The sequence below is a fragment of the Amycolatopsis sp. NBC_01488 genome, assembly GCF_036227105.1.
In the GTDB taxonomy this organism is placed as follows: domain Bacteria; phylum Actinomycetota; class Actinomycetes; order Mycobacteriales; family Pseudonocardiaceae; genus Amycolatopsis.
The window spans coordinates 6,087,930-6,145,600 of record NZ_CP109434.1; the positions used below are offsets into that span (position 1 = coordinate 6,087,930).

Genomic DNA, 57,671 nt, shown 5'->3' on the forward strand with positions numbered 1-57,671 from the left:
TCGCGCGCGTGGCGGCTGATCACCGACAGGCCGTTCTCCAGCGGGATGAACGCCTCGGCGTCGCCGGTGGCGCCGCGGATGTAGGACGACATCGGCCCGGACAGCAGCGCGGAGACGAGCGCGTCGCGCACGGGGTCACCGGCGGGCGCGCTGAACGCGCGGTCAAGGTCCGCGGGGGTCCAGGTGCTGACACTGGTGCCTTCGATGACGTCGAGGTCGTCGAAGTCATCGGTGCCGGCGGCGGGTGCGCTGCTGCCCAGCCACTCGGCGAATTTCGCGTCGTCGGCGAGGAACTTCCGCTGCCGTGCCGCGTCGGCGAGCATCGCGTCGGCTCGGTAGACGGGTGGAGTGGGCCGGCCCGGGTGCTCGTGGCGGATGGTGCTGACGTAGCCGCCGAGAACGGCCGAGTCGATGTCGGTCGCGCCGACCAGGTGGTAGGGCACCATAAGGAACTTCTTGCCACGCAGCCAGTCGTCGTGCTCGGCGATCACCGGCTGCAATCCGGGCTTGGCTCGGGCGACCGGTTCGTTGTTGAGGACGGCGTGCAGCACGGTGAGGAAGTGACTCTTACCGGAGCCGAACGATCCATGCAGATAGGCAGCGTGCGACGTGCCGTCCCGGACGGCGGCCCGCACGATCGACAGCGCCTTGCCGAACGCCTGCCGCAACTGGTCGGTGACCACGTACTCGGCGACGCGGGCGTCGGTCTCGACGAACCCCTTGGTGAGGTCGATCTTGAAGTCGCCGGCGTGGACCGATTCCGGGATGTCGATGACGTCCCGGAGGTACATCTCGGCTCCGCTCACTGCTGCTCACCCTTTGTACTGTTGCTGCGGCGGCCGCGCCGAGGCGCGGCGGGCCGCCATGCGGTCAGGTCCTGCGTCGTCAGCTGGTGCTTGGTCAGCTGCTCGTCGAGGAACGCTTGGTACTCCTCGGCCGGGACGCCGCCCCACTCGGCGTCGTAGTCACCGTGCCACTGCTTGACCCACGGCATCACCTCGGCCAGCCCGGCCAGCAACGATGTGAGCCGTTCGGGGCCCCACCCTGCTTCGAGGGTGCGGTCGTTGATCACGTTGACCAGTGCCTGCGCCTGGTCCTTGTGGTCCCACCCGGCCCAACCGAGCAGCAGGGTCGGGTCGGCGTCCGGGCTGGCATCGGGGTACGAGATGAAGCGTTCCTTGGGCACGTCGAGCTTGCCGCGGTGGGACCAGTAGCTGATCTTGCGGAAGTCTGCGGAGGTGTACTTGGGTGGCACCGGGATGTCGAGGCGCTGGCCGGTGCGGTCTTCCTTGCGTTGCTGCTCCCAGACTTGCTCCCACTGCGCGCGTTTGCGCAGACCGGCGTCCTTGTAGCGTAGGGCCGCCAGGAACGGCACGTGCTCTTCGGCGATTATCCGCTCCAGGACCTGTGCCAGGGTGAAATCGCGCTTGCCCAGGTGGTCGTTGGCGTAGAGCTGGGCTACCGAGTGCATGTCGGTGTCGTCCCGGAAAGCGTCGGCGAGCTGGCTGACCGTCAGCACCCGCGGCTGCTCGAACCCGTCGCGGAGGCCGTACCACAGATCACGTCGCTCGCAGCGGTCTAGCAGCCAGGTCTCGAGCGCCTCGGCTTCCTTCTTCTCCCACGGCTGCGTTGACCACCGTCGCTTGCACTCCGGTCGCTCGATCAGCGCGATGTCCCGGCGTTGCTCGATGATCTCAATCCGCGCCTGCACAATCTCGCGGTACCACTCCGGCCAGTGCGCTGGAACTTCGGTGACCGGGGTTGAGCCGTGGCGTTCGAACCAGGCGGTTTCGATCTCGCCCGCGGCGGCCTGGCGTGCCAACACGATCTCGAAGGCTCGCTCACCGAGACGAACCTCCGGCACGCTCCCATGGTCATCCGCGGTGACACGCGTGAGGCTATTAGCGTTAAGGAGTCCGTACAGGCCATAGGTGTGCCAGTCGAGCTCTTCCTGCAGCGCGATCATACGGCTTCGAACGTGCTCATGCTCGGCTCGGGTCGCATCGAGCCGCTCACGTGAGGGACCCTCGGTGCCACAGAGTGCGCCCGGTTCGAGCGCCGCGAGCTGCTGCGCGAGCGAATCCAACGCCCGTCCGACCTCGAGCGGCAGCTCAGGGGGAAGCGGGAACTCCTGGAGTTTCGTGCCGGTGAACTCGTAGAACTCTTCCCACTCGTCACCCCGATACCCCTCGTTTACGCCGCCGTTCCCTTTGCCGTGGCTCACCTGCTTGAGCCAGAAGCATGCCGTCGACGAGTTCAGTACGCCCAGCAGCGCCAGGTGATCGTCCTCGCTAGCCCCCTCTGGCAACTTGATCACCGGCGCGGACTGCTTGAAGACCTTCCCGCCCCGATCCAGCACGAAGTGGTTATGCGTCGCCACAAACGCGAACGCAATCGACAGCGATGATTGAAGTTTCTCTCGATATAGCTCGCCGTACTCGTACCAGCAGAGTGATGGAATGTCTTCAATGAGAGTGCCGAATCGCTTCCTGCGTTGAAGAACCCTCCTATTCGGCCACATAAATCGGTGATAGTTGGGGATATCTGCCGGCTGCCTGACTTTTAAGTCATTGGCATACGGCCATACACTGATCACGCTGGCCGGATCGTCGTAGTCGCGCACAACATCACCGGTTACCATCGGTAGAGCGGCCTCCACGGATAGGCGACTCACGGTCGCTTGGCTATCAACAAAGAAGGCATCGTCTTCTGCGGTGATGGCCACGAAGCCACATAGCGACATTCGAGCCCCAAGTAGCTGGGCAGAGGCTGCAGTCACCAGCTGAAGCAGTTCGCCAGATCCACCGCCGCTCACTGACCAAGGGTAGGATGCAAAGCGCGAACGCTCCGCATCCTCGACCGACAGCCACTCCGACTCGCTGCCCGGCTTGTCGACCTGGTCGACGATCGCCGTCCAGACCAGTCCCTTCGCCGGAAAATCCGGCTGGGTGGGTTCACCGCGCACACCGAGCACCGCGCGGATCAGGTCGTTCTCTCGTCCGATGTGGTTCCGTCCGATGAGGATGACGGTCGGTGTCCCATGGCCGGGGATGTAGGCGCCGGATGTGTCGATCACGTGAGAAAGTGAGACACGCTGCGCGAAGAAGTCCTCGATCAGTTTCTTGCCGAACTCGCGCTTCATGAACGAGTTCGCGGTAATCTGCCCGACGAAACCGGCACGGCGGTCCGAGCCGCCCGTTCGGATCGCCAAGTCAAACAGTCGCTGCGCGAACGGCACGGACAGCGCGTACTTGCCCGAGCAGACCTTGTCGTAGACCTTGCGGTAGTTCTCGTTCTCCTGCTTGTCCTTGACGGTGATGTACGGCGGGTTACCGACCACCGCGTGGTATGAGTTCACCCCGAGCAGGTCGCACGAACTGACAAACTCGTTGACGTCCTCGGTTCGATATGTGTGCCGTTCGTCGGCGGCGAACAGACCCAGTTCGATCTGTTCCCAGTTCACGCCGCGCCCGTGCATCAGTGAGTCACCGATCGCGACGTTGATCGGGAACGTCGGAGCGGCCGCCAGACGCTTCTCGCCGGCCGCGCGCAGCGCCGCGACCAGCAGCCGGAACCGGGCGATGGACACCGCGAACGGGTTCTTGTCGCAGCCGTGCACCGACTCAAGTGAGCGGCGGATGAGCGCCCAGTCGTCGGTGCCGGATTCGGCGTCGCGCCACTTGGTGAGCAGGCGGTGGAAGATACCGAGCAGGAAGTGTCCGGAGCCGCAGGCCGGATCGATGGTGCGCAGCCCCTTGAGACCGAACTCCTCGACGGCGGGCTCCAGCGTCAGGTCGAGGATGAACTCCTCCACGAACACCGGGGTCTGGAGCAGCGCGTAGGTCTTGCGGGCGTGCTCGGAGAGATCCTGGTAGAGATCACCGAGGAACCGGGTGTCCCACTCGGGATCGCTGAAGTCGTACCGGATCTCGCCCTCATCGTCGCGCCGCCGCCAGAACTGCAGCAGCGCCGTCGCCGCATCGAACGACGGCGTGATCTCCCACAGGGCGTTGTGCCGCTTGTCGAACAGCCCGGCGGCCGTGGGGTGCGTCTCGGCGAGGTGGGTAAACCCCGCGATCAGCCAGTCGCGGTCGTTGCGCTGCGGGAACTCGCGGAAGTACGTCTCGTGCCGTTCCTCGGCGTCAGCCAGCCGCTCGCCCGGCCCGGCGATGAAGGGCCACTCGATGAGTCCGTTGTCTTCGCAGAACCGCACGAACACCGTGCCGAGCACCCACGCCGCGGCGGCCTGGGTCACCCGGTCGTCGCGCCACGACTCGTAGGTCGCAGCGGTGCGCTTCTTCTCGCGGGCGTCGTCGTACTCCGCGCGCAACGCGGTGGCGAACTCGGGCACCTCGTCGCTGCGTTGCCGGAGGTCGTCCTCCAGGATCAGCACCTGCCGCTGCAGGTCCTTCACCAGCTGCTTGTCGTCCACCGCGCGTGCTGCCGTCGTCACCATCAGTCCTTGTTCTTCACTCACGCCGCGCCATCCGCAGCTGTGCGCACTTCGTCGAGGAACGCGCGGTCGAGCACCACGCGTTCGCTGTCAGTCAGCACCTCGACGATCTTGCCGTCCAACTGGGGAGTGTCGAGCGCTGACTCCGCCGGACACAGCAGCCACAGGCCATGTGGCGCGTCGTCGGGCCTGCGGGCCGCGTTCTGCAGCCCGGTCAGCAGGGCGTGGCCGCCCTCGTCGAAGTAGCGGGCCAGCAGGCTCGCATGGTGCAGGAACAGCACCGTCTTGCCCTCCCGCGCCAACGCGTCGAGCCCGTCGTGCACCCGCTCCCAGCTCGTCCGCACGTACGACGCCAGCCCCGGTGACATGACACCGGTCTCGCCGAACCGGACGTCCAGTTTGCCCACCTTGGCCCAGTCCTGCCCCCGCTCATCGATCAGCCCCCGGAATGCCGACAAGAACTCCCGATCGATGTCCACCGGCCGCACCGGGTAGCGGGCCGCGATGCCCTCCGCCGTGCCGGGCAGGTGTACCCCGCGCAGCGTAAGGGCGAGGAACCCGCCGCGCTCGACCGCCTTGCTGAGCTTCGTCGTCAGCACCTCGCGCGGATCGCCGCCCGCTGCACGCCACTGGCCGTGCCCGCTGAGCGCGGTCGACGACGAGGTGGCGAAGCGTGACAGCTCGGGCGCAGGCGGTCGGAATGTCTTGGACGCCGTGTCGTACTCCAGGGGGAACCCCGCGGCGTGCAGGGCGTCCTCAAGCTGAACGTGGGTGAGCCGCTCGGCCACGATAAGGGCGGGGAACCGGGCCTGGACCTTCGCGATCAGCTCGGGCTGGGTGATGCCGCGGTCGCGGTGCACCCCGGCCGCCGCCTGCGAGATCCGCAGCGCGCGGACCAGGTCGAGCTCACGTGGGTAGAGCTCCAGCCGGGGCGACGCCGCCGCCTGTTCCGACATCACCGAGGCCAGCTCGACAAGCCGGGTGTCGGCGAGCGGCGTTAGGCCCTCCGGCGGGGGCACGGCGCGCAGTTCCCGCACCACGACTCCCCGGCCGGGCAGCGGCTCTGTGCGCACCAGCTCGTCGGCCCGCACCCCGAGGGCGAGGGCGTAGTCGGCCATCTCCGGGGCGCTCGGGTCCTGCGAACCGGGCAGCGACTCCAGCGCGATGAGCACCCGCTGCCCGCGCCGCAGCACGGCGAGCCGAGGACCGGCGTCGTCGGCGTCTTCGGTGTGCAAGCCGGCCCAGACCTCGGCCTCGGCCGCCGCCCGCACCACCGCCAGCGCCCGGGCCATCGTGCGCTCGGCGCCGTCATCGCCGGCGCCGTGTTGGGTGCGCAGCGCGGTGGCCAGCTCCTGGGAGGTGACGACCCGGCCCGCTTCGGCGACCGCGTCGACGAGCTCGTTGCGCACCGCCGCCAGCCATGGTTCGGCCGCCCACTCCTTCGCCGCGGCGGTGAGGTTCCGCGACACCGATGCCTGGGTGATGCCGAGCCGGGTGGCGATCTCGACCTGCGCCGCCCACGGTTGCAGTGGCTCGTCCCCGTTGGGCAGCCCGAGAGTCAAGCGGATGACATCGGCCTTGCTCGACCCTCGCCGGGTCTGAGCAGGCATGAGGAGCGTGGCCATGTCCTCAATGGTCAGCTGGCCTTCACCGCTCGGTCGGGCGGCATCGGACTCTGCCTGGAGCAGCTCCTTGGACCACTGCTTGTGCCGGCGGTTGAGCTCCTTGCGCACCACAGCGCCCGCACCTCGCGCCTTGGCGATGAGGTGCAACGGCACGTCGAGCAGCTGGGCCACCGTGGTGGCGCCGAACCCCTGCGCCACCGACACCGCGCGCGGGGTGAGGCCGGCTGCTTCGAGCGGGGTGTCGAGAGTGGCCGCCGCGGCGTGTGCGTCGCGGGTGGCCTCCAGAGACGTGGCCTCCAGTCCGACCGTGGCCTGGGTGGTGATCGGGGCGGCGGTGTCCGCGGCGACGAACACCGAGCGCCAGAGGTCCTCCATCTGCCGGTAGGTGTCGAACCGCTGGTCGACCTCCCGGTGAAAGGCGCGCTGGAAGAACTCGGTGAGGCCGTCTCGCAGGGCGGGGTCGAACAGGTCGGAGGCGATCGTCGGCGTCTGGTCGGTGGTGGTGCGGGGGTCGGTCATGCCGTCGCCCCACACCGGTCGCTGCCCGGAGGCCATCTCGTGCAGGGTCACCGCCGCCGCGTAGCGCTCGGCGTGCTCGTCGAAGACCGGCCGGCGGGCCGAGCCGAGGAACGGGTCAAGGTACCCGCGGGTGCCCGCGCTGATGTCACGGTCGGAGGCGTCGGCCAGTGAGAAGTCGAACAGCATCAGCTGGGTGGAGCGGTCGGCCCGCCGGTACACCCCGAAGTTGTCGGGCTTGAGGTCACGATGGCGGACACCCTTGCCCGCGAGGTGGTCGAGCGCCGTGAACAGGTCTTTGCCGTAGCGCTCCAGCTGGTGGTAGGTGAGCTTGCCCTCGGCACGCAGCACCGCACCGAGTGTGGAACCGGCGACGTCCTCGCCGCCGGCGAACTCGAGGTCGAGCACGGTGCGCCCGGCGAGCTCGCGCGGCCCGTCGAGCAGTTGGACGATCATGCCGCCACCGACCTGCTCCAGCGCGCGGGCCTCGGCCCGCAATCGGGCGGCCTTGTCGCCGTCCAGCGCGATCTTGAGGACTCGCCGCTTGCTGTGCGGCTTGCCGTCCTCGTCCTCCTCGGCGCGGCTGACGAGCAGGGCCCGCGCCGTCGCGCCGGTGCCGAGGATGCGTTCGACCACCCAGTCGCCGTCGACGGCTTGGCCGGGGGACGCGGTGAGCGGGTCGACCTGCGGGGCGGTCTCGTCGGCCGGGAGAACGTCACGTTCGACGGCGTCGAGGCGCGTGAGGAACGCGTCGGCCGAGTCCAGCCGGTCCGCGATGTCGGCGCGGGTCGCGTCGAAGATCAAGGAATCCAAGGCGTCGGACACACCGTCGGAGACGGCGTAGGGATGCAGTCCCTTGTCGGTGGCCAGGCGCTCGATCAGCCCGCTGCGCTGGGCGGCTGGGGGCTGCCCGGTGGTGATGAGGTAGGCGATCGCGCCGAGGCCGAACACATCGAGGTCGACCGGGTCGGCGAAAGGAGCGTCGAACTCCGGCGCCAGGTACACCTCGGCGGCGTTGGAGACGTGCTCGCCGGGCAGCGAGGTGTTGCCGATGGAAGAGAAGCCGGTGGTGTCGAAGTCACGAGCCGCGGCCTGCCAGTCGATGATCCGCATGACCGGCTGGGCGCCATCCTCCTTCGCCGACACGTACACCGAACGGGCGGCCAGCGCGCGGTGGTAGAGAGATCGGCTGTGCGCGTAGCGGACGGCCTCGGCGAGCTGACGGACCATGTCGAGGCGAACCTCGGCGCTGAGACCCTCGCCGTGCACGGCGAGGTAGGAGTCCAGCCGCAGGTCACTGGCTCGATGGCGGAAGAGGATCGCCGGGCCCGCCTGGTGCTCGCGGATCTGCACGGCCTGGGCGATGCCGCGGTGGGTGATGCCCTGCAAGACCTGGTACTCGCGGCGCGCCGCGCGTTCGACCGACTGCCGCCGCTCGTCAGTCGCCTGCTGAGCGGTGAGGTAGAGCCGCACCCGTCCCTCTTCGCGGACGATCCCCGTCCGTTCGGCAAGGCGGTCCTCCCACGTGGGACCCGCGTCGAGCAGATCCGAGCTGAGGGTCCAGTCGTCGCCGAAGCGCAGGTGCGCGGTGGATGCGCGGATCCCGATCTTCTCCATAAGCTCGCGCAGAACATGCTGGGAGAACTCCGGCGTGATCCGTTGCCGCTCCTGTTGCGGCGGGCGGGACAGCAGGTCGCGCCACAGCCACGGCAACCCCTCGGAAGCGTCGTCGCGGCCGTACACGCGGGTGCTCTGGACCTCGTCGAGTCCGGACCGCAAGCTCGGCGCGGACAGGAATACGGCCGGCTCGATGCGGGGGAGCCGCTGGCTGATGTGCAGTTGCTTGGCTGCCCACTCCAGCCTGCTCTTGAGTTCCTTGCACTTCAGGTCGGTGAAGTGCAAGGGGTTACGCAGGGTCAACACCCGATTGGAGTCATCCTGGAAAAACCTCCAGGTGTCTCCGTTGTTCACCACCCGCCCGGGGTGCCCCTTGAGTTCGAGCAGGTAGAGGCCACCCGGGACGGCGATGAGCAGGTCGCACTCGTTGATGCGCCCGGACGCGGCCGTGAATGAGAAGGTCGCCCAGGCGCGATACGGCTCGGCCTTCGGCATGAGCCTGCGTACGTGATCGAGGCCGTCCTGCTCCCACGGGTACGGCGACGTCCGCTCCTGGAACCAGCGCTGTGCTTGGGGTGGAGGTGCAGGTTTGGGTACCGATGGTCCACCGCCCGACAACGCTGCCTCCCCTTCTCGGCCGACCAGCTACTCGACTGACGATCCTAGTTGCGTACGCCCAGGCGGACGTCGAGTCCTAGAGCGCTCAGCCACCGATGGTCCACTCGATACCAAGTCGAGGTCACGCTGCGTTACGTTACACCTTCACCAAGGTCGTAGCCGGGTAGTTACGGGACGGTCAGGTGATCGTGTTCGCAACGGGACTCATCCCCGACTGCCAGCAGACAGCGCATGCCCTCCCAGGAGGTCATGCGCCCAGGGCTCCGCAGGTCCGGTCACGGGCATTCCGTGATCGAGCCGGGCCTTCCCAGTCGTGGAAGTCTGCGGCCGGTGTAGCCGCAGCGTCGAAGGGATCGCAGCTGCTACCGCGCCGGCGTCCAGCCTGGCGCTGGGTCCGGTCCAACGACGTCAGGCGCAGCTCACGCAAATGTCTACTTCCAGGTACTTCGCTAACTGCTCCACGGACCGCGTGCCGCTCCGAGGCCGCTATGTCTGTTCGGGGCCGTCGCAGAGGCAAGAACGTGTAATGTCGCTCGCGGCGCAGCCACTGCCTTGAGTGATCCGGGGGGACATGGGACGCGGGAACGTCGAGTTCGAACGCCAAGCGCAGATCCTCCGCTTCTGGCGTGCCGTGGAATATTTCAGTCCGCCGAAGGTGGATCCTGTCGACCCGAAAAAGGGAATCCGTGCCGTTATGCACGGACGCAGGTTGCCGTGGGAGCCCGGTGCGCTGGGTCAGGCGAGGAACAACTGTACGTGGCGGCACACCGTGTACGCCGGGATCTTCGACGTGGGCAAAGTGCGTGAGGTACTCCAGAACGTCTTGCGCGCGCCTGATGCCGAACAAGATTTGGACGGCCGTTTCCGGGGCCAGAGTGCGTTGTTGAGCTTCGCGGTCGACAGCGACGGCCGCCTGCTCAAGGGCAGCATCACGCTGTCCTCCTGTGCCTGGGCGGTGAGCAGGACGTTGGTACCCGGTCCGGACAAGGATTCTTGGCTGACCGGATTCGAAGCGGACCAAGATCGGTTACTGGATTATCTCTTCGAGATCGGCGACGGGAAGATTGCCGTCAAGCCGGGGGGTGGACGAGCGTCGCGCCTGATCGCCGGCACGGCGGCGCGGGTCGCGTTGGACGTCGTGACTGGCGGTATCGCGTCGCTGCCGGCCGTGCTGGGCGCGGTGGCCGCACCGGCGGTCGGTCCGATCGCCGCGAAGGTGGTCGAGAAGGTGGGTGACGCGCTCGCCAAGGACGTCAACGACACGATCAGCACGGCGGTCAAGGAAAAGAAAGAAAAGCGGAAGGAGGGAAAAAAGGAGAACGACGGCGAGGGTGCCGACGAGTCGGAGCGTGCATCGGCCGCCGTCGGCACCAAGGTGCTCACAGTGGACGATCTGGCCGCGATCACCCGGTGGGTCGCCGAGACCCTGAGCGTGGCCGACGCGTTGGAGCCGGACGCGATCCGGGTCAAGAGCTATCAAGTTTCCCTGAAGTCCGTCGACGACGTGTCGACCGACGACTTCCTCAACAGTTTCTACGCCGACGATCTGGAGCGGGTGGCCGGTGCCGTCGCCGGCGGGGATGGCGGCGGGGCGCTGACCGCGTACTTGCGCGCCGAGGAATCCATCGACGTGGCCGGTCGCATCGATCTGCGCAAATCACCGCAGGTCATGCTGCGGTCCCTGCAGCCGACCTCGATGCCGTTGGGGCGCTGGCCGGCCGAGCCGGACCGTCCGTTGACCTTGAGCCAGCAGTTCTCCATCAACGAAATCTTCAACGGATTGAAGGCCCCGGAGGCGCGTGGGCTGTACGCGGTGAACGGCCCGCCGGGTACGGGTAAAACCACGATGCTGCGCGATATGATCGCCGCTTTGGTGGTCGAGCGCGCCCTGCGGCTGGCCAAACTCGAGACCGCGCGCGACGCATTCGCGAATTCGTCCAAGGACTGGATTGCCGAGGTCGGCTCCAAGGGTTACCCGCGGAATGTATTCCCGCTGCGCCCGGAGCTGACCGGCTTCGAGATCGTGGTCGCTTCCTCGAACAACGGCGCGGTGGAGAACATCACGCTCGAGGTGCCGGCCGCGAAAACCGTCGACTTCGAATCGTTCCCGGACGCCAGTTATCTCGCCGATCCCGCCACGTTGTCGACCGGTACGCCGTGCTGGGGCGCGGTTGCGGCCCGGTTGGGGCGGCGTGATTACCGGCGGGACTTTGTCGACCGGTTCTGGTGGGGGAGCGCCGGCCAGCAGAAGAGCCAGCAGAAGTCGCCGGAACTCCTCGGCCTGCAGGAGCTCCTCAAAGGCATCGAGGACGGCGCCGGCGGGGAGGCGCTCTCCTGGGGTGAGGCTGTCAAGAAGTTCAACGTCGCCGTCGACGACGTGCGACGGCTAGCCCGTGAGCGGCAGAGCGTCAGCGAGCTTTTCGCTCGGCTGGCGGAGCCCGACGCCACGCTGCGCACGTTGCGTGAACAGGCCGGTAACGCCCGCGATCGGATGCGAGGATTGCAAGCCGATCGCCGCGGCCTACAACGGAAAGCCGAGGACGCTCGGGCCCGGCGCGGTCGTGTCGAAATTGAGGTCGCGAACGCCCAGAAGGCGTCGGCGAGTGCGCACGAGGACGTGAAGCGGGCGGTTGTCCGCGTCCAGGCGGCCAGTGCCGCGCTGCGCAGCCACGCCGCGAGCAAGCCCGGTCTTTTCCGCCGGCTCTGGTCACGGCACGTCCTGAGCGACTGGCAAGAAGGCGCGAAACCATTGGCCGAAGCGCTCAGCCGGGCTGACCGGCTGCTGAGCGAAACCGAAGCACGCGATGAGGAATACGAGAAACTGCTTACGGCGCGGCAACGGGATTTCCGCGATGCCACCGACACGGAACGGCAGTGCTGGGACCGGGTCACGCAGTGCGAAAAGGAGATCGAGCGGGCGGTCACCGCGGTAGGTGCCAGCGACAGCGCCGTGGCGGCCCGGGAGGCAGCCCGCCGGCGTGAGATGGAGCGGCTCGCGGAGGCGCGTCGCCGATGGCCCAGTTCGGTACCGGGTACCGAATGGCTCGCCGAGCCCGGCGACCGGGCGGCGATGGAGCAGCGGGAAATGTCCGCGCCGTGGATGGACGAGGAGTTCGCCGCAGCCAGGTCCCGGGTCTTCCTCGCGGCGCTGAATCTGCATCAGGCGGTGCTGACGGCCGAGCCCCGCGTGTGCCGGCGCAGCCTGCGCGCGGTGGTCGACGTGGTGAGCGGTGACGCGCCGGCCGATCTCCCGGCCGCCACCGTCCTGGCCGCGTGGCAGCTGTTGTTCTTCTTCGTACCCGTCGTGTCGACGACGTTCGCGTCGATGTCGCGGATGTTCGCCTCACTGGGCCGCGAGGCACTCGGCTGGTTGTTCATCGACGAAGCCGGCCAAGCCGTACCGCAGGCGGCCGTCGGCGCTCTCTGGCGGACCCGGCGCGCGGTGGTGGTCGGCGATCCCCGGCAGCTCGAACCGGTCGTCACCCTGCCGCCGTCCGGCCAGAACCGCCTGTGCCGGCATCTCGGCGTCGATCGGCAATGGGCGCCGCACAACGGATCCGTGCAGTCGATCGCAGATCGGCTGAATCGCTTCGGGACCTGGCTGCCCGACCCCGACGGCTCGGAATACACGTGGGTCGGATCCCCCCTACGCGTCCACCGCAGATGCGACCGGCTCATGTTCGAGGTGTCCAACAAGATCGCCTACGACGGCATGATGGTGTACGGCGTACCACCACGCCCGGGGTTCGACCTCCTCAGCCAGGACACCTGGCTCGACGTCCGCGCCCGGCCCACCGGTTCGTCCAAGTGGAACCCTGTCGAGGGGAGCTACGTCGTGGCCACGCTGGACACCATCGAAAAACGGATCGCCCAGCAGATGGAGTCCGAGCTGGCGGAGGCCGGAACCGAGCTGCCGGAATGGGCGGCGAACGACCAGGCCCGGAAGCTGGAGCTCACCCGCCGGATCACGGAGGCGGTATTCGTCGTCAGCCCGTTCCGCGAAGTCGTCGACAACCTGCGGAACGAAGTCGGCCCACGGCTGCTGTCCGGATCGAACCGGCTGGGCACCGTCCACACGACACAGGGCAAGGAAGCGGACATCGTCCTCCTCGTCCTGGGCACGGCGGCCGATCAGGCCGGGTTGCGCAGGTGGGCATCACAACCACCCAACCTGCTAAACGTGGCCGTCACCCGAGCCCGGCGCCGGCTGGTCGTCGTCGGCGACTACAGGAACTGGTCCAAACACGTCAATTTCGAGGTGCTCGCCGCGTACGGTGGAAATGGCCAAGACGGTCTGCTCAAGGTCGTCGACCTCGACGGCAAGTCACCCGGTTCGTGGGCGTCTGGTGCGGGCCGAGCCGGTCAGGGCCGACGAACATCCAACCAGTCTGGTCCAGGCGCCGGCCTCTGACCTCGAGCCTCGCATGATTAGCCCAGAGCAAGTGCTGTGGTTAGCGTGCAAGATCGTCCTCGGACACAAAAATACGGGATATCTCCCGCACCGCAGAGTAACAGGCCCGCCACGGCGGGTCTTTGTGGCGTTAGCCCCAGGTCAGACTCAGCTACGCTGGTCTTGACCGTGCCCTCCCCGCACGACCGCTGCCGGGGAGGTGGCTCATGACAGGCATTCCGGCGTTGACCCTCCCGTCCCGCATCGGCGCGCGTGAACCCGATTCCGCTCCGGCCGGGCCCCTCGTTCCGCTGCCGATGCCCGCGTTGCCGGACCTGGCCGTCGACGGACAGCGGCGATTCTCTACCGCGCTACTGGACGCCTCCGGCCGGATCCAGGACCGTGGCATCGTCACCGCCCTGGACTGGAAACCCGGGGACCGTCTGCTGATCACCCAGATCCGCTCGTCCGCGGTGATCTGCCGCCGCAGCGACGGCGTCTTCCGGATGACCACCAAGCCGTATGTCGTGCTGCCCGCTTCAGTCCGGCACAGCTGCCGCGTGCTCGCCGGCAGCCGCGTTCTGCTCGTGGCCGACCTCGCCCAGGACGTCCTGGTCGTGCACCCCGAACACGTGGTGCACGCGATGCTGCGCGACTTCCACACCACCCTTGCCGCTGGGGAGGCGGACCAATGACCGACACCACCACGAACTCCGCCGACCTCGAAGCCGCCCGGCTGCTGCTCTCGCGCCTGGGCGTCAACCCCGCCGACCTCCTCAAAGAACCGGCCCACGACAGCGACCGTGAACCCGTCCCGACGATCAACGAATGGATCCCCGTCGTCGCCGCGCTCGTCTCGCCCAGCACCGCCGCCTCCTACGGCTCCTACTGGAAGAAAGCCGAAGCCGCCTGGGATGGCCGCCGGATGGACACCATCACCGCCAGCGAGATCAAGACCCAGGCCGAGATCGTCCGCCGCACCGCCCGGGTCCGGCGCAACTCCCGCGGCGGCCGCAACGCAGCCGAGAACTTCATCGCCGCCGTCCGCTGCCTCTACAAGCACCTGGTCACCGACCAGCGCATCGATGACCGCCACAACCCGGCCATCCGCGTCACCAAACCGCGCCGCAACCCCTCCACCCGGCGCGGCCTGGCCAACGACCGGCTCATCGAGCTCTCCGACGTCGTGGCCAGCACCGGCAACGACCCGGAACTCGACGCGCTGATCTGCCGCCTGCACGTCGAGACCGCCTGCCGCCGCGGCGGCGCACTGGCCTTACGGCTCCGCGACCTCGACGACAAACAGTGCCTGATCCTGCTGCGGGAGAAGGGCGAGACCGAACGCTGGCAGCCCGTTTCACCGACACTGATACGCCATCTCCTGGCGCACGCCGAGGAACGGGGTGACGGCGACCGCAATGGACAGCTGCTGCGCTACGCCGACGGTCTGCCGATCACCAAACGCCGCTACGACTACATCTTCAACCGCGTCCAGAACGAACTCGACTGGGCCAAGGCCATGGGCGTCACCGCCCACTGGCTCCGCCACACCACCCTGACCTGGGTCGAACGTCGCTTCGGCATCGGTGTCGCCCGTGCCTACGCCGGACACGCCGACAGCGGCAGTGACCTGACCACCACCACCTACGTCAAAGCCGACATCACCGAAGTCGCCAACGCCCTGTCCGCCCTGACCGGCGAACCACACCCGCTCGCACCCACCTGACCGGCCTGCGGGGTGTTCGCGCCGCTGTCGTGTCGCGCGAACACCCGCAGGAGCGGCGATATGGCTCCCGGTGATCAGGGAAGCGAACCGGGCTCGGTCCGAAGGGTTGCGTGGTAGGCGAGAACCATGTCGTAGAGACGGCGCTGCGGGTAAATGACCAGCAACTTGTGCTCGAGCAGCGCGGCGAGGAAGACCTGGTCGCCGGCGCGGACACGGCAGCGGGAACGGATCTTCGTGGGCAAGACAAGATTCAGCTTTGCCGGCACCCGCCGTCCAGCGTTCGGGTCCGCGGTGACAACGATCAATCCCGAACGTAGGTCGTAGCGAATCGGGATCCCCGCAGACCAGCCGAGCAGCGTGATGGCTGCCTTCGACGCAACGGCGCCTGAGCCGTCCACCCGCACGAGGGCAAAACCCGCCGTCGAGTCATCAACCAGCGGCTCTAGCAGCGGGACGGGAAGCGCCGTAACCGCAGAGCCCGCCCTGGCGAGTGGCGGGATCGCGAGCGTCTCGACGATGCGGTCGGCGGGCTGTACGACATGAGAGCTGGACGGAATGTCGGCCGGAGTCCTGGAGCAATGCTTGAAACCTGTGGATGGCTGGGAAGGGGGCGTACCTTCCCGGTGACCGGATGAGGTTTCCAAGCATGGCCGACGCGCCAACGTCGGCCGGGAAGGCACGACCCGATGCTGAGCGTAGTCCCTGATCCTGCTGCTGGTGATGATGGTGCGGCGGGCGGCTCGTCCGCGTCGTCGATGATCGATGAGCTGGTGCGTGAAGGCGCGCGGCGGATGCTGGCCGAGGCGTTGCAGGCCGAGGTCGAGGCCTACATCGCCCGGTTCGCCGGCGAGCGTGACGAGAACGGGCATCGCCTGGTGGTCCGCAACGGTCACCACGAACCCCGCGAGGTGCTGACCAGCGCGGGCGCGGTGCAGGTGACCGCGCCGCGGGTCAACGACAAGCGCATCGACCCCGACACCGGCGAACGCGAGCGGTCTCCTCGGCGATCCTGCCGCCGTGGGCACGCAAGACCCCGAAGATCACCGAGGTGCTGCCCTTGCTGTACCTGCACGGCCTGTCCTCGGGGGACTTCGTGCCGGCGCTGGGTCAGTTCCTCGGGTCGGCGAAGGGCCTGTCGGGTCCGGTGATCACGAAGCTGACCGAGCAGTGGAAGGCCGAACAACGCGCCTTCGCCGAACGTGATCTGTCCACTGTGGACTTTGTTTATCTGTGGGCGGACGGGATCCACGTCAACATCCGCCTGGAAGAGCAGAAACTGTGCCTGCTGGTGATGATCGGGGTGCGCGCCGACGGCCGCAAGGAGCTCGTCGCGCTGGCTGACGGGTACCGCGAGTCGGCCGAGTCCTGGGCGGATCTGCTGCGCGATGCCCGCCGCCGCGGGATGCGTGCCCCGGTGCTGGCCGCGGGCGACGGGGCACTGGGGTTCTGGGGCGCGCTGCGGGAGGTGTTTCCCGAGACCCGGGAGCAGCGCTGCTGGTTCCACAAGATCGCCAACGTGCTGGCGGCGCTGCCCAAGTCCGCGCATCCCGGGGCGAAGAAGGCCCTCGCGCAGATCTGGAACGCCGAAGACCGCCGGCACGCCCTGGACGCGGTGAAGGCGTTCGATGCCGCCTACGGCGCGAAGTTCCCCAAGGCCGCCGCCAAGATCACCGACGACATTGACGTGCTGCTGGCGTTCTACGACTATCCGGCCGAGCACTGGATCCACCTGCGGACCACGAACCCGATCGAGTCAACCTTCGCCACCGTGCGGCACCGCACCAAGGTCACCAAGGGTCCTGGCTCCCGCGCGGCGGGGTTGGCGATGGCATTCAAGCTCATCGAAGCGGCCCAGGCTCGCTGGCGCGCGGTCAACGCGCCCCACCTGGTCGCCCTCGTCCGTGCCGGCGCACGGTTCGAGGCAGGCAAACTCGTCGAACGCCCCACCGAACACACCCCACCCGCAGCCGCCTAAAAGATCTTCATCCACAGGTCTTGACTATTGCTCGGAGTCCTGATAGCGCGAGCGCTGCTCGCCGCCGACGTCGAATCGGCGAAGGTCTGTCTGAGACGAACTCCGCGAGCAGCGGGCCAAGGCGCACGACGACTCGAGGCGTTGAGAACCGCCACGGCGCGTGGTGGGGGTCAGTGATGGACACTGCTCACAACAAGGCGGTCGTTGCGCAATTCGACGAACTCCTCAACAGCGGTGGCGACCTCGCGATACTCGACTCCTTGTGCACCCCGGACATGGTCAACCACGCGCTGGCCGCAGGGCGGCCCCAAGGATGGGAAGGGAGTCGGGAGTTTCTCCGCCGGGCTCGTCGTGACATGCACGGTGGCCGGTGGGTTCGCTCCATGGTCGTCGCCGAGGGCGACATGGTGGTGCAGTTCGGTACGCGCGAGCTCACGTGGCCGGGTGGATCCTTCATGGGCTTCGAGACGCCAGCAGGGACCACCACCAGAGACGTTGCGTTCGCCTATCGGCTGGTTGACGGGCGGATAGCCGAACGGTGGGCCATCCGCGATGATCTGACCATGCTCGTTCAACTTGGCGCACTGCGCCGCTGACAGGCATCCTCACCGCCTGACCAACCGCGGCTGCGGCCAATGACAGCGTGCCTCTGTGCTGGTGTCAGTGGTCCCACGATTGGCGGCATGGTGCCCCCTCGGCCCCGGCAACCGACCAAGCCGACGTCAGCGGCAGCGGCGGATTGCACGACTGCTCAGGAGAACAGTCCCCGGCACGGCTGTGCAAGGCTGCAGCCGCCCGGTGCCGAGGCGGCCTCGGCGGATTGACCGCCCGCCAAACCACCGGCCGCGATCCCGCCGCCGCCCAGTGCCGCCATGGCGGCACTGGGCGTCAGGAAGTCCGCCGCTGGGTGCCTCCCGAGCCGGGGTCCAGTAACTCGCTCGAAGCAGACATCAAGGCATCCGCAGTAGTCGGAGGTCTCCATCCACTCGAATCTGAAATAGTACGAGCGGGATCGGCAAAGGCGCTGCAAGATCGACCCGGCCGCGTCGGCAGCCGTTACCGATGGCGATGGAAGCGCCCGTCGCCGGCCGTGGCAGATTCACTCAGTCCGAGATTCGCGTGATCAACGCTCGCGGCGTCCTGCATTCCCTCCCGAGACGACGCCGGTGACCTCAGGTGCGGGCCGAGGTCACCGGCGCGCCGGTCGCCGGGCTCAGAACCAGTGGGCGCGACCGCCGATCCGGCGGCCGGTGCCGCCGAGGATGGCGAGGACGACCCCGGCGACGGCGAGGACCGCGCCGATGGTGGTCAGCACGGGGATGCCGACGATCAGGCCGATCACGAGCAGGATGACTCCGAGGATGATCACAGTGACTCTTTCGGTACGAGCGACCGGATCGGGTCCGGCCGCGAGGTGGGGACCGCTTCCCAGTGCCCGCCTCGCGGCCGAGCCAAACATGCCGTGATCGAGGAACGCCGACCGATACTCGGGCGGGCACGGGAGTTCCGCGTCACGTCGCAACGCCGTTTGGCCGGAGCCGTCCGGTGGTATCTGCTGTCGCGATTCAGGAACGGAGCGCCACTGTGGATACGAGTTCTCCGCCCGACGACCCGCCCGCTGTGCTGGGCGGTGGTCGCTACGAAGTCGGCCACTTGGTCGGCGTGGGCGGGACTGCGCGGGTGTACCGCGGGTACGACCGGCGCGCCCGACGGGATGTCGCGATCAAGTTCTTCCGCCACGACGTGATCGATGTCGAGCAACGTCGGCGCCTCCGCGAGATCAGTATCCACCGCGGTATCGACCATCCTGGTGTCGTGTCGCTGCTCGACAGCGGCAGCGAAGACGGCCGAACCTACCTGGTCATGGAGTTCGTCGAGGGTGAAAACCTGGCTGAGCGGCTGTTCGGCGGGCCGCTGGCGCCCGAACAGGCGACTGCGCTGGTCCTCGTGCTGGCGGACACCCTGGACCACCTGCACCGGATCGGTGTCACCCATCGCGATCTCAAGCCCGGCAACATCCTGCTCGGCGCCGGCGTCCCGCTCATCGCCGACTTCGGCATCTCCCACGCGCTCGGCGTCACCCGCATCACGGCGACCGGCACGGTCGCCGGCACGGCCGCCTACCTGGCCCCCGAACAGGTGGCCGGCGAGCCCGTCGGCCCGCCGGCCGACATCTACGCACTCGGTCTGGTCCTGCTCGAGTGCCTCACCGGCGAACTCGCGTACCCGGGCACCATGGTGGAGGCGGCGGTGGCCCGGCTGAACAAGCCGCCGTGGATCCCTCCAGACGTACCCGCGGCCGTGGCGAGCCTGATCCGGGACATGACCGCCCGGGAGCCGGCTTCCCGCCCCCCGGCGGCGTCGGTCCGCGAGGCACTCTTCACGCCGTCGCCGTGGCCTCCCGCCCCGGCGAACCGCTCTCGGCGTCGGGCGAAAAGGCGCATAGCGGCGGTCGCGGGGTCGTCGCTCGCCGTCACCGCCCTCGCGGCGTCGCTCCTGGTGGTTCGCACTACTGAAGAAACTCCGCCGCCGGACCTCGCGCCGGCGCCATCGACCCCGGCCGTTGCCGGGACGCCGCCGACCGCCCGGGCGACCCTGCGCGCCCTCCCTGCACCCAGTTCGCCGGCCGAGGCAACCGCACCGGGCGGCTCGGTCTCTTTTCCCGTCGCTGACTCACCGGAGCAGAGGACCGCGAAGAAGGTACCTCCGGTCAAGTCCAAAAAAGCAAAAGAACCGAAGGGTGAGCATTCGTCCTGACCGCACAGACGGCTACCCCTGCTCTGGCGACTGGTTGTGCGGGGTGAGCTGAGCCGATTTCCGCCGACTGCGGCCGAATGTGGGACATGTCGTCCTCGTTCGGCGCAGTTCCGGTGACGATCCGGTAGTGGCTGTTCCGTCCAGGTCACCCAGGGCGGTCGACGTCGCCGTGAGCCGTGCGCCAAGGAGTGAGCGGTGTTTTCCCGACTGCTCGAGCCTGCGAATATGGACTGCGATGTTGATCGCCCCGCATTTTCCCGCCGGGCAATTTCATCGAGTGGTCCGGAAAACCTACAGGTGATTATCCGAGGAGGCGCACGTGATCGTTCGAAGAATTGCCAATGAGCCGGCTGCTCGTGGTCGTGGGCGAAGATCCGGCATTTCCTTGCGCGACCTGATCGCGACGTCGATGACCGGCTTGCTGGTTTTGGGTGCGGTTCTCGTGACCTCGGGCCAGGCGTCCGCCGCCACGTCATTTTGCCTGACCGGCAACCTGCAGTACGACTATCGCGACGCCGAGGCCGGCCCGGCCAAATCCGTCGTGACGGCTCCGGCGCGCAACGCGAACTGGGAAATGTGGGGTCGTACCAGCACCACCGGTACGCTCCAGCGGCTGGCAGCCGGTATCACCGATGTCGCCGCCGGCGAATTCAAAGCTTGTTACGACGCTTCGGCCCCGTTGTACGGCGCGTTCGTCCGGTTCTCGTCGGCGAGCACATCCGTGTGGCAGGTGATCAAGAGCAAGGAAGACCGGACGCAGTACACCTTCGACACCGCGATCACGGCCACGTTGAGCGCCACCCGGAACCTCGGCGTGGTGAAGGTGCCGGCGTCGATGCAGCGGGCCTGGAACATCGTCGACACGCTCAACCTGCTCTACTGGGCTCGGGCGAACCCGGCGACGGGGTGCTGGACCCGCCACCAGCCCTGGGGCCAGTGCGACATGCTCACGTTCGTCTGGAGCCAGGACGCGCCGCCCGCGGGTTACTGGGACCTCGGGGACACGAAGTACGTCATCCTCAGCGGGGACCAGCCGGATTCCCGGCATCTGGTGCTGCACGAAGCCGGGCACTGGTTCCAGTGGCGGCTCTACGACCGCTCGTTCCCCGCGGTGACCCGGTGCAACCCGCACTACATCAACAAGGCCAGTTCCACCTCCTGCGCCTGGACCGAGGGGTTCGCCGACGCGGTCGCCGCCTACGTCCTGCACGACTACCGGTTCGTGTTCCCGGACGGCCAGGAATTCAGTATCAAGAACGGCCCGGAGACGCCCGACTGGGATCGGGGAGACGCCGTGCAAGGCCGGATCGGTGCCTCGCTGCTCGACCTGTGGGCGACGAACGGCCCCGACGGCGGGAACTGGGACCGGACGATCGATCTGATGTCGCGGGAATTCAGCCAGGACTTCCGGGAGCACTTCCTGGTCGACCGGCCGAACGCCGTGCCGCCGTTGAGCACGACGGCGGCGGCGAGAACGATCATCGAAACCCACACGCTCTACTACTGACATCACCCGCGCCGCCCACGGTGCGACCGTTTCCCTGCCGGGGCGGCGACCCGGTCCTCGGACCCGAGTCGCCGCCTCGGGAGCAGTCCGGCTGCGCGCTCGGGCTGCGGCGGTGCCGGCTTCGGGCAACTCGTGAAGGCGATCCAGCGCCCGGCAGAGTCCGGCGACGCACCAGACAGCGGAACTCGACCCGGTGGGCTCAGTGAGCCGGCTGGGTCCGCCTCACCGCTGGGCGGAGGGCCGTCGCCACCACGGCCGCGCCCGTCCTGGGACACCGGCGGCCGGCACAGCGCTCTTCGCCGCCAATGACCGGGGGCCGCGGGACTGGAGACGCTCGCCAGCGGCGGGGTCGGCACGAACTCGCCGCGCGTCGAGGTTGCGGATGAGGCTGATCACTCGGGCGACATCGGCGTCGGACATGGCTGCCATCGACGGCATCGACTTCACGAACTCCACCATTGCCTCGTCGTCAGCCAATTCCAGTTGCGCCGGCAACGTCACCCGCGCACAGCTGTAGCCCGCTTCGCCACGCTGTCCCTTCCTTTCCGATCACCAGCTCGCCGAGTACCCACGTCTGTCCTCAAGGGAACGTACGGCGACCACACCGACTTGGGGTCTGCTCAGGGTTTGGTTGACACCTCACCTGTGAGGCTCCGGCCTCGCCCGGAAGGATGTCACCGTGCCCAAGCCCTACCCCCGCGAGTTCCGTGACGACGTCGTCGCGGTCGCCCGTCGCGGCGAGACACCGTTGAAGCAGGTCGCGAAGGATTTCGGGATCTCCGAGTCGTGCCTGGCCAACTGGCTGCGCGCCGCCGACGTCGAGGACGGCACCCGGCCCGGCGTGACCCGCGAGGAGTCCGCCGAGCTGCGGGAACTGCGCAAACGCAACCGCCTGCTCGAACAGGAGAACGAGGTCCTGCGCAAGGCCGCGGCCTACCTGGCCCAGGGCAACCTGCCGGGAAAATAGCCTTCCCGCTCGTCCGTGACCTGGCCGCGGCCAGCGCCCCTGTGCGGGTGCCGGTCGCGGTGACGTGCAGGGTGCTGGGGTTCTCCCGGCAGGCCTACTACCAATGGTGTTCGTCCCCGGTCTCGCAGCGCGACGTCGACGACGCGCATCTGATCAACGCCGCGCTGGAGATCCACGCCGACGACCCGGCCGACGGATACCGGTTCATCGCCGACAAACTTGCCCGACAGGGCTTCAGCGCCTCGGAGAACCGGGTGTGGCGGATCTGCTCGATGCAGCAGATCTTCTCGCTGCACGCCAAGAAGAAAGGCCGCTCCCGCAAGGCCGGGCCGCCGGTGCACGACGACCTCATCCGCCGGGACTTCACCGCCACCGCGCCGAATACCAAGTGGCTGACCGATATCACCGAGCACCCCACCGCTTGGATTCCAAGCCGGGGAGGGCAAGCTGTATCTGTGTGCGGTCAAGGACTGCTACTCCAACAAGATCGTCGGATACTCCATCGCCTCGCACATGAGAGCCTCATTCGCGGTCAGCGCGCTGCGCAACGCGATTGCCCTACGCGACCCGCGCGATGTCGTGGTCCACTCCGACCGCGGTGCTCAATTCCGATCGGGAGCCTACCGGCGTCTGTTGCGCAGCCATGGGCTGGCCGGGTCGATGGGGCGGGTCGGCGCCTGTGGTGACAATGCTGCGATGGAATCGTTCTTTTCGTTGCTGCAGAAGAACGTTCTCGACACCCGGCGGTGGCACACCCGCGAGGAACTCCGGCTGGCGATCGTGTCCTGGATCGAGACGAAATACCACCGCAAACGCCGGCAACGAGGGCTGGGCAAGCTCACCCCGGTCGAGTTTGAGACCATCTACACGACCGCAGCAGCGGCCTGAGAAACAGTCAGCTCCGGTGTCAACCGAAGTCTGAGCAGACCCTCCCGATGCTGACCGGGCCGCGGGCGCGCGCGATCGCGCGGTCGAGGTCGGTGAGCTTGGTGGTGGCGTGCAGGCTGACGGTGAGGCCGTTCACCTCGCCGAGCCAGCCGTTCATCCGTGCTTCGGTGAGCTTGCACTCCCACCGAGGCACGCAAAGCAAAGGCAACATAAGCAGGCGAGCGGTCGAGGACGTTGAGCCCTGACCTGGGAAGTCGCCGACGTCGCGGCTCGGTTCGGTGGAAGTCGTTCAGAGGCTGTTCACCTGGCTCAACATCTACTCCCAGCGGACACCGCGATGCAGGCGGACCAGTACCGCTCAAAGATGCGACTCTCGCTTCACTCGATCGAGTGCTCTTAATTCCTTGACATCAGCGTTACGTTCGGTCGTCGTGGTCCGCAGGCGGGAGGGCCGATGACCCAGCTACCGATATTCGGGCAGCCGACCGAACCCACCGAGAAGCCAGCCGGCGACCAGGCCGTCACCTTGAAGGTGCTGGTCACTGTCAAGGCGGCGCCGAACCCGTCGGACAAGTACGGCGAGACGGTCTGCGTCGCCGGGCTGAGCCTCGACCCCGTCAGACCAGGCTGGATCCGCCTCTACCCGATCAACTTCCGCGAACTCGGCAGCCAGGAGAGCTTCAAGAAGTACGACATCGTCACGGTCAAAAGCCGTTCCCGCACGTCAGGACAGCCGACGCGAGAGCTGGCGACCGCCGATGCCGACGCTCAAGGTGACCGGACACCTCAAGCCGTGGGCGCCCCGCCGATCATGGCTGGACCCCGCCATCAGCACCGACACCACGATGTGCAAGCTCAACCACGGGGCAACCATGGCGACCCAGTCACTCGCCCTGCTCCGGCCACGTCGAATCACCGACCTACGCATCGTCCGCCACCCCGGATGGACCAAGAGCAGCACAACGAGAGCGACGCGACCGAGAAGAACGTCACCGAGCTCTACACCAAAGCCGCCGACCAGCTCGGCTCTGAACAGGCTGCGGTCCGGCTGGCCGGGCTGTACGCACTGGAGCGGTTGGCCCACAACAACCCGGGCCAGCGGCAGAGCATCGTCAACGTCATCTGCGCCTACCTCCGGATGCCCTTCACCCCGCCAGACGCCCAACCTCCGCCCGCGGTCGACGATGCGCAACTCAAGACATAAAACGCCATCCGGCTCCGGCGACGGCCGCCGTAGTGCAGCGCGCGCCGCGCGCTCGCGCTGCGCGGATCATCGGCAGGAGCGGCGTGACCCCGATCCCGCCCGCGACGAGCGGGAAATTGTTTCGCGGCAGGCCGACGCCGAGCGCGTCGCCGGGTTCCACCCGATCATGGAGCGCGATCGAGCCGCCCCGGCCCACGGGTTCACGCAGCGCGGCGATCCGCCACCGTGACCGGTCCGCGGGATCCCGCACAAGGAGTACTGGCGGACGAGGTCGTCGATGAAGACGTCGACGTGCGCCCGGTTCCCAGGGCGTCAGCAGCCGCTGACCGGGTCTCAGGAGGGACAGGTCCTTCGGCCGCAGGGCGAGAGGTTCCGACCCGCTTTCCTCCCCCCAGGTGGTGCTCGCCAAAATCGGAATCTCGCTCAACGACAGGCCGCCGGACTTTGGCCAGCCCCGGGCCTGACCGCTCCAGCAGGTTGCCGGGCAGTCCACCTGCTGGAGCCGCGGCCCGCCGACCCCGTTCGGTGCCGGCGGGCCGGAATCCTCGATGAACCGAGTTCGAGACCGGCGGCCGTTCGGTGGGCCGCGGCGGCCATCAACGGCGGTAGTTCCGTTCGCGTCGGTCAGGCTGATGAGGTCTACGGCAGGTCAGGTACCTGCGGGCGGGCGGGCAGCCGGACCGGCAGCTGCGTCACCCGAATCGTCCATGGCGCTCTTGACCGCGGATACCAGCGCATCGAGTCCGGTGAACTCGGTCCATCCTCTCACCGGGTAGGTCACGACCTGCCTCGCGGTGTTGGCGTCGGTCGGCGCCCACTTGCCGTCGACATACAGGTACATCTTGTCGACGATGACTGCGGCCACCGTGTCATCGTTGCCGGCGAACACGTCTTTGTACGTCCACGAATCCGGGAGATAGAGCTCCTTGGCGTTGGGCGCGGCCAACGGCGTCCACTTGGCGTCGGCATCCTCGAGCGTCGCTCTCGCCCGTGACCAGACCGAGGACTTGGTGAATGTGTAGAGCGTGCTTTCATCAGCGGACAACCCGATCAGGTCAGCTGCGGGCACCGCGATGCCGCGGGTGCCGTTCTCGCCGTCCGCGACGTAGATCTTGCCGCTGGTGTCGAGGAAGTAGACGACGTCTTCGCCCGTGGTGACGAACTGCGCCACCGTGGCGCCCGCGGGCAGCCGGAGGTTGACCTCGGCGTCCTCGAACTTCGGCCACCCGGTGAGCTTTTCGTCCCACCATCTCAAGGTCACAACCGTACCTTTGGGCTTCATGCTGGCGATGCAGGTCGTGCCGGAGGCGACCCGGGCGGCGGCGTGGAACATCTCGACCTTGCCGTCGAGTGAACTCCACGTCTCATCCGTGTGCGAATACGTGTAGATGGTTTCATTGCCGCCGAGGGACCACAGGCGCTCGCCGTCTGCGCCGAGCGCGATCCGCTTCGCGAACGTGTCGTGGGTGCCGACGCGCCCTGAACCGGTGTTGTCGCTCCGGTAGACGTTGCCGTTGCCGCCGATGAACCAGCGGACCGCAAGCGCGGCCGCTTTGGGCTTGAACGCCCGCAGCATGGCGTCGTGCTGATCGCAGATCGTGGCGAGCACGGCCCGTGCTTCCTTGAGGTCCTGCGTCGGCTTGTTGTCGGCGTCGTACTTCTTCAGCCGGTCCATGCCGAGCAGAAGGTTCTGCAGAAAGCGGCCGGCAACCACACAGTAGGACTCGAAGACCGTGGTCCAGATCTTCGTCTGGGTCTCCCGGCCCAGCCAGCTCTCGGCCATGCCGAGCCAGATGATCGCGTCGGAGCTGGTGAACCCGCCGATTCGGTTGACGTCGTCCCAGCTCAGGCTGTTCTTCGGACGCTCCTTGAAGTCGGCACCGACGCGCTCGAGCACGTCAAGCACGCCCTGGAGCCGATCCGCGTTCTCCGATCCGGCGAAACTGGCCAGCTCCTCGCGAAGCTGCTCGCCGATCGTCTTCTGCTGCGGCCCCAGGCCCTCGATCAGGCCGGCCCCGCAGGCGATGAGCAGATCGCCGAACATGACGCCCAGCGGCCCGAGCCACGCCGCCGCGGTCTTGCTGGCCAGCGCCACCAGCCGCTCACCCAGGAAGGCGACCTTGAACACCGAGCCGACCATCTTCATCAGCTCGCCTCCGCCCTCGACGACGCGGCCATTGATGAAGGCTTGGGTCATGGCCGCGGTGCTGGTGCCGAATCCGAGCAGCGCGTCACCGAGCGTGGCGGTGACGGCGTACCGCTGCATGTCGTGGGTATCGTTCTTGATCTTGTCGCTGATGGTCGAGATGTTGGTGGTCGTGGTCTGCAGGCCCGCGGCGAGCGCCGCGAGCTTCTTGTTACCATCCTCGACGGCCGTGACGGTCGCATGCTGAACGTTCGCAACCATCGCGCGGGTGGTGTTGATGGAATTCAAAAGCTTCGTGTTACTCACCATGATCGTTCTCCTTGTGGAAAGCGGCCAACCGGCACGCATCCCCTGATCCATGTGGGGCCGCTGTAGCGGCCACATGACGGCAAAGACCAGAAACGAGCAAAAGTTCTATTTCTGTTCAATTTCGCCGACGACCGACATGGGGCGCCGCCTGATCGGTCAAATGACTGAATAATTGGAAATGTCAGTCGTGCACGTGCCGCAGTCGACTGATTCAACCTTTAGCGCAGTCGCCCGAATTCCTTTCGTCTACCTAAGCATGCGGGACACGGCGAAACGACGCGATCACCTAAAGGAGTGATCCACATAGGATCGACACCTCCGCCCGAAAAGCTTGAAGAGATGGAAAGTGACCAACACTTGCGCCCGATCAGCGAAGAGGCATCACGAACCCATGATGCGGCACGGCCGGCCACGTGGCCCCCGAGGCGCCGCCGCAATCTGCCCACGGTGGGTGATGCGCCCCGGGTCTGGTGCAGGTCTCGTTGTCTGTCACCGAGCCCGGGCAGGCTCGAAGGGCTGGTCGTAGCGTGACGCTCGGTGGCAGGCTTCGGCCTGGGCTGGAGTGCGTTGGCCGAGCTCGCCATGGACACGGCGATGGTTGCTCCAGTCGACATATTCGGCCACGGCGATCTCAACATCGCGAACTGATTGCCAACCACGACCACAGGCAACAGGGTTGCGGATCAATTCACCCTTGAACAGTGAATTGAACGCCTCGACCATTGGGTTATCGCAGGAATCTCCGCGCGAACCGAACGAGGCGACCACTGCTGATTCCGCCAAGCGCTCGGCATAACGAATTGCTCGATACCGCTTAACTCCACGGTCAGAATGATGGACAAGTCCGGTCACGTCTTGTCCGGATCGTTTCCTGACCCAGATCCACATCTCCAGCGCGTCCAGGGCGAGATTCGTGTGCAACGAAGTCGACACCTGCCAGCCAACGACCATTCTTGAGAACACATCGATGACGAACGCGTCGACCAGGTCCGCCGGCGAAGGCAGGGCCGCAGCGATGGTGGTCCTGGGCCGCCTGGCTCGCCGTAGTCCCTGCAGCCCTTCTGGTGCATCAGCCGCTCGACGGTGCAGCGATCCACGCGGATTCCCTCCGGTTGAATTGCGCATGCACTTTCCGCGCTCCGTAGACGCCGTAATTATCGCGGAACACACGCTCGATCTCGACGAGCAGTTCCGCGTCTCGCACGGCGCGTTTCGACGATGTGCGCTTCCTGGCTGTCCAGAAGGTTCTCGGGGCGATCCGCACACCCGCATCGTTCAAGACCGCGCAGATCGGCTCGACACCGAGTTCCTTCCCCTCGACAACTCGCTCGCGATGGCCGTCGATATAGTCGACGACCACCACGGGCGGAACCTCCCGCCAAGGGGCGGAATCGTCAGTGGCTACTTGATTCTGCGGTCGAGCTCCGCGGCAGCGAAAAAGCCGAGGCCGTCTTCAGGATCTCATTCGCCCGCCGCAACTCACGCACCTCCCGCTCCAGCTCAGCGATCCGCGCCGCATCGTCACTGGTGCCGCCGGGCGCCGTGCCGGCTTCGATCTCGGCCCGCTTGACCCACGCCCGCAACGCCTCCGGGTGCACGTCCAACTGGACCACGACCCGGCGGATCGCCGCCATCCGCTGCCCCTCGGCCGCGATCGCGTCCAACGCCATCCCCGTCGCACGCTCACGCAGCTCGTCGCTGTACTTCTTCGGTGCCGGCATGCTCTGCATCCTCCCTGAGATCAGAGCCTGCACAACCCGGGCGCGTCACCGGCTCGCACAACCTCCGCACTCGCAGCCCCGCATCGCAGCCGCAGAATTTACCGGGTCAGGCTACGTCCTCCTGGTCCAGGCCCGGCCCGGTATTCCCGAAGGGCCTCAGTCTGCGGAGTCGCGATCCCGATCTCGCCCGATGCGCGGTCGGAACGGTGGCACCAGCTACCGCGTGCGCTCGTCCGGTCCTCCAGCTCCAGTCGGCCGGGGAGACGCCCTTGCAGACCTAATGCGTTCAGGTGATGTGCCGTCATAGCTTCCGGTCTTTCCTGGCTGCAGCGCCCCACAATCCAGCCGGCAGGGCGCGTCGCAGACCACGGAACAGGTGAGTCATGACCGATCACACGCACCACACCGCGCCGACCGGCTTCGTCGAAGCCAAGGGCGTCCGGTTCGCCTACCGCCGGTTCGGCAACGGGCCGGGGCGGCCGATCGTGCTGGTGCAGCACTTCATGGGCAATCTGGACAACTTCGACCCCGCCATCACTGACGGACTCGCGGCCGGGCGCGAGGTCGTGCTGTTCGACAACACCGGGGTGGGCGCAAGCAGCGGTACCGCACCGAACACCGTGGACGGGATGGCCCGCGACGCGGCCGCGCTCATCGACGCGCTCGGGCTGAGCGACATCGATCTGTTCGGCTTCTCGATGGGCGGACACGTCGCGCAAATGATCGCCCTGCACCGCCCGGAACTGGTCCGGCGGCTGGTCCTGGTGGGCACGGGACCGCGCGGAGGCGACGGCATGGCGGCGATGGACCCGGCGGTCGTGCCGCTGTTCGGCCGGCGGGACGAGCTCGGCGAAGCCATGTGGCTGCCCATCATGTTCTCGCCCACCGACGCGAGCCAAGCCGCGGGGCGCCGCTACGTCGAACGCATCACGGCGCGGACCCAAAACCGCGATGACCTCGTGTCGCAGGAGACGATCCTCAACCACCGGGCAGCGGCGAACGAGTGGGGCCGTCCCGGCAAGAACAGTTTCGGCTACCTCGCCGAGATCTCCGCACCGACGCTGGTCGTCAACGGCAGCAACGACATCGTCGTCCCGACCGTCAACTCCTACCACCTGCAGCAGCACATCCCCGACGCCGAGCTGCTGCTCTTCCCCGATTCCAGCCACGGTTCGCATTTCCAGTACCCCCGCAGATTCCTGCGGCGCCTGCACGACTTCCTCGACGTGCAGGCCGACGAGAAGGACGAAACATGAGCAGCCAACCGACAGCCACCAGCCTGGCCGTCGTCGACGCCTACTACAAGGCCGGCCGGAAAGGTCAGCTCACCGACTTCGCTCCTTACCTCCACGACGATTTCACCGTGACGGCACCGGACTACTTCCCGTGGGGCGGGCGCCACGAGGGTGCCTCCTTCTTCCGGGACGAGGTCCTGCCGACCCTGCCGGACGTGCTCGACTTCAGCCGCTGCAGCTACGACCGCTTCTTCGGCGACGGCGAGAACGTGGTCGCGCTCATCGCGATCGGCGTCAGCGGTACCGGTGAGCAAGTCCGGATTTCCGAACACTGGACGGTCCGGGGCGAACAGGCGACCTCGATCTGGGTCGCCTACTTCGAACCCCAGCCACTCTTGCGGAAACTCGGGCTCACGGTACCGGGAATCCCCGCATGACCGCGGGAGAGGCTCGGGCCGCGCTGGTCACCGGCGCCACCGCGGGACTGGGCCGGGCGATCGCGCTGCGGCTGGGCTCGGACGGCCTGTTCGTGCACGCGGTCGGCCGTGATCCGGAACGCGGAGCGAAGGTCGTCGCCGAGATCAAGCAATCCGGCGGGCAGGCCCGTTTCCAGGCGGCAGACCTCGCCAACGTCAGCACGATCGGTCCGCTGGCCCGGGAAACCGGCCCGGTGGACGTGCTGGTCAACAACGCCGGGTTCTCGGTCTGGGGCGCCACCGAAGAGATGCGGGCCGAGCAGTTCGACGCGATGTTCGCCGCCAACGTGCGTGCCCCGTACTTCCTGGTGGCCGCCTTCGCACCCACGATGGCGGAGAAGGGCGTCGGCGTGATCATCTACATCGGCAGCATGGCCGGCATCGTCGGCCTGCCGACCGGTGCCGCATACGGCGCGACGAAGGCCGCGCTGGCCGCGCTGACCCGCGGCTGGACCGCCGAATACAGCCCACGGGGAGTCCGGATCAACACGGTCGCGCCCGGCCCGGTCTACACCCGCCCCGAAGCGCGCGCCCTGTTCGACGACCTCGGCGCCACCACCGCGTTGCACCGCGCCGCGCAACCCGGCGAAATCGCTGACCTGGTCGGCTTCCTCGCCTCACCCCAAGCCACCTACATCACCGGAGCCACGCTCGCCGCCGACGGCGGCCGCACCGCCATCTGATCGCACAAGGAGGACTTCATGACCCAGAACCTCGACCTGCACCCCCGCACCGCTCTGGTCACCGGCGCGACGTCAGGAATCGGCCGGGCGACCGCCCTGGCACTGGCCGGTGACGGCTGGTTCGTTCTTGTCCACGGTCGTGACGCGGCGCGCGGCGACGCGACGGTCAAAGAGATCCAGGAAGCCGGTGGCCACGCCCGGTTCCTGGCCGCCGATCTCGGGGACGCCGGCCAGGTCACGACGCTGATCGACCAGGCCGGCCCGGTCGACGCGCTGATCAACAACGGCGGCTACTCCTGGTTCGGCCCCACCGCCGACCTCGGCCCGGACGGGGTCGACGCGCTGTTCACCGCCAACGTTCGTGCCGCCTACCAGCTCGTCGCCGGGCTGGCACCGGCCATGGCCACCCGCGGATCCGGCGTCATCGTCAACCTCGCGTCGATGGCCGGGACGGTCGGGCTCGCCGGTGGCGCGGCCTACGGCGCGACCAAGGCCGCGCTGGCGTCGCTGACCCGGTCCTGGGCGGCCGAGTTCAGCCCGGCCGGAGTGCGGGTGAACGCCGTCGCGCCCGGTCCCGTCTACACCGGCGGCGCCGACCGCGACCGGATCACCGCGCTCGGGCACACGACGATCACCGGGCGCGCCGCCGAACCGCACGAGATCGCCGACGTCATCGCGTTCCTGGCCTCGGACAAGGCGACCTACATCACCGGCGCAGTCATCCCGGTCGACGCCGGCCGCACCGCACTCTGACCCTCACCCGAAGAAGGAGACCTTTCGCAATGGCCATCACCTTGTGGGCCGTGGGATACGACACCGCCGACGCCGGCAACCTGGCCGGGTTCTGGTCGGCCGTCCTCGACCGCCCGATCGACGACGGCGCCACGGCCGCGTACGCAGCGATCCCGCTCACCGAGCACGGCCCGGTGCTGAGCTTCCACCAGGTACCCGAGGGCAAGACGGTCAAGAACCGCATGCACCCCGACCTCGTCAGCACCGAGTTCGACGCTGACGTCCGGCGCCTGGGGGAACTCGGCGCGACCCGCCTCGGCGAAATCCGACGCGGTGACGCGCATTGGATCACCTTCGCCGACCCAGAAGGCAACGAGTTCGACCTCATCGCCGGATGACGCCCGACCGCCGGGAGCAGCGACATGATCATCGGCCTGAATGTGCCGAACTACGGCCCGCCCGGCACCCGAGAGGCCATGACCACCATCGCGCGGCACGCCGAGGAACTCGGCTTCGCGTCCTTGTGGACCAGCGACCACGTCCTGCTCCCGGCGGACGATCCGGGACCCACGGCCCCCTGCCGGAAACGTTCACCAGCCTGACCGGGCTCGCCGGGCGCACCCGCCGGATCCGGCTCGTCACCGGCATTCTGGTCCTCCCGCAACGCGACCCGCTGCTGGTCGCCCAATCAGGCGGCGACCCTGCACCACCTGTCGAGCGGCAGGCTCACGCTCGGCGTCGCCGCGGGCTGGGCCGAACGCGAATTCAGTCTCTTCGCCGCGGGACTTCCACCACCGGGGCCGATCGCGGACGAGTACCTCACCGCCTTGCGTGCCGTCGTCGAACCGGTCACCGACGACCTGAGCAAATTCCTCGCTCTCCTCGAGCGAGTCCCTAAGCTTCGCCGTCCGATACCTGGCCGTGCAGGACGTTGCTGAGCTGCACGCGGGAGCGGACATCGAGCTTGGTGAACACCGACCGGACGTGCGTGCCCACGGTGTTCGGGGAAATGCCGAGCTCCTGCGCCGCCGCGCGGTTGGTCATCCCGGTGCCGATCAGCCGCGCGACCTTCCGCTCGGCCGGAGTCAGCGCGTCCCATCCCAGATCGGGGCGCGACGCTCGCACCGTCCACTCGCGACGCCGCACGCCGGCCCGGCTCAGCACGCCTCGCACCCCGTCGGCGGCCGCGGAATGACCGGCGCCGGTGTAGCCGGCCCAGGCACGGTCGAGCAGTACGATGCCGTCCTCCCGATGCCCTTGCCGCAACAGCGCCTGGCCCAGATCGTCGGCGATCGCCGCCCGGACGACCGGTCGCGGGCTCTTCGCGAGGATTCTCTCCGCATCCCGCAGCGCCGCGACGTCACCGGTCACGAGGCCGTCGACATGCCGGGCCAGCCCCTTGAAGGTGGCGACCCCGGGGTTGCGGGCGGCGCCCTCGGCGGCGATTTCGGCTGCCCGGGAGGCGAACCACGTATCGCCCGCGACGAGCCCGACCCGCGCGAGCGAGGGCGCCCAGCCCGGCCACCAGGGCCAGTAGGCACGCCCGTCGAGCGCCGCGCGCAGCTTGGGGCGCAGCAGCTCGACAGCCTCACCGGGCCGCCCCTCGGCGGCGAGCAGGAACCCCCGTAGGAGAACCGTGTTCTCGGCCAGGACGCGGTCGTCGGCGCTCTTGAGCTGCTCGCGCTCGGCCAGCAGCGCCCGCACCCCGTCCGGATCGCCGTCCGCCAGAGCCAGCGAGCACAGGACCAAGTTGGCGTCCGCCTCCATGGACTCGTTGCCGAAATCCCGCGCCTCCGCGATGACGGTCCGCGCGCCCACGATCGCGTCATCCCGCCGGGACAGGTGGAAGTCCTGCCACATCTGTCCATACGCGACGGTCGGTAACGCCGCCGTCTCGACGGCACTGGCGATCGAGGTCAGTATCCGCTGCGCCTCTTCGAAGCGGTCGAGCAGCTGCAGCGCGATGATCTCGCTGAGCAGATAGGCATCGCCGGCGGATTCGCGCAGCGCCCGGAACCGGGCGAGCGATTCGGCGTGTCGCCCTTCGTTCAGCGCAATGATCCCGAGCGCGTGCCCGGCCAGTTCCGCGGCCGTGCGGTCGCCGGTCTCGGCCGCGAGCTCACGCGCTTCCTCGGCCCAGCCGCGGATCTTCTCGCCACGTTCCTCACCGGCTCCGGCCAGCGCGGAACTGGCGAGCAGCCGGGCGCGGGAACTGACCGAGAGCCGGCCTGCGAACCCGGATTTCATGCGCTCGATGAGCTCGCGGCGCCGCCCGGTCATCCAGCGGGCCCGCGCGGCTTCACTCTCGATCCCCGCGATCTCGTCCGGCGAGCCGAGGCGGCTCAGCATGAGGTCGGCGACTCGCACGGCCTCGTCGCTGTGCTGGGCGTTCGCGAGCACCCGCACCGCGCGCCGGCCGACCTGGTACCAGCCGCGATCTTTCGCCCCGAGCAGCGAAAACGCCGCCACGGCGAGCTCGGCCGCGCTGTCGGGCATCGAGTACGCGGCCAGTTCCGCTGCCCGGACCAACAGTTCGGCGGCGTCGGCGGCGCCGGGCGTGGCCGCGGCACGGACGTGCGGGGCGACGACGAGCAGCGGCGCTCCCTCGGCGAGCAGGAACTCCGCGCAACGCTCGTGCAAGCGGCGCCGGGTCCCGGGGGAGAGCTCTTCGTAGACGGACTCGCGGACCAGATCGTGCCGGAACGCCAAGGTGGACTCTTCGTAGGCGAGCAGTCCCGCCCCCACGATCCCCGCGACAGCGGCGGAAACGACGGCCGACGACTCCCCCGACAGCTCCGTGAGCTCGCCGAAGGTGGCCGGCCTCCCGAGCGTCGAGAGCAGGCGCAGCAGCGCAAGCTGTGTCTCCGACAGCGGAGCCAGCCGGCGCCGCAGCGCACTCAGGAACTCCGCGGGTATCCGGGCGGCGGCCTCACCGCGCTCGCGGGCACGCACGACGGCTTCCAGCACCTGCACCGCGTAGAACGGATTCCCCGCGACCCGGCCCAGCAGACCGCGCGTCCGCTCGTCCGGCGGCTCGCCGAGCAGGTCGACGCCGATCTCGGCCAAAGTCTCGTCCGGGAGTGGCCCTACGTCGAGCACGGTGGCCGGTGGACCTTCGGCCGGCGCTTCGGCGCGCTCACGGGTCGCGAGCAGCCAGACGACCGGATGGGCCGCGAGACGCTGCGGGAGCACGCGCACCGCCGTGCGGCTGAGGTGATCGACCCACTGCAGGTCGTCGATGACGACCAGCAGCGGCGTCCGGCCGACGCGTTCCTCGAGCACGGACGCAAGCTGGTCGAGGAAGACCGGTGGCGAGTCGACCAGCCCCGACACGTACTTCAGCTCATCCGGGGTCAGCAGCGGGACTGGTCCGAACCGCAGCGCGAGCAGGACCGCCGCACCCGGCGAAAGCCGCTCCGCGGTCAGCCCCTTGACAGCGGCCACCCGGAAACCGGAGGTCGCCGCTTCCCGGCGCACCGTGCTCACGATGGCAGTCTTGCCGATCCCGGCCTCGCCACTGAGTACGAGCACGCCGCCCTGGCCGGTGCGCAGGGTGCGGCGCAGCACAGCCAGCGCCTCGGCGACCGGCCCGGAACGGCCACGCAGCACAGAGGGTGAGGTCACCACTCGTCCTCCTGCTCCGCCGAACGGTCCGGCAGCCGATCTCGCCTCCACGATAACAGTCCGGCGTGGCTGTTCCCCTCACGTGAACAGGTGATACCGCCGGTCGCCCGCGTGGTCTGTGCTGAGGACGACACCGACGACGAGGACCCTTTCGATGGACGACCTGCCCGGCACCACCGCGAGCACGATCACGCTCGAGGTGAACGGCCGAGAACACACCCTCACTGCCGACCACCGGCTCACCCTGCTGGACGCGCTGCGCAACGAGCTGGACCTCACCGGCAGCAAAAGGGCTGTGACCAGGGCCAGTGCGGCGCCTGCACCGTCCTGGTCGACGGCAGGCGGATGAACGCCTGCCTGCTGCCGGCCGTCGCGGTCGCCGGCAGGCCGGTGACCACCGTCGAAGGCCTGGCCGACGGCGACCGGCTGCACCCGGTGCAGCAGGCCTTCCTGGAGCACGACGGCTTCCAGTGCGGCTACTGCACGCCCGGTCAGATCTGCTCGGCCGTCGGCGTGCTGGACGAGCACTCCCGTGGGTGGCCGAGCGCGGTCACCGAGAACGCGAGTTCCGCGTCGGTCCCGCTGACCGAAGCGGAGATTCGCGAACGGATGAGCGGGAACCTGTGCCGCTGTGGCGCCTACGTGTCCATTGTCGACGCGATCGCCGACGCGGCGGGTCACGGGCAGATGCCGGTATGAAGGCGTTCGGCTACGTGCGCGCGGGCGACATCGACGAGGCACTGGCCCTCCGCGGTGATCCCCGGCGGTCCCGGTTCCTGGCCGGCGGCACCAACCTCGTCGACCTGATGAAAACCGGGGTCGAGTCTCCCGCCAAGCTCGTGGACATCCGGGCGCTGCCCCTCGACCGGATCGAGGACACCGGCGATGGGGGTTTGCGTGTCGGCGCGACTGTCACCAACAGCGATCTCGCCGTCCACCCGGCCATCCGCACCCGCTACCCCGCGCTGTCCCAGGCGATCCTGTCCGGTGCGTCCGGTCAGCTGCGCAACGCCGCCACGGTGGGCGGGAACCTGCTCCAGCGCACCCGCTGTCCCTACTTCGCCGACCTGGCCGCCGCGTGCAACAAACGCGTGCCCGGCACCGGGTGCTCCGCACTGACCGGGGAGCACCACAACCACGCCGTCCTGGACTGGACGCCGGCCTGCGTCGCCACTCACCCCTCGGACATGGCGGTCGCGCTGGCCGCGTTCGACGCCCGGATCGGCTTCCGCACCGGTACCGGGCCGGGCGAGCTGCCGATCTCCGGGTTCTACCGTCCGGTGGCCGATGGCGCCCACCGGGAAACCCTACTGCCCGAGGGAGCGCTCATCACGCACGTCGTCCTGCCGCCGTCCCCACCCGGGCCCTCGCGGTACCGGAAAGTGCGCGAGCGCGCCTCCTACGCCTTCGCCCTCTGCTCGATCGCCGCCACCGTCGAGGTCCACGACGGACAGATCGGCGACGTACGGATCGCGCTCGGCGGAATCGCCGCCCGTCCCTGGCGAGCCCGCGCCGCCGAAGACCACCTGCGAGGCAAGGAACCCGGCGACGCCGTCTTCCGCACCGCCGCCGACGCGGAACTGGCCTCGGCTCGCCCGTTGCCGGGAAACGGGTACAAGGTCCGGCTCGCCCGCAACCTCATCGTGTCCACACTGGACGAACTCATCTCGCGGGAGAGCCGGTGAACGCCCAAGCCGTCGGTGCGCCGATCACCCGCCGCGAGGGCCCCGCAAAAGTCACCGGGGCCGCCCGGTACGCCGCCGAGGTCCCTTGGGACGAGCGCGCGCACGGCTGGATCGTCACCTCCACCATCGCCCGCGGGCGCATCCGCGCGATCGACACCCTTGCCGCGGCCGACATGCCCGGCGTGCTCACCGTGCTCCACCACGGCAACGCGCCGCGCCTCGGCGAAGGCGCGGGGTTCCGCGACCCGGACCCGAACCTGCTGGTGCTGCAGGACGACCGGATCCCGAACACCGGCTGGCCGGTCGCGCTGGTCGTCGCCGGAACCTGGGAACAAGCCCGCGCCGCCGCCACCGCGGTGGTGATCGACTACGAAGAGCACAGCTACGACGTCACGTTCACGCCCGATCATCCCCACCTCTACACCCCCGCCGAAGTGAACCTCCACCAGCATGGCGAGTTCTCGCGCGGCGACATCGAAGGCGAACTCGCCCGCTCGGCCGTGCTCGTCGACCGGGAATACCGGACACCCGAGCACCACAACACGCCGATGGAACCGCACGCCGCGATCGCGCGCTGGCGGGATCGACGGCTCGACGTGGTCGACAGCAACCAAGGCGCCTACAGCGTCGCGTCCGACCTCGCGAAGCTGTTCTTCCTCGACCCGGCTGATGTCCGGGTGCGGTCCGAACACGTCGGCGGTGGCTTCGGCTCGAAGGCGGCGACCCGTCCGCACGTGGTGCTCGCGGCCATGGCGGCCCGCGTCCTCGACCGGCCGGTCCGCGTCGTGCTCACCCGGCCGCAGATGTTCGGCATGACCGGCTATCGCCCGCCGACCGCGCAGCGGATCCGGCTCGGCGCCGGCCCCGATGGGCACCTGCGCGGCTACGACCACCTCACCGCCACCCAGACCTCGACCGTGTTCGAGTACGTCGAGCCGGCCGGTGTCGTCGGCAAGGTGATGTACGCATCGGACACCCTGCGGATCGGGCACCGGGTCGTCGCGCTCGACGTGCCGACCCCGCGCTGGATGCGGGCCCCCGGCGAGGCGCCGGGCTCCTTCGCTCTCGAATCGGCGATGGACGAACTCGCCGACGCCTGCGGCCTCGACCCCATCGAACTGCGGCGCCGCAACGAACCCGACGTCGCGCCGGTGAGCGGGCTGCCCTTCAGCAGCCGCCGGCTGCTCGGCTGCTTCGACGAAGGCGCGGCCCGGTTCGGCTGGGCCGGCCGCGACCCGCGTCCCCGGCTGCGTCGAGACGGACGGTGGCTCGTGGGCACCGGCACGGCCGCCGCGACCTAGCCCGGTGACACGGCACCGTCGACCGCGACCGCCACCGCCCTGCCCGACGGGACGTTCGTCATCCGGATCACCGCCGCCGACATCGGCACCGGCGCCCGCACCGCGCTCGGCCAGCTGGCCGCCGACGCCCTCGACACCGACGCCGGCCACGTCCGGGTGCTCATCGGCGACAGCAGCTACGGCTTCGCGATCCTCGCCGGCCACTCCTTCGGCACCGCCTCCTGGGGATGGGCCGTCATCGAAGCCGCGAAAGCGCTGCGCGCCCGGCTGGCCGGGGAACCGGGCATTCCACCCGAAGGCGTCACCGCACAGGCCGACACCACCGAAGCTGTCCGCGCCATGGCCGCCCAGGAACGCCACGCCTACGGAGCCCAGTTCGCCGAGGTCGCCGTCGACGTACTCACCGGCGAAGCCCGCGTCAGGCGCCTGATCGGCGTGTTCGCTGTCGGCCGCGTCGTCAACCCGCTCACCACCCGCAGCCAGCTCATCGGCGGCATGACCATGGGCCTGTCCATGGCACTACACGAAGAAGGCATCCGAGACCGGTCGACGGGCGCACACGTCAACGCCAACCTCGCCGGCTACCACTTCGCCGCACACGCCGACGTGCCGCGGATCGAAGCCTCGTGGATTGACGATCCCGACCTCCTCAACCCGACGGGGGTCAAAGGCGTCGGCGAAATCGGCATAGTCGGTGTCGCGGCCGCGATCGCCAACGCAGTCTGGCACGCCACCGGGACCCGGCAGCGGGAATTGCCTCTCCGACCCGACCGGCTGCTCGAATTCTGACCCAGACCGGGGACCGCAACATCAGTCTCGATCGGCGTGCCCAACGCTCGCACCAGGCGAACCTGGCTTGGGACCTTGTCCGCGACGTCGCCGGCCTTGACGGTCCGCCTACGTTCCGCGACGCCCTGCGCACCGGTCAGCGCAGCAACGTCGAGCTCGTGGACAGCTACCCAATCCGCAACCCTGAGATCCGCGTGGTGCTCGTCCGCCACCTGGACCGTCGCCGGCCTCAGCTGGACCGACATCGAGCGCAACCATCCCGGCCTCGACACCTTGCACCTGCCCGAAGATGTCGCTGCGGGTTGGACAACGCATGCGCGTGATCACGACACAGAATGGAACGACGCGCCCGCGGCGCGGTTACCTCGATGCGCTGGCTCGGGTTCAGTCGTTCTGCCTCGACATCCAGCAGTGGGTCCTGCAGGACCCGTCGTGGGTGCGCTGGTCGGTACCGTCACCGATCCGGCGCGGCGAGACCGCCGGAATGGCGAAGGCGGCCGGCAGGTCAGCGCCGAGATGCATCAACGAGTACGCGAACGTTTACGAGCAACGGCCGTAGTTCGGCCAGATCGGCAGGTTCTGCCTTGGGAACGGCTTCAGCCTGCAGCAGCCGCAGCAGGGGCGAGACTGAAATGTTCGAAGGGAGCGGACATCAAGCCGAGACAGGCGGCTGCCCGGGCGCAAGGACGCCTCTGCGGCAGGACCGGGGGTAGCGACCGCCAGGGTGGTGCGAACTGGTGCGCGATCACGAACTCGGCTTCCGTGTTGCTGCCGGTCTCGGAGATGAGCAGGCGGGCCATCACACCGGCGGAGGTGCGTGGCATACCGGTTTCGACGGGAGCCGCGCGGATGAATGGCGAACCTTCGCCGTGGTGATCACCACGGCGAAAGTTCACCATCCGCCGGCTGTTCGGTGAGTTCAGGAGCAGGTGGTGGGTGCGGGTCGACCGGCGAAGCGGTCGCCCAGCCAGGCGAGCGCGGCGGGCAGGCCGGCGGTCTCGCCAGCGATGTGGTCACCGGGTACAAGGGTGAACGCGGCGCGGACGCCAGCGGAGCACCAAGCGCGGTTCAGGGCCTGTGCTTGGCCGATCCACGGCACGATTTCGTCGAGGGCGGCGTGGTACTGGAACACGGGCACGGCCGGCGCCGGCCGGGTGGTCAGGTTGTTCTCCGCGTACACGGCAGCGACGTCCGGGCGCGCGTCGAACTGCTGGATCGTTTCGCCGGTGGAGTAGTCGCTGAACTTTTTGAGCGGAAAACTGGCGAGGGTCTGCACGACGCACTGGGTCTTCAGTGCTGCTTCGGTGGCTTTGCCCGCGGCGCTGAGGGAGCCGTCGAGCGGGAACCGGCCGGGGTAGGCCTGCTGCAGGCCGATCAGTGCGTACAGCTGCAAGCCCTCGCCGATCAGGCTGCCGTCGAGTGATTCGGCGACGTTCGCGATGTCGGCCGGCACACCGCCGGACACGTCGGTGACCAGCTGCAGGTCAGGCGCGTAGGCCGGGGCCAGGGACGCGGCCCAGCTCGACGCGCCGCCACCTTGGGAGTAGCCCATGGTGGCCCACCTCGTCGCCGGGGAAATGCCCGTTCCCGGAACGGAAGCGGCCGCGCGGGCCATGTCCAGCACGGTGTGTGCCTCGGAGACCCCGGCGACGTAAGTCGGGGTGGAACCGGTGGTGTAGCCCTCGTAGTCGCTGACCACGGCACCCAGCCCTGGGCCAGCAGCAGGGCGACCGGTTCCAGCTCCTGCTCGGTGGAGGTGGCGAACTGCTTGGACGGCGCGCACTGCGGCCCGAGCCCCTGGGTGCCGACCGCGAGGTCGACCCAGGGCCGGGACCCGGCACCGAGCCAGGGCAGCCGAGGGGTGAACACCGTGCCGGTGACCGCGATGTCGGCGTCGCGGGCGTCGCGGGAGTGGTACATGACCGTGGTGGCCGTCGCGGTCAGCGCGGTCGCCAGGGCGGGCATCGGCTGGGTGCGGATGATCGCGCCCGGCGGCCCGGCAGACAGCGGCGACGGCGGCTGGTAGAAGTCCGTCGGCGCGGCGGACGCCGCGGTCGGCGACACCACCGCCGCGACCAGCGCGGCAAGGCTCAGCAGGCTCGCGACAACAGAACGACGCAAGGTATCCCCATCTCACTCGGATCGACCGGTGGCCGACGTTCCGGCTCGGTACACCGCTACAGCATCATGCGCCACGTCGGATCCGATGTCGCGCCGGGATGCGTGCCCTCTGCTGCACGACCATGCGGACACCGTGCGGATTCGAGGGGCCCAGCAGCCAGCTCCCTGCGGAGCCCGCCGCGTCGTCCATGTAGTACTCGCGGATCGCCTCCAGCAGGTCATCCGTGGTTGTGAAGCCGCCGCTGTCCCCCATCGACCCGGCGGAAAACGTCCCGGCCGTGCGGATCCGGGCGGAAGAATCCGGCCCGTGATCGAATTCTTCGGCCAGCCGTGGTGCGCCGCGACGAAGTCTGACCGATCGACGAAGCCGTCACCGTCGGCGTCGGAGGTCTGGAACCGCCGAGCCGGTTTCCGGTCGAGTACGGCCGTGCCCTGGTATCGGCGTGCATGGATCTCGCACCCGTTCGTGCCGGCCGCGCTCGGATCGCCGGTGCACACCGCGGAGAACGATGACCACCCTGCGACCCGCAGACCGGCCCCGGCTACCCAGCCCTGATCGGCCTCTCCACGGCCATCGATGGCGACACCGACCTTCCCGAGGTCTGCTCGAACTCGTCCGCCTGCGCTGTTCCCAGCTCAACGGGTGCACCTACCGCATCCGCTTGCCCAGTGAAGCCGCCCTGGCCGCCGGCGAGAGCGGCGCACGTGTCGACGGTGTCCCTCGTGGCGCACCCACCCCGCCTTCACTGACGTCGAGCGCGCGGCGCTCGCCCTGGCCGAGGCCGTCACGCTGGTCCATGACGGCCACGTGCGCCAGCAAGTGCTGGGCCGCGCACGGCCCCGACCGCACTCGGCAATTGCTGTGGGTCGCCGTCGTCGTGAACGCTTTCAACCGCCTGGCGATCCCACTCGGCCAACCTGACCTCCACCGGTTCCGGAAGCTGCCACAGCGCTATGTCCGCTGGTGCGCTACCGGGCAGACACCGGCGGCCAGCCACTTCTCCCGCAGGTCCGCCGGGATGGTCAGCGCGGTCGGCTGGCCGTTGGTCAGCGTCCGGACGCTGCCGCCGAGCAGCAGGCTGCCCGCTTTGTCGAGCACCGCCGTGGCCGTGCGGCTGCGGTCCTCCGAACGTTCCAGCAACCGCATCACCCGCACTCCCGCACCGACCGCACGGCGCCACCCGCGCGAGCTCGGCACTTCGAGCCAGTCGGCGACCTCCTCGGTCACAACCTGGCGGACCATCGCCGCGACCACCCCGTCGAACGCCTTGCCCGGCACCATTTCCTCGTACAGGCGCAGGAGGTTGCGGGTCAGCTCGATCCCTTCGGCCGACGGGCCGTAGGTCGCTTCGACGAGCTCCGCGTTCAGTTCCCGGGCCGCCATCAGCGTTTCGGGCATGGCCGCGGCCGGGATGCCGAGCATCGCACCCGTCACCCGCCAGACGTAGTAGTAGTCCTCGGCTTCCCGCTCGGTGACCGAGATCCCGATCCGGCGCATCCCGTAGATGACCTGCACCGAAAAGATCAGCAGCGCACCGAGCATGTCCTGCTGGCACAGCGGGACGCCGTCCGCTTCGACATCCCATTCACCGGACCGGGTGATGAAATAGCGCACCGCGGCGTGGATCAGCCGGGTCTTCTGGATGGTGGGCACGAAACTGCCACCCGAGCCGAACGGATGCGGACCCATCAAGTGCAACACGAACTGGGACGTCTCCGACAACCGCCGATGCGGCTGGTTCAGCCGATGGGTCAGCGACAGGACCCGGGACGGCCGCGGCTGGGCGTAGCAGTTCACCATGGCCCCGAAGGACAGCACCGAAGCGACGTGCACGCCATCGTCCACGAAGAACTCGTACGCACCCGCGACCCGGTCCAGATCCGCCCAGCCCGGCAGGAGGTCCGTGTCGACCAGGTAACGCCGCACCGACTCCGGCAGATCCTCGGGAATGGGCTGATCGTTGTCCCGGAACTGGGCCAGGACCTCGTTCACCACGCCCGTCCGCCCACCGGCCACCAGATCGGCGATGACGGCGTCCGCCAGCGGGTCACCCTGGTACTTCAGCGTTTCGAGAGCGGACAAACCCGCCCGCCGCCCGATCAAGCTTTCCGACATCGGGTCAGCCTCATCGAAAGCCGAATCCGGACGCTAGCGCCGTTCGGGCACGGCCACGCCTCGATGTAGTGGCACCGTCATCACTGCCCGTGACCCCAGCCGGCCGTGCAGACGGCTACGGGCCACGTCACCGGTCCAAGGGCCCGAGCAGCCAGCTGCCCGCCGAGCCGGAAGCCTCGTCGAAGTAGTACGCGCGGATGGCCGCCAGCAGGTCGCCGGTCGTGATGTACCCGTCGCCGTCACGGTCCAGGTGGTGGAACGCCGCCCGGGCGTCGGCCTCGGGCAAGCCCATCAGCGCACCGGTCCAGCGCACCTCGTCGTCTTCGGTCAACCGGCCGTCGTGGTCGGCGTCGACGATGTCCATGATGGCGGCGAGGAAGGGCTGGTAGCCGGAGTCGAACGCAGCCGGCGTCTCCAGCATCCCGGCGGCGAAGGCGGCCTTGTACTCCGCCTCGCTGATCCGCTGGTCACCGTCGACGTCCGCGGCCTCGACCAGGTGATCCCACACTCCCAGGCACATCGTGGTCATCCGCTGCTGCACCGGGGAGTCCGGGGCATGCCCGAACTCCGCTCCGAGCTGAGCAGCCGCGGTGACGAAGTCCTCCCGGTCGACGAAGCCGTCACCGTCCCGGTCGTAGGTGCGGAAGCGGCGCGACAGCTTTTGGTCCAGGAACTCCGACATGTGCACGAGCAGCCTTTTCGTCGAGGGGCACGAATCTGTCGACCGGCTCCGCTTGGGGTGGTGAACGCTCATCGGTGGGCCCAGGTCACATACGGTCTTCACTTGAGGTATTCGGCGTCCGCTGCCGGATGCCGACCGGCAGACGCCCCGAACACTCGCAGCGCACGCTGCATGCCGCAATGCCCGAGCCGGGTGATTCCGGCACTGGTGACTCGGTCTGCGGTAACCGTCCTGTCGGCAGGCCACGGGCTTCGGCGCCACGACGTTCAGCTCGTTGTAGCTGCCCGAACGCGTCGACAAGCCCTGGCGTGAGAACACCTCGTCGCGCTTGGCGTGCGTCACCGCCGACGGCACCGGATCACGGTCCTCGCTCGAGCTCAACACAGCAACCACCCTGCCCGGCAGTTCCCGCCCGGCCCCGCGCCCTCCGCAATTGACCTGCACGGATACGCTCGACAGAATCCGGCACGGACGAGCCCGAGATGTGCCCGAGAGGTCTCGCACACGTCGACAGAACGCGGTATAGTCCGACACAAGTGATGGCCGTTGACCAGCCGAAAAGGTCTTGTCCGACATCACTCGACATCACTCGACACCTCCCGACACCCCAAAACGCGTTCTCTTAGTCAGCGGGTTGAGATACCGGCGGTATCTAAAGATCGTCGCTCGAGCACAGTGCTCCGTCAGATGCCCGGGCGTGTCCGACTCATACTTTGCTCGAACGATCCTGACAAGCTGGCGCACTTGACCAGCCGTCGACACACGCAGCCGATAAAGGCTGAATTGAACCGTCCCTTGCACAGCCAACAACTCAAGTTGTCGCGTTGAGCTGAGGCTCCGGTGCAGAGTTGGCAGTCAAGCCCATCGCGCGGCACACTGACACTAGTGATCCGTTTGGATGACTAACGCCCTCCCACGTCAACGCACGTGGAGGCTACGTGTCCACACCGTCGAGCGTCGACGAGAAGGCGGGAGCAATAGTCAAGACCTGTGGATGAAGATCTTTTAGGCGGCTGCGGGTGGGGTGTGTTCGGTGGGGCGTTCGACGAGTTTGCCTGCCTCGAACCGTGCGCCGGCACGGACGAGGGCGACCAGGTGGGGCGCGTTGACCGCGCGCCAGCGAGCCTGGGCCGCTTCGATGAGCTTGAATGCCATCGCCAACCCCGCCGCGCGGGAGCCAGGACCCTTGGTGACCTTGGTGCGGTGCCGCACGGTGGCGAAGGTTGACTCGATCGGGTTCGTGGTCCGCAGGTGGATCCAGTGCTCGGCCGGATAGTCGTAGAACGCCAGCAGCACGTCAATGTCGTCGGTGATCTTGGCGGCGGCCTTGGGGAACTTCGCGCCGTAGGCGGCATCGAACGCCTTCACCGCGTCCAGGGCGTGCCGGCGGTCTTCGGCGTTCCAGATCTGCGCGAGGGCCTTCTTCGCCCCGGGATGCGCGGACTTGGGCAGCGCCGCCAGCACGTTGGCGATCTTGTGGAACCAGCAGCGCTGCTCCCGGGTCTCGGGAAACACCTCCCGCAGCGCGCCCCAGAACCCCAGTGCCCCGTCGCCCGCGGCCAGCACCGGGGCACGCATCCCGCGGCGGCGGGCATCGCGCAGCAGATCCGCCCAGGACTCGGCCGACTCGCGGTACCCGTCAGCCAGCGCGACGAGCTCCTTGCGGCCGTCGGCGCGCACCCCGATCATCACCAGCAGGCACAGTTTCTGCTCTTCCAGGCGGATGTTGACGTGGATCCCGTCCGCCCACAGATAAACAAAGTCCACAGTGGACAGATCACGTTCGGCGAAGGCGCGTTGTTCGGCCTTCCACTGCTCGGTCAGCTTCGTGATCACCGGACCCGACAGGCCCTTCGCCGACCCGAGGAACTGACCCAGCGCCGGCACGAAGTCCCCCGAGGACAGGCCGTGCAGGTACAGCAAGGGCAGCACCTCGGTGATCTTCGGGGTCTTGCGTGCCCACGGCGGCAGGATCGCCGAGGAGACCGCTCGCGTTCGCCGGTGTCGGGGTCGATGCGCTTGTCGTTGACCCGCGGCGCGGTCACCTGCACCGCGCCCGCGCTGGTCAGCACCTCGCGCGGTTCGTGGTGACCGTTGCGCACCACCAGGCGATGCCCGTTCTCATCACGCTCGCCGGCGAACCGGGCGATATAGGCCTCGACCTCGGCCTGCAACGCCTCGGCCAGCATCCGCCGCGCGCCTTCACGCACCAGCTCATCGATCACCGACGACACGGACGAGCCGCCCGCCGCACCATCATCACCAGCAGCAGGATCAGGGACTACGCTCAGCATCGGGTCGTACCTTCCCGGCCGACGTTGGCGCGTCGGCCATGCTTGGAAACCTCATCCGGTCACCGGGAAGGTACGCCCCCTTCCCAGCCATCCACAGGTTTCAAGCATTGCTCGACGTCGGCGCTGCGGACCGCTCGGGTCAACTCGGCGACGCACGCAAAATCCGGAACACGTTTCCTCGGCCGATCACTGGCGTGGTTTCGCACATCGGGCACTTCCCCTTGCGGGACCCCTGCTCCGATGTCGACGACGGTGCACCGGGAAGGCTTTCCCGGTGCGGCCACCGCGGGGCGGCCAGTCCCCTCGCCCTGCGGGGAGTCGTCGCCGACCACGGAGCGCAAACCTCAACCTTCGACCCGGTGCACGGTCAAGGCGCCGATTCAGCGTTGCTCTACTTCGGGTAGTGTTTTTCCCGGATTCGGGGCGAGCTGGGGCCGACGAGCGGCGAAGTCGAGTGATTCGCGGTCTTCGGCATGCCGGGACCCGCCGGCAGTCCTACGCTCGGCCGACGGCTGATCCGGCTCGACCCGCTGATCGCGCCGACCGAACAAGATCATCTTGTCACCACACTGCACCCTCCGCAACCAAACGCCGATGAGGGACTCCATCGATGCACGCAGACCTGGCCCCGGGCAACGCCCAAAGTCGACACCTCGTGTCGCTTCAACACCAATTGCGCCTGCTCGCGGCGACGATGACCGTGGCGCCGGAGTCGGCGGAGGTCGTGATCATGCTAACCGGGGTGGCAGTGACCACCGCCCGTGCCGAGGTCGATCTAGCCGACTGCGCTCCGGAGGTCGTCCTCCTGGTTCGCCAGGCACTGGGCTCGGCGACCGAAGGCCGATACGAAGCAGCTTGCACCGAGCTCATCTCGGCGCACGGCAGGCTCGCAGAGCTCCGGCGGAGCCGGGCGAGAGCGTCCGGCCCTTTCACGGGCGAAGGTTCGCCGGCGCCCGAAGACACCCCGGTTCGAACCGCCCGGCCTCGCTCGCCCGCACCTCGGGTGCGTCCGCTTGCACCGCGACCGCAAGGTTGGCCTCAGGCCTGAGCACGCGGTGGATTCCACGACAACGGGACACGACCACGCCGGGTCAGTGGCCCGTTGCCTCGGCGACGGCGTCCAGGGCCGTCCGGTCGGCATGCGTGCTGTTCGAGCGGGGTTCACCCGGTCCGCGGTCCGGCGCCGCACGGACGACTCGGGCCACCTCGTCGAATATCGGCGTCGGCTCGGCCTTCGCGGATGTCGGTTCGGCGTTCGTCACCGCGCTTCCCGGTTTGCCGGTAGCGCGTTCACGGCCGGCGCAGCCAGCGGATCCAGCCTGGACGGCGCACTGGAATCCCGGTACCGCACGACTCCGCGCCGATCACCTGGGGCACCGCAAAACGCACCAGCACGTCGACTCTTCGGACGCCATGTCGGAATCGTCAAGATCATCGGCTCCGGTCGTTCTTCCACCTCGGTTCACAGGGCCTCTGTGAACCTTTGCGCGCCACGTCAACTGTGGTCACGTCGTGCTCGGCCACTGTCTCGAATTCGATTCTCCCAGGCACCGGCTGCTGATCAACCCGGCTCACCCGGCCGCGTGCACCCCGCCTGGATCTTCGACCAACCTGGGTGACGGCGGGCCCGATGCTCATGACCACACGGTCACCAACACTGCTCTGTTCGATCGGTCCGGGCAAAGCCGGCCACCGCCACCCGGCACGGCCCGCCGCGTTCAGACCGGAGCGAGGGCGAGGACTCCGCCGTCGGCGGCGATCAGCGAACCGGTCGTGGCCGGCAACCAGTCGGAAAGCACGGCACAAACGGTTCTCGCGACCGGGCCGGGGTCGGCGGCGTTCCAGCCGAGCGGCGCTCGCGCCGTCCAGCCTTCCTCCAGTCCGGTGAACCCGGGGATGGCGGAAGCGGCAACGGTTCGCAGTGGACCGGCGGTCACCAGGTTCACCCTGATGCCGTCGCGGCCCAGGTCCCGGGCCAGGTAGCGGTTGACGCACTCCAGCGCGGCCTTGGCCACGCCCATCCAGTTGTAGGCGGGCCACGCCGCCTGGCCGTCGAAGTTCAGGCCGACGATCGCGGCGCCTGGGCCGAGCAGCGGCTTGACGGCGACGACCAGCGACTTGAACGAGAAGGCAGACACCTCGATCGCCACCGAGACGTCCTCGCGGGGACTGTCGAGGAACGGGGCGCCGAGGCAACTCGGCGGGGCGAAACCGATTGCGTGCAACACGCCGTCAAGGCGGTCGGTGTGGTCGCGCACCCGCGCGGCAAGCGTGTCGAGGTGCGTTGCGTCCTGGACGTCAAGTTCGACGACCGGCGCCGGCCGCGGCAGCCGGTTCGCCACCCGCTGGACCAGAGAGAGCCGGCCGAATCCGGTCAAGACTACATCGGCCCCTTGCTCCTGAGCGTGCTTCGCGGTGTGGAAGGCGATGGAAGCCTCGGTGAGCACACCGGTGATGAGCAGCCTTTTTCCTGCGAGCAGGCCGGTCACAAAGTTCTCCTTCACGACGGATCCGGTGGTCGGGAAAAGGTGGGCCAGGTCAGCAGTGCGGATCCCCAGGTGGTCCCGGCGCCGAAGGCGGTGAGCAGAACTCGCTGCCCGGCTTGCAGGTTCCCCGCGCCCGCGGCGGCGGCGAGGGCGAGCGGGATCGAGGCTGCGCTGGTGTTGCCTGTCCGCCCGAGGGTGATTACCAGGCGGTCCGGGGCCAGCCGCAGGCGTTTCGCGGTCGCCTCGAGAATCCTGCTGTTGGCCTGGTGCCCCACCAGCCGGTCCAGACCGGACACCGGAATACCGGCCGCCGCCAGCACGGCGAGGGCTGACTCCGCCATGCGTGTGCACGCGTGCCGGAAGACTTCGTTGCCCCGCATCTTCAGGAAGTGGTCCCGCGGATCGTCGGAGGCGCGCAGCCGGCTGCCGCCGGCGGGCACGAACAGCATTTCGGTGTGTTCTCCGGCGCTGTGCAGATCGAAGGGGCCCAACGCGCCGGGCTCCCGCGCCGACCCGGCGCGGACGACCACGGCCCCTGCTCCGTCGCCGAAGAGTGGCGCGGTCGCGCGGTCCGCCGGATCGCACAGCCTGCTGAAGACATCGGCCCCGACGACCACGACGCGCCCGGCGAGCCCGGCGGCGATCATGCCGGCTGCCACGGCCAGTGCGTAGACGAATCCCGTGCATGCCGCGTTGACATCGAAGGCCGGAATGCCGGAGAGACCGAGGGCGGCGGCTACCCGCGGTGCGCCGGCCGGACACAGGTGGTCGGCGGTGACGCAGGAGACGACGACCTGCATGGGCTTCGGCGGTGCGGTGTCGTCGACGGCGAGGGCGACGGTGGCACGGTCGGCGGGGGCGAGGGTTTCGATGGCCCGGCAGGTGGCTGTGCTGATCGCCTCCATGTTGCCCAGGGTGCCCGGTCCGGCCGATGGGGCGGCGATGGTCGCGACCACCGTGGCCTCGGCCACTCGGGCGAAACAGGCGATGGCGTAGACGATGGGGACGGCCACCTGGCCGGCGCAGGACACCGTGCTGATGTTGGGTGCGCCGAGATGCTCGTCGAGGTTGACCGCGGGGATGACCGGCTTGCCGCAGGCGGCGGGGGTCAGGTCGATCGCGGTGATCCCGGCTTCGGTGTAGCGCGGCGCGTTGGCGGTGTGGACGTCCGCGGAGGTCGCCTCGAACACCAGCCCCGGGCGGTCCGGGTGGTCCAGGAGCCATTCGATGCCCTCCGCGCTGACCTGCAACCCCTCCGCGTGCGCGCGGTGGAGCCCGGTCGACGCGGGATTCCTGCCGATCATGAACCGGGGCTCCAGTGTTTCCGAGCGCATCAGTTTGTACATCAGGTCGGTCCCGACGTTTCCGGGTCCGACAATCGCCACGGGTGTCTTCGTCACGATAAACCTTTCATTTTCGCGAATTCGCGTGTCCAGGTCGTTCTTCGGTGCTTCAGGGAATATTCGTCATGAGCTGTCGACCACGGGTCCGTGCCGCGCGCGGCCTCGGCACCTTGCTTCGCTCCGCAGCCGCGAGCTGGGTCACGACGGCATCCGCGGTGGTTCGGTTGAGTGCCAGTGGCACGTCGTGGACGCAGCATTGCCGGATGAGCGCACTCACGTCCGGAGCGTGCGGGTGGGCGACAGCGGAATCGATGAAGAAGAACACTGCCGCGACCTCGCCGGCGGCGACAGCCGCCGCGATGGCGACGTCGCCGCCGCTGGGACCGTGTCCGCAGGTCGTCGCCGGAAAATTGGCTTCCCGCAGTCTTTTTCCGGTCCCGTCGGTCGCGATCATATCGAATACGGACAGTGCAACGACATGGTCGCCGACGAACTCCGACATGGTCTGCTTCATGCCGTCATGCGCGATGATCGCAATCAATTTGTTCGAAATTTTCACAGCAAGGTGTGCCTCTCTGGAACAAGCCAACAACCTTGGGGCGGGCCGACTTTTTGACCCGATCAAACGGAGCCTCTGCGTGCAATCAAGCTGAGAACGCATCGCGAAGGCACTCGATGCAGCCAGGATCGGCCATCGCTCAAACCTCAAGCGGCCAAGGTCTGATAATTGCCGACCAATCATATGATCGGAATTCTCCTGACATCCCGACTGTACGCAGACAATGGTGGTGCACCAGCCCCTGACCGGGCGACCAGGTCTGTAGCACGCCGTCGCTCAGTGGGCCCTGCGCAACTCCGGCAGACCAGCCTTCCTCACCATGGAGAACTCCGTTGCTACCTGCTGTGACTGTGATGTCACTGGGCGACGTCGGTGCACCGCGCGGGGACGCCTCCCGTGCCAGGCGTACGGCGTGCGTGCTGTACACGTCGTCCGGACTGACGCGAGCGTGCCCCGGGCTGATAGCGGCCGCGCCTTTGGCGTCCGAGGTGCAGCGGGACGATTCTCGACAGTGCGCTGGCCGAACGGTTCAAGCTGCTCCGGAGCATCTCGGGCCCGGGTGAGGAGTACCCGCCTTCGCGCTTCCGGTCCCGCCCTGGAATCACCCCGGGCGGAAGCCCGGGGTCCCGCTCATTTCGATACCGGGCTCCACCTGGCGGAACTTCGCCGTCATCCACATTCCCTCCGCAACCGAGCGCCAGGCGGGACGTCGGCCTTCCGGAGTTCCGTTCGCGCTGATCATCCTCGGCGCGCCGCGCTTCAGGCCGTGGGCAGAACATCGGATGTTTGACACGATCCGGTGATCCGGTGAAGACCGGCGCGGTTTTGCGGCGTACCTGTCCGTCGATGCGTGATGATCTTGACACGCGGGAAACCGGTGGAGGCCTGACTCCCGCGTCGGCGGGTATCCGGGGGCGAGCTGCCGTCGGGGGGCATTCAGCTCGACCCCGGATACCCTCGCACGGTACAGGCGGCCATGGCCGCGCTCATGCCGCCGCGTCCCGCAGACCGGTACCCGGATCATCCCGTCGCCGCGGGCGGCTCGTCGTGCGGTTTCCGATGATGCATCCGGAGCCACCGGCGAACGCGCCGGGCGCAACGCGCGCTCGCGCTGCCCGCGCCGGCTTGGTAGACGTGCTGCTCCTCTGGGCAATCGGTTCTCTCGCAACATGCGGGACACGGTGATGTGTTCTGAGCGCGTCCGCAAGGCGGGTACGGCCGCGACGACCGCCTCGCCGTGTTCCGGGCGGTCGGGCGCACCAGATCGACCGCGTGGAGCGCGCTCGTTCGCCGGCGTCGCGGTGCCGGATGTCGCGGAGCGCGCGCGGCCGGATTCCCGCACTGATGCTGACCGGATCGAGGGTGTCGAGGACCAGCTCACGCCAATCGGTGGCAGCGAACCAGTCTTCGGCCATCAGATGCGCGGTCCAGCGCAAATAGGCGGGCCAGGTCCGGATCCGCTCAACGGCGATCCGGTAGCCCTCACCCGGTTCGCATTCGTCGTGGGTGATCCGCCACCGGTCCTGCCGGTCGGCGGGCGTGAGGGAGGCACTGGGCGGGGTCCGTTCTCCGCGCCTGCCGCCCGCCGGGTGCCACCACACGGCGCCCGCGCCGTCCTTCATCAGCTGCAGGCACACGTCGCACACGGCGAGCAGGTCCGGCCGCGCCCCGGCCTGCTCAGGTCCGGTCACGGCCGGCACCACGTCCTGCGTTCGTTCCCCGCTCGCCTTCATCCGATGCCGATGCCGATGCCGATGCCGCGAGCCGGGCACCGGCTCTGCCGATCCTTCGTCCGGGGACCGCAAGGCCCGTGTGGCACGACCGGCTTCCGGCGGGCAGACCGACGCTATCGGCAGCCGGGCCGGCCGCCCGCTGCTGTGCTGTCGCCATGCCTTGCTCCCTCGCGATCGCGCGTTGCAGGCTCGTCATACACCGGCGCGTGCGACAGCGCATGGTGAACCCGCGCGGCCGACCGGGTCGGATGAATTTGGTGTCAGCGAGCGGGACGCTCGTTGTCCATCGGCTTCGACTCCGACGAGCCGCCGGGTAGGCGCATGCGTCAGGCCGCCGCTTTCGAGGCCAGTGCTTCCCGAAGCCGCCGGAGGCCACCATCAAAGACGGATACAGCGCATCCTCACGCATCGTAAGCCTACACGGACAGTTCACTTGATCGAGCAGGGTTCACTGCCCCCAATTTCCAGAGTTCGGTAACGGAAGGCGCGCAAACCCCTTCTCGCTGAGCCAAAGCGGTACATAAAGTGCCGCCTCGATTTCATCGGATCGCGGCGGGGCATCAAGAAAAGAGGCCGGTGCGAACTGGTATCCGGGCACGGCTCAGAAAGGCGGTCGACATGAACGAGATTGCTGCCGCAAGGGGTGCGGAGCGGGAAGTTGCGAAGCGCGCGGCCGAACACAACCAGATTGCCTACGCGCAGGTGTACGCAACATTGAGCGTTGCCGCAGCCATCGACCGGCTCGCCACGATACTGGCGGGCCGCGGTGCTGCCGCGGCGGGCGACCACGAATCTCATCCCCGCAGGACCCGAACGCGGCCCTGACCGGCTACCTGCCGCGCTACTGCAGAATAGCTTCGATCTGCCCGCCGGCCAGGACAGGCACGGTGTCCGCACCCGGCGCGCGTAAGCGTCGACCGCGCACCGGTGTTCGGTGCCGTCCCGGCGACAACCGGCACCGATGTCGCCTACACGCCGGCGGCCACTTAAAGCCGGACCTATCCGGTGGCGACAGGCCGTGCCCGGTAGGCAACGCGCGTGCCGTTGCGCAGGTCGCAGAAGAGGCCGTCCACACGACATCCCCGAAGCCGATTTCGCCCTGGTCGTGCAGCAAGGGCAGCCAACACGACCCTGGCGGTCCCAGATCGTCCTCGAGCGGCTGGAGTTCCGCGCGGGCACCGTCCGACTGAAGCGACCATCGGCTTCGCCGGTGCTGTGGACCTCGCCAAGACGACCCGTGCCGAAGAGCAGCAGACCGCGCACCGCGACACGCGTGGCCGACGAATTCGCCGGAGCCGCGGTCCCGGTCACGGCGCCGACCGTCGCCGAGCTCGCCGAACGCATCGGCGTGCCCACCGATGCGCTGGTGCGCACGATCGACGAGTTCAACCGCGCCTGCACGAAGGACGAGAGCACGACGGGACTGACCCCGCCCAAGTCACATTTCGCCGTGCGATTGGACAAGCCGCCGTTCGTCGCCTACCACGCCGTCGCGGGCCTGACGTTCACCTTCGGCGGGGTGCGCATCGACATCGAAGGACGGGCGCTCGACGCCGATGGCGTGCCCGTGCCGGGGCTGTACGCCGCGGGCGAGGCGACCGGCGGCCTGTTCTACGGCGACTACCCCGGCGGCGCCGCGCTCATGCGGGCCGCCGTGTTCGGCCGGGCGGCGGGCAACACCGCCGCGGCCGAGGCTTGAATCTCCTCAGCACGGCTGAAGGGCTCGCGTCAGATCGGCCACCGACCGGGCGCGGTCCAGGCACTGGACGAGATCAAGAATCGCCACACTTCCGGCGTGACCGTAGACCGCGTCGGCGGCAACGTGGAACCGCTGCACGATCTCGTCGACGGTCATCGAGGGAAAGGTGTCCTGCCCGGCGACGAGCACGTGCCCGTCGTCGGGCAGGACCTCGAGCCGTGTCCCGTTGCGCTCCGGAAACCGCGCCGACAGCTCCGGGTCCGCGATGACCCGCGACCGCGCGGCCAGCCGCTTCGCCTCGGGATCTCCGGGGCTTCTCCAGTTCTCGTCGAGGATTCCACCGGCCACGAGCACGGACGCCACGCTGAACTGCACTCAGCCGGCCGGCGAGGACATCACTGAACGGACCGCGGTTGTCGCACCCCGGATACCTGGCCGCCTGCTCGGTGACTCCGATGAGGATGGACTCGACGCGTGCCGGGTCGGGATGGTGCCGCCGCACGATCTCCTCGGCGAGCTGGCACGGACCCTGCACGTAGATGCACGCGGGAGCCGGCTTGTGCACGATGTCGCGGATCGCGAACCGGGTACCGAGTCCTTCGATCAGCCGGCTCGAGCGGTGCCGCGCGCCGAACGCGGCCAGCAACCCCGAAGCGCCCTCGATCGCCTCCTCGGCCGCGGTCAATCCGTCGCGTGCCAGCAAGGCCGACTCGACACCGGTTCGCGCCGCCATCGCCGAGTGCAGCTCGTGCTCCTGCGTACCCGCCCGCGCCCACTCGTTGAGCCCGCACGCCGCGTTGGCCGCCATGCCGAGCGCCGATCGAGTGGCGGGACGATCCAGACACGCCGAGCTGATCGGTAACCTCGGCGTTGCGGCGCCCGTGGGCGATGCACGGGAGGTCTCCGGCTGGGTGTGCTGCCGTTTTGGCGGTGGCGAGCCGTCGGAACCGGCTTCCGTGGAAGACCAGCGGCGGGGTGCCGGCGGCAGTGTGCAGGCGGTGGATCCGGAGCAGGGCGATCAGGTTGGTCGCCGGCGGGGACTTCCTCGCGCAGGGAGCATTCCAGTCACGCGGCCGAGCCGGTGATGAAGACGCTGTGCCCGGTCCGGGTTCCCAGACGATGTCGCGGAACCTGTCGCCGTGTCCGGCGGACAGGTGGCGGACGTCTGTTGCAGCTACGGCGACACCAGCGGCGGTGACAGCGAAACCGAGGTGAAGGAGCTGGCGGCCGGCCCACGGGGCATGCCGTCGACGAGGCGCAGACGGCGGCAACGCCGGAGGGGACGGAACCGAACGCCCTCACACAGGCGGGTTTCGGATGTGACGGGCTGCAGCTCGATCATCGCTGTCCTTTCCGGACCGTGGCTGCCAGGCCTGGACTTGGGAGACGGGGCCGGTGAAGCGTTCGACGTCTGCGACGGCGTGCTGACCGGCGCAGCGCTGGGACAGACGCGAGGAGGGGACGTCGGCGGCGAGAACCGTGGGATTGCTGTGGCCGCAGAGCGGGCCGGTGGGGTGGTCCTCGACCGGGTCGAACCAGGCGCCGGTCGGGAGCTGCGCGACGCCCAGGGCGGGTGGCGTCGTCGACGACGGCGCTGGCGAGGCAGGCGCCGCAGGTGTTGAACACCCGGACCAGGTCGCCCGTGGTGATGCCGCGGGCGACGGCGTCGTGCGGTTTGAGGCGGATCGCCTCGCGCCCCGCGACCTTGCCGGCGCGGCTGACGTCTGCCGCGTTCAGCTCGCTGTGCAGGTGGGTGCGGGGGTGGTTGGCGATCAGCCACAGAGGCCCGGTTTCGCTCGGCGGCAGCGAGACCGGGTGGCCGGGGCAGTCGGGGTGGCCGAAGCCGGCGATGGTTGCGGAGGTGATTTCGATCCGGTCGCTGGAGGTGCACAGGGCGGCGCGGCGATCGGCGCCGCAGTCGGCGAACGGAGTGTGGTGTTCGTCGCCGGATGGCGGACGGAGTTTGCCCCGGGGGCCCAGAATTCGGCGAAGGCCGGAGGTTTGGCGCCAGTTGGTGTATAGGCGTTCGAGCCATTGCTGACGTGTCCGGACGAGGGAACACAGACGACACGGGGTGAGGGTTCGGCACGGTCGACGCGGACTTGACGGCGGACCAGCTCGAGTAACCGGCGCACGACGTCGTCGCGGCATCGCCGCCGACGATCGATCGGGTCGACGTCGCTGTCGCCGCGCGGGAGATGGCGGCGACGGGAGGGCTCCCCGAAAGCCGTGGTTTCGACCGGCGTGGCCCTGGGGCGCTGGGGAGCGCAATGCGGGGTAGATACCCTTCACGCGGGGGAGAGACCTTCGGGGCCGGGCAGATTGGATCGGATGTCCTCGGGGGCGTTGAACGGGGTCAGGCCGGGGTCGGCGGATGCCATCCCCGTGCTGCTCGTCGAGCGGCCTCGCGTGCTCTGGCTCGCTGGCTCCCTGCTGGTGGGAGACGGACCAGGGGTCGTCGGGATCCGCGCGGGCGGTCGGCGTAGCTGTTCCTCGCGGATCTCCTGCTCGGCGGCGAGAACCTCCTGCGTCACGGTCGGCATCCGACGCAGCCGCCGGCTTTCCAACCAGCGCCGCGTGATCGCGGCAGGGGAAGCCCGCCGACTTAGGGCATGGCGGTCGTCCGCGCACTCGCCGCTCTGGGGCAGCGGTCCCTCCCCGGGGTACGTGCTGGCGGCCTGCCTGCTCGACAAGCGGAAACGGCCGACTCGCCGAAGCCGCGCTGCGCCTCCTGACCCGCGGGTCGCGGCGCGTGCAGGCATCCCCGAGGCGATGACACCATCGCCGGTGATGATCGAAAAGCTGCTCACCGGCGGCCGCACCGGGTAGCAGCCGTAGCTGACCCGCAGGAAGGGAGGTCTGCCTCGAGTCGGCGGCGGCGGTGTCGGGCCGGAAACGTGTAGTTGACACGGCAAAGGCCAGATGGGCGCCGTGTACGACGAACCGCCAGGTCAGCGCGTCGTTCATCCGGTAATGGTGTTGTACCCTCCCCGGATGGAGCCGAACGAAGATGCCGCGCCGATAGCGCCGGCCGGTGTCGACACGGATAAGCCGTCCGCTGCGCGGATCTATGACTGGTACCTCGGCGGGACTCACAACTGGGCGGTGGACCGCGAGTTCGGCAAACGTGCCGTGCAGCTGTGGCCGGGGATGCCGGCGATGGCCCGGCAGAACCGGGCCTTTATGAACCGGGTCGTGGAGGCCGCGCTGGACGCGGGTATCCGCCAGTTCATAGACCTCGGCTCTGGGGTGCCGACGGTCGGCAACGTGCACGAGATCATCCGGCGCAAGGTTCCGGAAGGTGAGGACGCGACCGTGGTCTACGTCGACTATGAGCCGGTCGCGGCCGCCCATTCCACCGTGATCTTGGAGAAGGACGAGGCGACCGACTGGGCCGGGCTGGTGCAACGCGACCTGCGTGACCCGGAAGCGATCTTCGAGGACGAGGCCACCCGCGCGTTGATCGACTTTGCTGAGCCGGTGTGCGTGCTGCTGATCGCGGTCATGCACTTCATCGGCCCACACGACCGGCCCGCCCGGATCGTCGAAACGTACCGTTCGCGCGTGGCTGCGGGTAGTTGGCTGGCGATCTCCCATGCCAGCATCGAGAACGCCCCGGAAGAGGACACGGTCGGGGTCCGCCAGATGATCGCCAACTACCGCAACACCAGCAATCCCATGTGGCTGCGGGATC

40 protein-coding genes and 7 pseudogenes (2 of these 47 cut by a window edge) are annotated in these 57,671 nt (G+C 68.4%); 26 read left to right on the plus strand and 21 right to left on the minus strand.

Going from position 1 to position 57,671, the window contains the following annotated elements; all coding sequences use genetic code 11:
* The 3 genes in view from OG738_RS28905 to pglW are tightly spaced (at most 17 nt apart) and all read right to left on the minus strand, a layout consistent with a single transcriptional unit that may run on beyond the window.
* Positions 1-806 carry the 5' end (the start) of a PglY protein gene (locus OG738_RS28905; RefSeq protein WP_329045578.1) on the minus strand. Its footprint begins 2,986 nt before the window's first position, so 806 of the gene's 3,792 nt are visible here — the first part of the coding sequence; the start codon lies at positions 804-806; its stop codon lies beyond the left edge, outside the window.
* The gene (gene pglX / locus OG738_RS28910; RefSeq protein WP_329056873.1) at positions 803-4,456 is read right to left on the minus strand and encodes a BREX-2 system adenine-specific DNA-methyltransferase PglX; all 3,654 of its coding nucleotides are present in this window, start codon (positions 4,454-4,456) and stop codon (positions 803-805) included. The genes OG738_RS28905 and pglX overlap by 4 nt, the downstream gene beginning before the upstream one ends.
* A gap of 17 nt (positions 4,457-4,473) precedes the next feature.
* Positions 4,474-8,829 carry a BREX system serine/threonine kinase PglW gene (pglW, locus tag OG738_RS28915; protein ID WP_329045579.1) on the minus strand — a complete coding sequence of 1,452 codons (4,356 nt, stop codon included), beginning with the start codon at positions 8,827-8,829 and terminating at the stop codon, positions 4,474-4,476.
* A 571-nt stretch (positions 8,830-9,400) separates the two neighbouring features.
* On the opposite strand from pglW, the gene OG738_RS28920 reads away from it, so the two are divergent.
* From OG738_RS28920 to OG738_RS28930, 3 genes are all read left to right on the plus strand, one after another.
* The gene (locus OG738_RS28920) at positions 9,401-13,240 is read left to right on the plus strand and encodes a DEAD/DEAH box helicase (RefSeq protein WP_329045581.1); all 3,840 of its coding nucleotides are present in this window, start codon (positions 9,401-9,403) and stop codon (positions 13,238-13,240) included.
* Positions 13,241-13,446: 206 nt separating this feature from the next.
* Entirely contained in the window at positions 13,447-13,914 is a 468-nt protein-coding gene (locus tag OG738_RS28925) for a hypothetical protein (protein WP_329045583.1), read from the plus strand.
* Positions 13,911-14,945 carry a tyrosine-type recombinase/integrase gene (locus tag OG738_RS28930; protein ID WP_329045585.1) on the plus strand — a complete coding sequence of 345 codons (1,035 nt, stop codon included), beginning with the start codon at positions 13,911-13,913 and terminating at the stop codon, positions 14,943-14,945. The genes OG738_RS28925 and OG738_RS28930 overlap by 4 nt, the downstream gene beginning before the upstream one ends.
* Before the next feature lie 74 nt (positions 14,946-15,019).
* Here OG738_RS28930 and OG738_RS28935 read toward each other — a convergent pair whose 3' ends face one another.
* Positions 15,020-15,625, minus strand: coding sequence for a hypothetical protein (locus OG738_RS28935; protein WP_329045587.1), 606 nt, complete (start codon positions 15,623-15,625; stop codon positions 15,020-15,022).
* A gap of 6 nt (positions 15,626-15,631) precedes the next feature.
* On the opposite strand from OG738_RS28935, the pseudogene OG738_RS28940 reads away from it, so the two are divergent.
* Positions 15,632-16,920: pseudogene (locus OG738_RS28940) on the plus strand (IS256 family transposase).
* Positions 16,921-17,096: 176 nt separating this feature from the next.
* Positions 17,097-17,516 carry an ester cyclase gene (locus OG738_RS28945; protein WP_329045589.1) on the plus strand — a complete coding sequence of 140 codons (420 nt, stop codon included), beginning with the start codon at positions 17,097-17,099 and terminating at the stop codon, positions 17,514-17,516.
* A gap of 617 nt (positions 17,517-18,133) precedes the next feature.
* On the opposite strand, the gene OG738_RS28950 is transcribed toward OG738_RS28945, so the two are convergent.
* The gene (locus OG738_RS28950; RefSeq protein ID WP_329045590.1) at positions 18,134-18,289 is read right to left on the minus strand and encodes a hypothetical protein; all 156 of its coding nucleotides are present in this window, start codon (positions 18,287-18,289) and stop codon (positions 18,134-18,136) included.
* A 176-nt stretch (positions 18,290-18,465) separates the two neighbouring features.
* Here OG738_RS28950 and OG738_RS28955 point away from each other — a divergent pair, with 176 nt between their 5' ends.
* Both OG738_RS28955 and OG738_RS28960 read left to right on the plus strand, forming a co-directional pair.
* On the plus strand, positions 18,466-19,677 hold the full coding sequence (locus OG738_RS28955) for a protein kinase domain-containing protein (protein ID WP_329045592.1): 1,212 nt from the start codon (positions 18,466-18,468) through the stop codon (positions 19,675-19,677).
* 385 nt (positions 19,678-20,062) lie between these two features.
* On the plus strand, positions 20,063-21,184 hold the full coding sequence (locus tag OG738_RS28960; protein ID WP_329045594.1) for a metalloprotease: 1,122 nt from the start codon (positions 20,063-20,065) through the stop codon (positions 21,182-21,184).
* A 222-nt stretch (positions 21,185-21,406) separates the two neighbouring features.
* On the opposite strand, the gene OG738_RS28965 is transcribed toward OG738_RS28960, so the two are convergent.
* Positions 21,407-21,685: a hypothetical protein gene (locus OG738_RS28965; protein WP_329045595.1), complete on the minus strand. Its 279-nt coding sequence runs from the start codon at positions 21,683-21,685 to the stop codon at positions 21,407-21,409.
* 178 nt (positions 21,686-21,863) lie between these two features.
* Between OG738_RS28965 and OG738_RS28970 the strand changes: the two are divergent.
* Positions 21,864-23,039: pseudogene (locus OG738_RS28970) on the plus strand (IS3 family transposase).
* A gap of 19 nt (positions 23,040-23,058) precedes the next feature.
* On the opposite strand, the gene OG738_RS28975 reads toward OG738_RS28970, so the two are convergent.
* Positions 23,059-23,196 carry a hypothetical protein gene (locus OG738_RS28975; protein WP_329045596.1) on the minus strand — a complete coding sequence of 46 codons (138 nt, stop codon included), beginning with the start codon at positions 23,194-23,196 and terminating at the stop codon, positions 23,059-23,061.
* Positions 23,197-24,009: 813 nt separating this feature from the next.
* Here OG738_RS28975 and OG738_RS28980 point away from each other — a divergent pair.
* A pseudogene (locus tag OG738_RS28980) lies at positions 24,010-24,195 on the plus strand (pentapeptide repeat-containing protein); the annotation flags it as partial.
* A 697-nt stretch (positions 24,196-24,892) separates the two neighbouring features.
* On the opposite strand, the gene OG738_RS28985 reads toward OG738_RS28980, so the two are convergent.
* Positions 24,893-26,698 (minus strand): hypothetical protein, encoded by a 1,806-nt coding sequence (locus tag OG738_RS28985; RefSeq protein ID WP_329045597.1) that lies wholly within the window; start codon positions 26,696-26,698, stop codon positions 24,893-24,895.
* Between the two features lie 489 nt (positions 26,699-27,187).
* Positions 27,188-28,419 (minus strand): annotated as a pseudogene (locus tag OG738_RS28990) (IS3 family transposase).
* Between the two features lie 383 nt (positions 28,420-28,802).
* Here OG738_RS28990 and OG738_RS28995 point away from each other — a divergent pair.
* From OG738_RS28995 to OG738_RS44750, 7 genes are all read left to right on the plus strand, one after another.
* Entirely contained in the window at positions 28,803-29,675 is an 873-nt protein-coding gene (locus OG738_RS28995; RefSeq protein WP_329045598.1) for an alpha/beta fold hydrolase, read from the plus strand.
* Positions 29,672-30,091, plus strand: a complete 420-nt coding sequence (locus OG738_RS29000; RefSeq protein WP_329045599.1) for a nuclear transport factor 2 family protein — start codon at positions 29,672-29,674, stop codon at positions 30,089-30,091. Before OG738_RS28995 ends, OG738_RS29000 begins: the two co-directional genes overlap by 4 nt.
* Complete coding sequence (locus OG738_RS29005; protein WP_329045600.1) at positions 30,088-30,813, plus strand: SDR family NAD(P)-dependent oxidoreductase; 726 nt, start codon at positions 30,088-30,090, stop codon at positions 30,811-30,813. Before OG738_RS29000 ends, OG738_RS29005 begins: the two co-directional genes overlap by 4 nt.
* A gap of 18 nt (positions 30,814-30,831) precedes the next feature.
* Complete coding sequence (locus OG738_RS29010) at positions 30,832-31,566, plus strand: SDR family NAD(P)-dependent oxidoreductase (protein ID WP_329045601.1); 735 nt, start codon at positions 30,832-30,834, stop codon at positions 31,564-31,566.
* Positions 31,567-31,595: 29 nt separating this feature from the next.
* The gene (locus OG738_RS29015; RefSeq protein ID WP_329045603.1) at positions 31,596-31,943 is read left to right on the plus strand and encodes a VOC family protein; all 348 of its coding nucleotides are present in this window, start codon (positions 31,596-31,598) and stop codon (positions 31,941-31,943) included.
* Positions 31,944-31,967: 24 nt separating this feature from the next.
* Positions 31,968-32,147 carry a hypothetical protein gene (locus OG738_RS29020; protein WP_329045605.1) on the plus strand — a complete coding sequence of 60 codons (180 nt, stop codon included), beginning with the start codon at positions 31,968-31,970 and terminating at the stop codon, positions 32,145-32,147.
* A 108-nt stretch (positions 32,148-32,255) separates the two neighbouring features.
* On the plus strand, positions 32,256-32,483 hold the full coding sequence (locus tag OG738_RS44750; RefSeq protein WP_442875959.1) for a hypothetical protein: 228 nt from the start codon (positions 32,256-32,258) through the stop codon (positions 32,481-32,483).
* Here the strand turns inward: OG738_RS44750 and OG738_RS29025 are convergent.
* Complete coding sequence (locus tag OG738_RS29025; RefSeq protein ID WP_329045607.1) at positions 32,440-35,169, minus strand: helix-turn-helix transcriptional regulator; 2,730 nt, start codon at positions 35,167-35,169, stop codon at positions 32,440-32,442. The genes OG738_RS44750 and OG738_RS29025 overlap by 44 nt on opposite strands.
* A gap of 154 nt (positions 35,170-35,323) precedes the next feature.
* On the opposite strand from OG738_RS29025, the pseudogene OG738_RS29030 reads away from it, so the two are divergent.
* The 6 genes and pseudogenes from OG738_RS29030 (at position 35,324) to OG738_RS29055 (ending at position 39,861) form a co-directional block, all read left to right on the plus strand.
* A pseudogene (locus OG738_RS29030) lies at positions 35,324-35,868 on the plus strand ((2Fe-2S)-binding protein).
* Positions 35,865-36,854 carry an FAD binding domain-containing protein gene (locus OG738_RS29035; protein WP_329045608.1) on the plus strand — a complete coding sequence of 330 codons (990 nt, stop codon included), beginning with the start codon at positions 35,865-35,867 and terminating at the stop codon, positions 36,852-36,854. The pseudogene OG738_RS29030 and the gene OG738_RS29035 overlap by 4 nt, the downstream one beginning before the upstream one ends.
* Positions 36,851-38,155: a xanthine dehydrogenase family protein molybdopterin-binding subunit gene (locus tag OG738_RS29040; protein ID WP_329045610.1), complete on the plus strand. Its 1,305-nt coding sequence runs from the start codon at positions 36,851-36,853 to the stop codon at positions 38,153-38,155. Before OG738_RS29035 ends, OG738_RS29040 begins: the two co-directional genes overlap by 4 nt.
* A gap of 66 nt (positions 38,156-38,221) precedes the next feature.
* Positions 38,222-38,944 carry a xanthine dehydrogenase family protein molybdopterin-binding subunit gene (locus OG738_RS29045; RefSeq protein WP_329056875.1) on the plus strand — a complete coding sequence of 241 codons (723 nt, stop codon included), beginning with the start codon at positions 38,222-38,224 and terminating at the stop codon, positions 38,942-38,944.
* A gap of 313 nt (positions 38,945-39,257) precedes the next feature.
* Positions 39,258-39,503: a hypothetical protein gene (locus OG738_RS29050; RefSeq protein ID WP_329045611.1), complete on the plus strand. Its 246-nt coding sequence runs from the start codon at positions 39,258-39,260 to the stop codon at positions 39,501-39,503.
* A gap of 178 nt (positions 39,504-39,681) precedes the next feature.
* The gene (locus tag OG738_RS29055) at positions 39,682-39,861 is read left to right on the plus strand and encodes a hypothetical protein (RefSeq protein WP_329045612.1); all 180 of its coding nucleotides are present in this window, start codon (positions 39,682-39,684) and stop codon (positions 39,859-39,861) included.
* Positions 39,862-39,863: 2 nt separating this feature from the next.
* Here OG738_RS29055 and OG738_RS29060 read toward each other — a convergent pair whose 3' ends face one another.
* The gene (locus OG738_RS29060; RefSeq protein WP_329045614.1) at positions 39,864-40,643 is read right to left on the minus strand and encodes a lipase family protein; all 780 of its coding nucleotides are present in this window, start codon (positions 40,641-40,643) and stop codon (positions 39,864-39,866) included.
* A gap of 162 nt (positions 40,644-40,805) precedes the next feature.
* Here OG738_RS29060 and OG738_RS29065 point away from each other — a divergent pair, with 162 nt between their 5' ends.
* Positions 40,806-40,970, plus strand: coding sequence for a hypothetical protein (locus OG738_RS29065; protein ID WP_329045615.1), 165 nt, complete (start codon positions 40,806-40,808; stop codon positions 40,968-40,970).
* Positions 40,971-42,017: 1,047 nt separating this feature from the next.
* Here the strand turns inward: OG738_RS29065 and OG738_RS29070 are convergent.
* The 7 genes and pseudogenes from OG738_RS29070 to OG738_RS29100 form a co-directional block, all read right to left on the minus strand.
* Positions 42,018-43,181, minus strand: a complete 1,164-nt coding sequence (locus OG738_RS29070; protein ID WP_329045616.1) for an oxygenase MpaB family protein — start codon at positions 43,179-43,181, stop codon at positions 42,018-42,020.
* Positions 43,182-43,308: 127 nt separating this feature from the next.
* Entirely contained in the window at positions 43,309-43,863 is a 555-nt protein-coding gene (locus OG738_RS29075) for an EF-hand domain-containing protein (protein WP_329045618.1), read from the minus strand.
* 1,005 nt (positions 43,864-44,868) lie between these two features.
* Positions 44,869-46,157, minus strand: a pseudogene (locus OG738_RS29080) (IS256 family transposase).
* 1,718 nt (positions 46,158-47,875) lie between these two features.
* On the minus strand, positions 47,876-48,646 hold the full coding sequence (gene fabI / locus OG738_RS29085; protein ID WP_329045619.1) for an enoyl-ACP reductase FabI: 771 nt from the start codon (positions 48,644-48,646) through the stop codon (positions 47,876-47,878).
* A gap of 11 nt (positions 48,647-48,657) precedes the next feature.
* Positions 48,658-50,043, minus strand: coding sequence for a beta-ketoacyl-ACP synthase 3 (locus tag OG738_RS29090; protein WP_329045620.1), 1,386 nt, complete (start codon positions 50,041-50,043; stop codon positions 48,658-48,660).
* A gap of 52 nt (positions 50,044-50,095) precedes the next feature.
* Positions 50,096-50,545: a methylglyoxal synthase gene (locus OG738_RS29095; RefSeq protein ID WP_329045621.1), complete on the minus strand. Its 450-nt coding sequence runs from the start codon at positions 50,543-50,545 to the stop codon at positions 50,096-50,098.
* Positions 50,546-51,531: 986 nt separating this feature from the next.
* The gene (locus tag OG738_RS29100) at positions 51,532-52,236 is read right to left on the minus strand and encodes a hypothetical protein (protein WP_329045622.1); all 705 of its coding nucleotides are present in this window, start codon (positions 52,234-52,236) and stop codon (positions 51,532-51,534) included.
* Positions 52,237-52,896: 660 nt separating this feature from the next.
* On the opposite strand from OG738_RS29100, the gene OG738_RS29105 reads away from it, so the two are divergent.
* Both OG738_RS29105 and OG738_RS29110 read left to right on the plus strand, forming a co-directional pair.
* Positions 52,897-53,103 (plus strand): hypothetical protein, encoded by a 207-nt coding sequence (locus OG738_RS29105; RefSeq protein ID WP_329045623.1) that lies wholly within the window; start codon positions 52,897-52,899, stop codon positions 53,101-53,103.
* Positions 53,104-53,551: 448 nt separating this feature from the next.
* Entirely contained in the window at positions 53,552-53,977 is a 426-nt protein-coding gene (locus tag OG738_RS29110) for an FAD-binding protein (RefSeq protein WP_329045625.1), read from the plus strand.
* A 6-nt stretch (positions 53,978-53,983) separates the two neighbouring features.
* On the opposite strand, the gene OG738_RS29115 is transcribed toward OG738_RS29110, so the two are convergent.
* The 3 genes and pseudogenes from OG738_RS29115 to OG738_RS29120 form a co-directional block, all read right to left on the minus strand.
* On the minus strand, positions 53,984-54,340 hold the full coding sequence (locus OG738_RS29115; RefSeq protein WP_329045627.1) for a hypothetical protein: 357 nt from the start codon (positions 54,338-54,340) through the stop codon (positions 53,984-53,986).
* A gap of 277 nt (positions 54,341-54,617) precedes the next feature.
* Positions 54,618-54,965 (minus strand): annotated as a pseudogene (locus OG738_RS44755) (MmgE/PrpD family protein); the annotation flags it as partial.
* Positions 54,966-55,315: 350 nt separating this feature from the next.
* The gene (locus tag OG738_RS29120; RefSeq protein ID WP_329045629.1) at positions 55,316-56,944 is read right to left on the minus strand and encodes a molybdopterin dinucleotide binding domain-containing protein; all 1,629 of its coding nucleotides are present in this window, start codon (positions 56,942-56,944) and stop codon (positions 55,316-55,318) included.
* 27 nt (positions 56,945-56,971) lie between these two features.
* Here OG738_RS29120 and OG738_RS29125 point away from each other — a divergent pair, with 27 nt between their 5' ends.
* Positions 56,972-57,671, plus strand: the 5' portion of a protein-coding gene (locus OG738_RS29125) for an SAM-dependent methyltransferase (protein ID WP_329045631.1). It continues 155 nt past the right edge of the window; only the first 700 of its 855 coding nucleotides appear in the window; the start codon lies at positions 56,972-56,974; its stop codon lies off the right edge, out of view.

Excerpts from the sequence above, each read along its gene's own strand:
- OG738_RS29035 (WP_329045608.1), top strand. The coding sequence starts at position 35,865 with ATGAAGGCGTTCGGCTACGTGCGCGCGGGCGACATCGACGAGGCACTG.
- OG738_RS28930 (WP_329045585.1), top strand. The coding sequence starts at position 13,911 with ATGACCGACACCACCACGAACTCCGCCGACCTCGAAGCCGCCCGGCTG.
- OG738_RS28945 (WP_329045589.1), top strand. The coding sequence starts at position 17,097 with ATGGACACTGCTCACAACAAGGCGGTCGTTGCGCAATTCGACGAACTC.
- OG738_RS29120 (WP_329045629.1), bottom strand. The coding sequence starts at position 56,944 with ATGAACGACGCGCTGACCTGGCGGTTCGTCGTACACGGCGCCCATCTG.
- OG738_RS28975 (WP_329045596.1), bottom strand. The coding sequence starts at position 23,196 with ATGAACGGCTGGCTCGGCGAGGTGAACGGCCTCACCGTCAGCCTGCAC.
- OG738_RS29010 (WP_329045601.1), top strand. The coding sequence starts at position 30,832 with ATGACCCAGAACCTCGACCTGCACCCCCGCACCGCTCTGGTCACCGGC.
- OG738_RS28920 (WP_329045581.1), top strand. The coding sequence starts at position 9,401 with ATGGGACGCGGGAACGTCGAGTTCGAACGCCAAGCGCAGATCCTCCGC.
- OG738_RS29020 (WP_329045605.1), top strand. The coding sequence starts at position 31,968 with ATGATCATCGGCCTGAATGTGCCGAACTACGGCCCGCCCGGCACCCGA.
- OG738_RS28985 (WP_329045597.1), bottom strand. The coding sequence starts at position 26,698 with ATGGTGAGTAACACGAAGCTTTTGAATTCCATCAACACCACCCGCGCG.
- OG738_RS28925 (WP_329045583.1), top strand. The coding sequence starts at position 13,447 with ATGACAGGCATTCCGGCGTTGACCCTCCCGTCCCGCATCGGCGCGCGT.
- OG738_RS29050 (WP_329045611.1), top strand. The coding sequence starts at position 39,258 with ATGCGCGTGATCACGACACAGAATGGAACGACGCGCCCGCGGCGCGGT.
- OG738_RS28995 (WP_329045598.1), top strand. The coding sequence starts at position 28,803 with ATGACCGATCACACGCACCACACCGCGCCGACCGGCTTCGTCGAAGCC.
- OG738_RS29000 (WP_329045599.1), top strand. The coding sequence starts at position 29,672 with ATGAGCAGCCAACCGACAGCCACCAGCCTGGCCGTCGTCGACGCCTAC.
- OG738_RS29075 (WP_329045618.1), bottom strand. The coding sequence starts at position 43,863 with ATGTCGGAGTTCCTGGACCAAAAGCTGTCGCGCCGCTTCCGCACCTAC.
- OG738_RS29070 (WP_329045616.1), bottom strand. The coding sequence starts at position 43,181 with ATGTCGGAAAGCTTGATCGGGCGGCGGGCGGGTTTGTCCGCTCTCGAA.
- OG738_RS29015 (WP_329045603.1), top strand. The coding sequence starts at position 31,596 with ATGGCCATCACCTTGTGGGCCGTGGGATACGACACCGCCGACGCCGGC.
- OG738_RS29005 (WP_329045600.1), top strand. The coding sequence starts at position 30,088 with ATGACCGCGGGAGAGGCTCGGGCCGCGCTGGTCACCGGCGCCACCGCG.
- pglX (WP_329056873.1), bottom strand. The coding sequence starts at position 4,456 with ATGGTGACGACGGCAGCACGCGCGGTGGACGACAAGCAGCTGGTGAAG.
- OG738_RS29105 (WP_329045623.1), top strand. The coding sequence starts at position 52,897 with ATGAACGAGATTGCTGCCGCAAGGGGTGCGGAGCGGGAAGTTGCGAAG.